Genomic DNA, 57671 nt, shown 5'->3' on the forward strand with positions numbered 1-57671 from the left:
GGATCCTTCCCCGTAAAGGATGCAAGGTAAGCATGACCGCCCCGCTCATACGCCAGCGTGCAATCGTAACGATTAAGAGGCGTTCCTTCACCCACGAATTCAATATGCCCCATGTAGTAGGTTTGATCTCCCCGCTTGGTCACCCACCGACGATCAATATCTTTCCGATCAAGAATCTCCTGCAACGAATTTTCCCGCCCAAAATAGAACTGTAAACGGCCATTATCACGACCCCAAGAACACATAAACTTTCTTAATCCACCATGACGATTCTGCAGATCTTTTTGTGGATCAAATCCTATTTTTCGCAAAGCCGGCACATTCACCTGATTACAGATTTCTAACCAGTCAGGCGTCTGCCTCACACCCCACTTGCCTAAAACAGCGTAATATTCGTCAAAGGCTTCCGGAGAATCAAAATGTTTAATCTTCGGATCCACACCTTTATCGTGATTAGCGTAAATCCGATCCGGATCCCGCTGACCCGCACTAGCCGACGCAGACGTAGCCGATTTCCCCGCAGACTTCCCAGACCCAGACAACACAGAATGGTTGTCACACCCCGATACCCCCACCAACAGACCACACGCCACTACCGCTGTTACCAGTCTTTTTCCCATAGAAACAGAACCCATCACGTACTGACCTTCCAACTGAAATACATCTCTAAAAAAATTTAGTGAGCACAGTAAACCACACCCTCTGCTTCCGTGGGAGAGCTACTTTTGCGGCGAGACCATATCAATGAGTTCATCGCAGGCTTGTTTGTGGCTCTTCGGATCCTTACCAGTAAAAGCAGCCAAATAAGCATGACCACCACGCTCATACGCCAGCGTGCAATCGTAACGATTAAGGGACGTACCTTCAGCAAAAAATTCAATATGACCCATGTAGTAGGTTTGGCTCCCCCGCTTAGTTACCCACCGACGATCAATATCTTTCCGATCAAGAATCTCTTTCAACGAATTTTCCCTACCGAAAAAGAACTGCAACCGATCGTGGTCACGAAGCCAAAAACAGATGGACTTTTTATTTCCACCATGACGATTCTGCAGATCTTTTTGCGGGTCGAATCCTACTTTCCGCAAAGCCGGCACATTCACCTGATTACAGATCTTTAACCAGTCAGGTGTCTGCTTCACACCCCATTTGCCTAAAACAGCGTAATATTCGTCAAAGGCTTCCGGAGAATCAAAATGTTTAATCTTCGGATCCACACCTTTATCGTGATTAGCGTAAATCCGATCCGGATCCCGCTGACCCGCACTAGCCGACGCAGACGTAGCCGATTTCCCCGCAGACTTCCCAGACCCAGACAACACAGAATGGTTGTCACACCCCGATACCCCCACCAACAGACCACACGCCACTACCGCTGTTACCAGTCTTTTTCCTGCAGATACAGGCTTCATCACACCACTAATCTTCTTCTCGATCTTCGTCACCAAAATAATGACCGCGCACAGTAAACCACACCCTCTGCTTCCGTGGGAGAGCTACTTTTGCGGGGACTGTATTGGTGGATTCACCACACTGGTGTTTTCCAGTAGAAATATGGGTGAGTACTGGCATTTCACTAAGGCACAATTGTGCATATACAAGTGGCATATAAATAGGGGAACCCCTAGCTAGAGCAGGGGTTCCCCTATTTATGTATTTAATGTTCAATGCACGTCAATAGCCGTAAGTGGAAGGTTGTACGGCCATGTACAGGCGGCCGTGTTTAGCTGGCGTCTTCGCTGGCGAGTTCAGCACCGGAGGCGGCGTCTGCCCAGACGGTTGTCATTTCCTTGTTGGTGTTCTTGTTGTTGTATTTCAGAGTCCACACAAGGGTGTCATCGCTGTTTTCTAGGGTGGCGGAGGCAATAACGCCGTCTTTGGGAGTGTTGTCGGAGATAATTTCGTCCAGGCCGGGGGTGTCCATGTCGGCGAGGAGTTTTGCTATTCCCTGCTGGTCTTTGGTGGGTTCTTGTGCGGCAACATTCTTGTTGAGGACGGTGCCGTCGTAGTCCACTTGTACGTCAACGACTTGTTTGGCGGCGGTAAGGAGGGTTACTACCCAGCCTTCTTTGCTGTTTGTGGTGGTGGCAAGGTTGAGGGCTTTACTGTTGGGGTATGCCTTGTATGCTGCGGAAATAGCTTTTTTGGCGGAGTTTAGGGTGGCTTTGGTAGAGGTGCTGGCGGATACGCTGGTGCCAGAGTTGTTAGCGGTGTCTTTGTCATTGTCGTCGTTACCGCAGCCGGCTGCGCCGAAGGCGAGGAGGGCGGCGAGGGGGAGAGCAGCGATTTTTGTTGTCTTGTTCAAGAAAACACTCCTTTAGGTTTCCAGGTTCGTGTTTGGAATCTGGCGGTGAGTATTCCCGCAGAATATCACCGAGGGTGACGCCTCTACCTTAGCAAAATTAGGTAATACTCACTTTACTAAGGTGATGGGAGGAAGAACGTATATTTTTACTACTTTTGTGAAAAAAGAAATTTTTATCACAAAGTAGCTGTGAACTGCGGTTTATAGCCTTAATTACCCCATTTGGTCACCCTGCCAACTACCCAGAAAGCAGATTATTTTCTAGGCTAGATATATGAAAACCCATTCTTAGAAAACTGTGATGGTCCACAAGCCTCACGCCTAAAAATGGGTACCACCACCAAATAGCCCCGCTATTTGCTAGGGGCTATCCACAACCTAGCTACAGTACGACTGTTGCGCTGCCCTCCCAGGGGGAAACACTTGCTGCGTACGAGAACGATCGGACCCCATCCGATAGACGCGCCTACAGCATCGCAACCGTACCGTTAATGCCGGTCTCCAGGAGTATGCATGCCTGAAAATCTGCAGATTGATAAGCCACTCATCGCACACGGAATTGGCGTCGTAGGCGAGGAGGGGCCAGTTTTTGGACCCCTCGACCTTGAACTCCCCGATAAGAAACTCGTCTTCCTTTCCGGGCGCGATGGCTCTGGCCGCACTGCCCTCGCTCTTGCTCTATCTGGACGTATGCGCCTCAGCACAGGAACTCTTGAGGTGTGTGGCCACAAGAAGCAGAAACATATCCGCGAATCCGTCGCCATCGCCGGGGTTGACGCCATCGACGAACTAGACCGTAACGTCAAAGTACGAGATATCCTCAACGAGCACCGCGCGTGGGGCCACCACTGGTATAGGTGGGTGGCGCGCGTAGACGAAAATTACCGCGACCGCATTCTTGGCCCCGTCTACGGGGAGCGTTCCTTCCCGGACCTAGACCTTTACGTTAGCCAAATCCCCAGTCTGGATCGTTTACTTATCCGTATTGCCCTCTCCCTGCACCCCGCCCATCGCAAGCAAGTCAAGATGCTGGTGTTGGACGATCTGGAGCAAGTACGGGAAATGACGGATCGTATTGTCCTCATTGATGTTCTCCACCGTCTCTCTCAAAACATGCTGGTTATCGTTAACTCGGTTAACCCACCACCAGAGGAAATCTACGACAATATGATGGTGATTCCGCTCTTCACTGAACGAAACCACTACGAGCCGCGCCGCACTGGGCTGCGCGATACTCGTCTCGGTAAACTCAGCCGGAAATGGGTCATTTCGGAACAGTCACAATTACCCACCTCCACCAATAGCCAAGGTGCTACCTACACTGACGCCAGTAAAGTAGCATCCTCCTCCAGCCTGTCATCCAGCGCTGAGGCTATTACAGCAGCCGATATTGCCGGCGCAGCTGCCGCCGTTCTGCGGACGGAGTCAGCGAAAGAATCGGGGGAAAAGGACCAGTAATGTTTGCAGCAGTGAATTTAGGAACAGAGCTACGGCGGTTCCGACGCTCCCGTTTGGGCAAACTCGCCATTATTGCGATCTGCCTTATCCCCCTCCTCTACTCCACCCTCTACCTGTGGAGTTTCTGGGATCCGTTCGGCAAACTGGGCAGAGTACCCGTCGCCTTTGTCAATAATGACCAGGGCACTGTACTCTCCGGGAAGCCGTTTAACGCGGGCGAACAAATTGAAAACAAGATTCGCCACAATGACCAACTATCCTGGATCCCCACAGACGAGCACGACGCCACCACTGGTGTCCACAAGGGCAAGTACTATTTTGCGGTTATCCTCCCCAAGGATTTCACCGAGGATGTTGTATCCCCCACCGGCGATAAGCCCCGCAAAGCAACTGTCTACACCCACTACAACGACTCTAACGGCTGGCTCGCTAGCCTTATCGGCCAAAACGCCATGCGCGTTTTCCTAGAGACAGTCAGCTCCGAAATTGGCCAGCAGGCAATTGATAAAGTACTTGTAGCCATACAAGATGCCGGTAAAGGCATTACAAAAGCCACAGTGGGCGCTAAACAGCTCGCCGATGGTGCCGTGCAGGTAAACGACGGCACCGTCAAACTGCAGGAGGCCTCCGCTAAACTCGATGACGGCGCTGGGCGCCTATCCGCCGGCTCCGACAAACTAGCAGCTGGCACGCAACAAATGCATGACCAACTCTATGCCTTCATCGGCAAGTTGACGGGTATGACGTCGCAGGTTCACGACTACCACCGGAAAGCCCAGAAGATCTCCGAAGTACAGGGCACCACGTCGCAGGAACTACGGAAAACCGTGGCCATTCTGCGGAGAAGCCACGACCCTGCCGTCTTGGCGGAAGCCGATAGAATCGACAAACTAGCAACCCGTCTAGATACTGAGGGTGCTGGCCCCCACTCAAAGCTTATGAAGCAGCTGAACGAGATTGACGCGGCCGCCACCGACCTTGACCATGGGAAGATGCCCGCCAAGCTCACGAAGCTCACGGACGGCGTTAACCAGCTTAATAATGGTGCCCATGAACTCTCCACGGGTCTCCACACCCTCCACAATGGCACTGGCCAGCTTGTCACTGGTGTTAACCAGCTACATGACGGATCCACCCGCCTGTCCAATGGTGCTAACGAACTGCACACGAAACTAGCGGAAGGCTCCAAAGCTATCCCCACCTGGACGGAAGACCACCGCAAATCCATTGCGAAAACCCTGGCGGAACCAGTACAGCTCTCCGACCAGCGTGACTCCCGCGAGCGCACATTCGGTGGTGGCCTGGCCCCCTTCTTCTTCTGCCTGGCCCTCTACATTGGCGGCATTATCGCATTCCTGCTGCTACGCCCAATACATGCACGGGCAGTAGCCAGCGGAATTAACCCGGTGCGGGCTGCCCTCAACGGCTTTACCCCCGCCGCCATCATCGCCCTCATTCAGGCACTAGTTATTGTGCTGGTGACGAATGCTTCTGTCCCGCTGGAGCCCTACACCATGGTTGGTCTGGTGTTCTTCACCATGCTGGTGGGCTTGGTGTTCATGGCAATGAACCAAATGTTGGTGGCACTCCTTGGGCCTGGGCCTGGACGTGTCGCAACAATGGCATTGTTGATGATTCAGATTCTGGCCTCGGGTGGCCTCTATCCTGTGGAAACAGAACCTTCCATGTGGGAATGGTTGCACCCGATCTTACCCATGAGTTACGCCGTCAACGGGTTCCGGCAAACCCTTTACGGCGACTTCGATGGACGCATGATAGAAGCAGTTGTCATGCTCTTCGTCTTCCTCGCCCTCAACATCTGTTTGACGGCATTGGGAGCACGCCGCGACAGGAACTGGAATATGGAGAAGCTGCACCCCTCCATCAACATCTAACTGCACAGGGTGCCAGCAAGGGTGCCAAGTTTAGGGGTGCCAGGTCTAGGGGCCTGGCACCCCTTCAAACTACTTGGGTGTGCTGCTTAAGCGCGCTGTTCGAGTGTGCTGTTTAAGCATGAGAATAAGACATGAAAAAGCCGGAGGCCATGATGGCCTCCGGCTTAGTTTTTTGTGGGCGAAGGGGGACTTGAACCCCCACGACCTTGCGGTCACTGGCACCTGAAGCCAGCGCGTCTGCCTATTCCGCCACTCGCCCGGAGTAACTTTTTGAGGTTAACACACGGCCTAACGGAATGAAAAATCTTCACGAATGATGGGATATACCCCCAACTCATCCAGATTCTGGCTGTAGTCACGCATCATCTCCGCCGGTCCACACAGCACTGCAGAAACGCCGTCCAGGTTGGCAGGATCCAACCCGGGGGTTTCCTCAATAATTTCGGCGGCGGTTTGGCGATCTACTTGGGTAGTATCCCGAATATGTACCTCTAGCCAGGAGAAACGGCTCTCCCAATAGTAGAGTTCCTCCGCATAGGCGGGCTCACCGTGGTGGAAGAACCACAGGTCAACTTTATGAATACCCAGTTGCTCCATAACTTCCTGTGACGCCACTTTACGGATTTTTGAGGAACGAACCCCAGAGCGGTGAATTTTCTCGTCGATCAGTGCATCAATAGCGCGTAGCCAGGAGATAAAGGGGGTAATGCCAATGCCGGCAGCAATCCACACCTGGCGTGGGGTGGCGCGGCGGAGGTCAAGGTCGCCGTAAGGCCCGCGTACATGCACCTTCATACCAACACCCACGGTTTCGCGGAGGACGCGGGTATCAATGCCGGATACTTTTACCGCTATCTGCAAAATGTCCCGTCCCGGGGCCGATATTTCCATAAAGGGGTGTGGGCCATTCACCACGCCCGGCGCGGAGAGACACACATATTGTCCGGGGAGGCCTTTACGAACGGGCTTGTCGTCGGTGGGTTCGAGGGTAATTTCGACGGTTTTGGAGGCGAGGGAGCGGACGCCGGTAATGACCATGCGGCGGCCTTTGAAAACGAAGCGTTGCAGGAAGGAGGAATATATCCAGGAAACGACGCCGAAGACGGTAAGGAGGCTGAAGATGGGGGCCATGACGGCGTCGTCGCATAGTGGTGTGCAGGCTGTGTAGGCGTAGGCGAAGAGGATGGTTACCCACACGCCAAGGAGGTCTTGGAAAACGCGCCAGACGTCGTAGGGGGGGTCAACGATCCAGGAGAGGGGGAAGGGGAGTTTGCGGAGGGTGGGCCAGGCGGTGGCGAGCTGTATGCAGAGGGTGATGAAGACGGTGATGCCGATGAAGACCAGGCTCACAATGGCCACAATGTTCATTGCTTGTGGGCCGTTGATGTCCTTGCCGGAAAGGCAGGGGCTGATGACGGCGACAATGAATCCGGCGAGGGCCATCCATTTTTGGATGGTGTGACGGTGTCGTACGCCGCCCCAGCGTTTGTCGATGCCGGCGGAGTCAATGTTCAGGTAGAAGCCGAGGGAGAAGAGGTAGAGGGCGGTGATGCCCAGGAATCCGCCTATGGAGGTGGCGGAGGAGTCCCAGCTGGTGCGGGCGAACCAGAGTACTCCCATAATGATCCATATGGCTGCCGCGCATACAGCGCCGATAAGGGTGGATCGTATTGGGGTAGACAGTACCCGAGACTCAGGTGTGGTCATTGTGGGGAACTCCTCATCATCCAGACTTCGTTCTCAATACTAGCGACATTCTTTGTTAGCCGGCCACGAGTATGGCACCTCTGAACTGCGTTCTACCGTGCATAATGGCTACAATGTAACCATTGGCGTAACCATTGGCGTAACTGTGAAGTAGCCGGCAGAGTAACCGGCAGAGTAGCTGTCAAGGTAGCTGTCACTGTAACCGTTACGAAGCAGTTTCTTATGCGCGTGTGTTGGTGTGTAAGAACGTGAAAACAGGAAAGGGCGGGACGAACACTCCATGGGCTTTATGCAGCGCTTCGAGCGTTCACTGGAAAACTCCACCTCGGATGCTTTCGCGCGTGTTTTCGGCGGTGCTCTTACCCCTCTTGAGGTGGAGCATGCTCTCCGTCGCGAGTCTGGCGATAAGTTGCAGGAACTCCCCGACGGGCAGTTACTCTCCCCCAATCATTTCATTGTTACTCTTTCCCCTGGTGACGCCCAGCGTTTCGCGAATGATGAGGCTACCTCCCCGCGTGTGGTCAGCCGTCACCTCGACTCCTACCTTTATGACCAGGACTGGGGTGTGGTTGGTGACGTCGTTGTGGAGTTCACGGAGTCTGATGATCTGCGCGATGGCCAGTACCGGCTGATGAGTGAATGCAACGATAAGGTGGATGCGCGCCAGTTACCACGTTTTATTAGTACGCGTTCTACTGGTCCAGCCAGCAATATCTCCCCTAACGCCACCGCATTTGGCAACAATGGCGGCAATAATCATGGTGATACTGACAACACTAACGGTGCTGGTAGCGATGGTATCCGTGGAGGCGGCAGCGGCGCACAGAATAATGCGGGGATCTCCCATACCGCCATGCTCGTTGATAAAGAATCAGGGAATACGCTGTGTGTTCTTAGCCCTGGTGCAACGCTGGTAGGCCGCGGGGATGACGTTGTTTTTCGTATCCCCGATACTGGTGTGTCGCGCCACCATGCGCGTATTGACTGGGATGGTGTAACCGCTACCATCACGGATCTCAACTCTACTAACGGCACGGCTGTGAATGGGATCCGTATTTCCCAGTGGCAACTGTCTAATAATGATGAGATCATTATGGGCCATACCCATTTCCTTATTAGGATTCAGTAATCCCCTTAACACTCGTTGCTGCTGCAGTGGTGTCGCCGTCTGGAAGTTACTGTTATCGAGGATCGCGCTTGAAGAGGCGTACTTCACGTGAATAGTCGCTCCTGCTAGTGGCCGTCGTTGTGGTGGAAACCGTAGAATGTAGGGAAGTATCGGTTTTGTCCCTGTGTAAATCCAGGAAGGAGTAAACATGCAGCCACTCGTCCTCCAAATTGGGCGCTTTGGATTTCTCCTTCTCCTGTGGTTTTTCATTTGGCTCATTCTGCACACTCTGAAAAATGACACATTAGCCGCCTCATTCGACTTGGCCACGTCCGCCCGGAAATCGAAGAAAAAGAAGAAACACTCGTTCAAGAACGCATTTAAGCATTCCGGAAAAGGCGGGAACTCAAAGGTAGCCAGGTATCTCATTGTGACGCAGGGGCCGCTCGCTGGCGCCCGCATTACTCTGGGGAATCAGCCTATTCTGCTGGGTCGCGCAGATGACTCCACTCTGGTCCTCAACGACGACTACGCCTCCGGCCACCACGCCCGCTTCGTCCCCAACGGAGACGACTGGTACCTGGAGGATTTGGGCTCCACGAACGGAACCTTCCTTGACCATGACCGCGTAACCACGTCCGTAAAAGTCCCACTTGGTACCCCTATCCGGGTGGGCAAGACTGTAATCGAGCTACGCCCGTGACGCTAATTCTCAACTATGCCGCCCGCTCCGACATGGGGCTTGTGCGAGGAAACAATGAAGACTCGGTGTATGCCGGGCCTCGCCTTTTGGCGCTCGCAGACGGTATGGGTGGGCATGCTGCGGGGGAAGTAGCGTCACAGCTTGTTATCTCCGCAATCTCCCCGCTGGATAATGACCAGCCGGGGGACGACATTCTGGAGGATATGCGCCGCCATATTGAAAGCGGCAATGACCTTATCCGGGAAGCTATTTGCGATAATCCCGATCTTGACGGCATGGGTACCACCTTGGTGGCTATGCTCTTCGACGGCGCCAAAATGGGAATGGCGTCCGTGGGGGACTCGCGCGCCTACCTGCTGCGCGATGGTGAACTGCACCAGATTACCCGCGACGATTCTTTTGTCCAGGATCTTGTTGACGAGGGGCGCATCACCCCCGAGGAAGCCTCCGTCCACCCCAAGCGAAGCCTTATTACGAATGCTCTGATGGGTGACGAATGCCGGCCACACCTCACTATCCGGGAAGTGGCAGTAGGAGATCGCTACCTTATTTGTTCTGACGGTCTTTCCGACCCCGTCAGCTTCGACACTATTGCCTCCACCCTGGCACAGGGCACTCCGCAGGAATGCGCAGACCATCTTATTGATTTGGCGCTCCGCTCCGGCGGCCCCGATAACGTCACCCTTATTGTGGCGGACATTACCGACGAAGATTACGGCCCCACCAACCCCGTCCTGGGGGGAGCCGCCGCGCAGGGGATAGAAATCCCCGCTGACGGTATCCGCACTGACTCTGCCGCCGTTCGCGCTGCCGCTGTCCGTGATGCTGCCGCACAGAATGCAGGTGCGTCAGGCGCGTCAGGCGCGCAGGCAGACTCACACAATGCGCAGAGCACAGCTGCATACGGTGCCTCGGGCACTGTTTCTCATGGCGCTGCTACTAGTGGTGCTGCGGGTACTAGTGGTGCTGCCGGTGCTGTTCCTCATACCGATGGGGATACGACACACCGCGCTAAACCCGTCCGCATTGACGGGGACAGTATGAGCACAGACAGCATTGGCAAAAACGGTATTGGCGGAAACAGTGACGCCAACGCGGTAGAAAGCGACAATGCCAAAGGCGCATCCAAGAAGAGCAAGAAGAATAAGCGCAAGGGGAAAAAAAGTAAGAAGGGGAAGAAACTCGCCATCATTATTGTCAGTATGGTCGTTGTCTGCCTTGCCATTGTGGCTGGGGTAGTGGGCTACGCCTACAACAACACCTACTATGTGGGCGTCAATGACAAGAATGAACTCTTCATCTACAAGGGCTTCAAGGATTCCTGGTTCACACCACTCAATGGCCGCCCCGACTCCGTTGTCTGCGAGTCCGCCATCTACGACACAGACGCCGTACCAGCTGACTGCCAGCACCTTACCCTAGACTCCTTCACCCAGGCACTCCGCACCGAGCTTGTCTCCGACAAGATCTTCCACTCGCAGGAGGACGCCCGGAACTACCTTACGCGCGCTATTGCCTCTGGGCTTCTCCCCGTCTGCCCACCCAAATCCCCCATCATTTATGACGCCACCGGACAACCTGTGCCACCACAAGACCATCCGGTGCCCTGCCGAAAGGCGAAATAAATGACACACTCACCTAACCAGCCTCATTCCAAGAGCGCATCCGATAACGAGAAGCAGCGCACACGTACCGCACACGGCTGGAAGCACAAGTGGACAACGGAGAAGCGCGACACGAAGAAGCGCACCAGTAAGCACAACAGCAAGCTCAGCGAGGCCAGCGCGTCCGTCACCGCGGATTCTCCAGCAGTTATCAACGCGCCCGGATCCGGACTGCAGAATGCGACCCCCGTCAGCCCAGAAGAAGCCGTCACCATTCTGAAAAAGACGGGCCGGAAACGCCGCAATATGGAACTTATCCTTATGCTGGTGTCCGCCGCGCTGGTCATTCTGGCCATGTGCATGGTTCAGTACACGGTAGACAATCACCTCTCCTGGGGCATTCTCACCAACGGACTCTCATTCGTCGCTATCTGCGTTATTCTCAACGTGGCCATGCGCTACCTGGCACCCCAGGCAGACCCCTTCCTGCTACCGCTTGTTACCATGCTGAACGGTATTGGGCTTGTCCTTATTAACCGCCTGGATCTATCCACCTCCGCGAAATCCGGTGGCGTATCTGAAGGAACACGCCAGATTATCTGGACATTTGTTGCGGTCATTATTTTCGTTCTCACCCTCTGGGGAATACGCGACCACCGTGTCCTCAGCCGCTACAGTTACACGCTGGGGCTGGTCGGCCTTATCCTGCTCGCCATTCCCGCCGTGTTGCCCTCCAGCATGTCCGAGGTCAACGGCTCAAAGATCTGGATCCGCACCCCCATCATCTCCATCCAGCCGGGCGAATTCTCCAAGATTGTCCTCATTATCTCTATTGCCGCCATTCTGGTATCCAAGCGGGAACTCTTCGCCACCACCGGCCGGCAAATCCTGGGTATTGAACTGCCCCGCGCCCGCGACCTTGCCCCCATTCTGGTGGTGTGGGTGGTCGCCGTCCTTATCCTGGTCGTGGAAAAAGACCTGGGCACCTCGCTGCTGATCTTCGCCACCGTCCTCACCATGATCTACATCGCCACCAACCGCGTCAGTTGGCTCCTTATTGGCGTTGTTGGATTCGCGGCGGCAGCCCTCATTGCCTACTTCTCGTTCAGCCACGTGCAGGTACGTTTCGCCACCTGGCTGGACCCCATTAAATACTTCGACACTAACGGCTACCAGCTCTCCCAGGCACTCTTCGGCCTGGCCACCGGCGGAATTGCCGGCTCCGGCCTGGGCAATGGCCGCCCTGACCTAGTGCCCTACGCCTCCACCGACTTCATCATTTCCATAGTGGGTGAGGAACTCGGCTTCATTGGCCTGGCAGCAGTACTAGTGTGCTACGCGCTTATTGTGCAACGCTGCTTCCGCACCAGCCTGCTTGTGCGGGACTCCTTCGGGAAACTGATGGTCTCCGGCCTTGCTTTCACCATGGCCTTCCAGGTGTTTGTGGTTGCTGGTGGCGTTACCCGCGTTATCCCCCTCACCGGCCTCACCACCCCATTCCTCTCCTATGGTGGCTCCTCGCTGCTGGCAAACTATCTGCTGGTAGCGCTGGTGTTGCGTGTGTCAGACTCGGCTACCCGGCCACTGTCCCTGCCCACCGGCACAAAACTCCCACCCCATGGGATAAAAAGGCCAAGCCGCGCCAACCGCGTAAAAGTGACGCCACAGCAAGCACACGAAAACGACTCACACCACGACTCACAACAAGGGGGAAACCGTGAATAAAACCATTCGGCGCGTTGTCACGTTCACTGGCATTCTCCTTGTCGTCCTCCTCCTCAACCTCACCTGGGTGCAGGCTATCCATGGCCCCGACCTCCGAGACCACCCCCGTAACTTCGCCCGCACACAACTCAACCAATTCGGACACCAGCGTGGACAAATTACCGCCGGTGGAGTTGTCCTAGCCTCCAGCCGCCTAGACCCAAAAACCAACAAGTACCACCGCGTCTACAACAAGAATGCGGAAATGTGGGCGCCCGTCACCGGATACTTCAGCCTCTATTCCCGCTCCGGCATGGAATACTTCCAAGACTCCATTCTCTCCGGTAAAGACGACAAACTTTTCAATAACCGCATTGTGGACCTCTTCACCGGCCGCGATCCCCAGGGCGGTAACGTTGCCCTCACCATTAAACCCGCCATGCAGCAGGCCGCCTGGGACGCCCTCCAAACCGGTGTGGGAGCCGGCCCCGTCATTGGTGGCGTTGTCGCTATCCGCCCCTCCACCGGCGCTATTCTCGCCCTCGCCTCCAGCCCCAGCTACGACCCCACCCCCCTGTCCAGCTTCGACAGCACCGCCGTCAACAACTACGACGAGCAACTCCGCGGCATGCAGCCCTCCCCCCTCACCAACCGCGCCACCGCCGAACCACTTCCCCCCGGCTCCACCTTCAAAGTGGTCACCACGGCGGCACTGCTCCGCAAAGGCGTTAACGCCAGCACACCCGTCAACAACGCACCCCGCACCACCCTGCCGGACACCGTCACCACCCTCGAAAACTATGGTGGTGAATACTGCGGCGGCAGCACGTTCGCCATGGCCTTCGCCTACTCCTGCAATGTTCCCTTCGCGGAACTATCCCGCCGACTGAGCATTAAGGAATTCCAGCAGGCAGCCAAAGCCTTCGGCATTGGTGACGACTACGACCTGGGCGTCTCCGAAATGTCGAGCACCATTGGCGACATTTCCGACTCCGCCGCCCTTGCCCAGTCCGCCATCGGGCAGCGCAACGTGGCCCTCACCCCACTCCAGAACGCCATCATTGCCGCCACCATCGCCAATAAGGGTGTTCGCATGAAGCCCTACCTGGTACAGGCACAAACCTCCCAGGACCTCTCCACCCTCTACGAGGCCAAGCCGAAAGAACTGAACCGCGCACTGTCCATCAACGAAGCTAAACAACTTACTGATCTTATGATTACTGCCGAACAGTACGCAGGTGGCGGCAATAAACTCTCCGTTACCGTCGCCTCCAAGACTGGTACCGCCGAGCACGGCTCCAACTCTAAAAACTCCATCCCCTACACCTGGTACATTGCCTTTATCCCCGGCCGTGACGTTGCCGTAGCCGTCATGGTAGAAGGCGGACCTGGCGTAGGTTTAGGATCTGTGGGCGCCACCGTCGCCGGCCCTATTGGCCGCGCCGTCTTGAAAGCCTCCATTGGGGAATCCACCCCGCAGGTTTCCACCCCCACCTACCAGACATACCCCACCTACCAAACAACACCCACCTACCAATCCCCCACCTATTCCGCACCCGCGGTTACCCCGGAGAACACTCCAGAGAACACGGGTGGTACCAGCACTCAGAGCCCTAACGATGAGAGAGGTGACGGCGAGTGATCATCAGACCTAAAACTATTATCTCCGGCCGCTATAGAATTGAATCCCTCATCGCAACCGGCGGTATGGGCCAAGTATGGATGGCCAACGACACCGTTCTTGACCGGCGCGTCGCCATCAAGATCCTAAAGGCTGAATTCTCCGCGGACAGTAACTTCCTCACCCGTTTCCGGGAGGAGGCCCGCACCACAGCCCGCCTGAACCACCCCAACATTGTCTCCGTCTACGACTATGGGGAATTCCGCGACGTAGACGGTGGATACCCCATTGCCTACCTGGTGATGGAACTAATCCATGCGGAGTCCCTCAGCCATGCTTTGGGGCACCTGGGTACTCTTACCGTTGCCCAAACCCTCGATATGCTGTCGCAGACGGCGCAGGGGCTTGGCGCCGCCCACGAAGAGGGCATTATTCACCGCGATGTGAAGCCCGGCAATATTCTTATCACGCCCCGTGGACGGGTAAAGATTAGCGATTTCGGAATTGCGAAAGCCGTTGACTCCGTTCCCATTACCCGCACCGGCACGGTTATGGGAACCGCCCAATACATTAGCCCCGAGCAGGCTGTCGGCAAGGAAGCCACCAGCGCTTCCGACATTTACAGCCTGGGCATTGTGGGCTACGAGGCACTATGCGGACACCGTCCTTTCGGGGGTGAAGGATCCGTTTCTGCCGCAATGGCGCATGTTACTGCTAAACCGGATCCGCTGCCGTCCACTATTCCTGCGAATGTGCGTAACCTTATTGGTTTTGCCCTGTGTAAGGATCCTTCTACCCGCTACCGGAATGGTACGGAGTTTGCCCGCGCTATTTCCCAAGTACAGGCTGGTAATCCGGCTCCTTTACCGGAGTCGGCTGCGTCCGCTGCGGAAACTGCCGTGATGGGTGGTCCGTTCGGCGGCATGGGTGGCGCTGGCGGCAGGGGTAGTGTTCCTCCGGCAAATGCTACCCAGATTTTGACGTCCGCCGTGGGGACATCAGGAGCAGTACCTGGTGAGAATAACTACCAGGCTGTATCCAATACCCCCATGCCGCCGCAGCAACCGCGGCCCGTCTACACTGAGCCTGTCGCAGAGCCGGCAGAGCCAGCAAAGTCGCATTCTTCTGACGAGTCGGAGGAGTCCTCCCACAAGGACACGGCACCGCGGGGTCTAACTGCGGCCCAGGTAGTACTTATTGTGTTGGGTGTCCTGCTGGTTATTGCCCTTATTACGTATGCGGCGTACACGCTGACGGGGAAGTCAGATCTGCCGACCCAGTCGTCGGAGCGCCCCACCGTCACCCTCACACATACTCTTACGGATTCTTCTGATACGTCCAGTGAAACCTCCGAGTCGAAGAAGTCGGAGGAGAGTCCCACGGTGGACAGTACTGAGGACGATGAGGGGGACTCTGGTAACTCCACGGATGAATCGTCGCGGAATACGACGCGGACGAAGACGCGGGAGCCCGATAATGGAGGTAAATCGGATAGTAATGTAGCCCCGTTAACACGCACGAATGATTCTGGAGATCTGGAAATACGGTCTCCACGTGGACGACAGTTAGAACGCTAGAACGCTAGGACAGACACGTGATGAGTGGACGACTCAATGGACGCTATGAGCTGGGTGAAGTACTCGGCTATGGCGGCATGAGCGAAGTACGTGCTGCTCGTGACACATTGTTGAATCGTGATGTTGCGATCAAGATCTTGCGGAAAGACTTAGCACGTAATCACAACTTCCTGGAGCGCTTCCGCCGTGAAGCCCGCAACAGCGCCCGCCTCAACCACCCCAACATTGTGGCTATCTACGACACCGGCGAATCCGCCACCGATGACGGCATTCTGGCCTACATTGTGATGGAGCGCCTGAATGGGCGTACCCTCCGCAACCTGGTGGGAACCGAGGGGCCCCTGCCTATTAAGAATGCTTTGAAGATTAGTGCGCAGGTGGCTAATGCGTTGGACTACAGCCACCAGATGGGTATTGTGCACCGGGATATTAAACCGGCGAACATTATGATTACCCTTACCGGTGTCCCGAAGGTCATGGACTTCGGTATTTCCCGTGCTGCAGACGATATGAAGTCCCTCACCCAGGCGTCTACGGTTTTTGGTACTGCCCAGTACATCAGCCCCGAGCACGCCATGGGGAAAACTATTGACTACCGTGCCGATATTTATTCTTTGGGCTGCGTCCTCTACGAGTGCCTTACTGGGCAGCCACCTTTCCAGGCGGAGACGGCGGTGGCGGTTGCCTGCAAGCATGTGCAGGATACCCCCAAGCCACCCAGTATCGTGCGGCCGGAGATTAGCCCCGCCCTGGATGCGGTAGTGCTGAAGGCTTTGGAGAAGCAGCCGGAGAATCGTTTTGATAATGCCGGCGATTTCCAGGAGGCTTTAGAGGATATTCTGGGTGAGCATGTTGCGCCCCGTGTGCACTTGCCGGATTACCAAAAAATGGGGGCGACGCTGGCGGCGGATACTAACCCCACGGAGTCTTTTACTGCCTCTACCTCCATTCTTCCTATCCAGCCGCTAAAAAAGCACGGCGCCGCTGATGGTGCTGACGGCACTGCTGACGGCACTGCTGACGGCACTGCTGGCGGTGCTGCTAATGCCGCGGGTGCTACCAGCGCGAGCAGTGCTACGCGTATTCCGGCGAGTGTTGCCGGTGGCTATGCTGCTGGGGGTATTGATAACGCCGAGGACGCCGAGGATACTGAGGAGCGGGGACGTGGTGCTGCCATCAAGGACTGGTGGGAGAGTCTGGGGGAGAAGAAGCGCCGCACAGTATTGATCTCTCTTGCGTCGGTTATTGTTGTTATTCTTGCCGGCACTGGTATCTACTATGGTGTCCACGATAATAATTCCGACACTGTGGTGACGGCCGGTGCGAAGCTGCAGAATTATCATGACCAGGATGCTCACTCCGTTTATGATTCCCTCACTAGTGATGGCTATACCGTCACGGTGGTGGTCAGTGATGTGCCCACGCAAATGCATGGCACTATTGTTCGCACGAAGCCGGAGGCGGGAACGGAGCTGAAGAAGGATGAGCGCATCACCCTTTATGTGGCTACCGGCAATTCCCCCATTGAAGTACCGGATGTTTCCGGAATGAGTGTCAGCAAGGCGCGTACTATGCTGCGTCTTACCGGTATTCGGGTGGATGCGGACACTGTGCAGAAGCCTTCGCCGCACGATAAGAAGGGCAAGGTTATTGGCACGAGTGTGCCGGCTGGTGACACTATTACACCTGGGAGAAATATTCAGCTTTATGTGGGTAGTGGCCGCGTGCCGGTGCAACTGCCTGCGGTTGTGGGCGAGGATGTCACGACAGCTAAGAATAAGCTCACCGCTTTAGGGTTGAAGGTGCAGGTCCAGACGATGAAATCCGCTAAGCCGCGCGGCACGGTAATATCTGTGCAGAATGCGGGGGAGGATCTTTCCGAGGGCGATGCGGTAACCCTTGTGGTGTCTGATGGTTCCCTCATCACGATGCCGAATCTGGTGGGTGACACTAGCGCGTCCGCCGTGGAGAAACTGCGTGCAGCGGGGTGGAGTGGCCAACTTAACCGCTCTCACACAAACACGCTGGATATTAGGCGTATTGGTCGGGTAGCGAAGCAGTACCCGGTTGCGGGGGCTGAAGTGGATAAGGATTCCGCTGTCAGCATTACCGTCTACGAATTGAATCTGCCGTAAGGAGGACACCCAAAAATGGAAGGAATGCTGTCCAACCGCTACGAGCTGGGGGACATTCTTGGATATGGCGGGATGAGTGAAGTGCGCATGGCCGTGGATACGGTTCTGCAGCGCGAGGTCGCTATTAAAATCCTGCGCCCAGACCTAGCCCGGGACCCGTCCTTCCTGGAGCGTTTCCGCATGGAGGCACAAAACAGTGCCAAGCTGAACCACCCCAACATTGTGGCCATCTATGATACGGCTGAGGCAAAAACAGATGAGGGTGTGCGCCCCTACATTGTGATGGAGCTTATCCGCGGCCAAACCTTGCGGGACATGGTGCATGAGGACGGTGCCCTATATCCGCAGCGTGCTATGCATATTGTGGCTGACCTGTGCAATGCGCTGGAGTATAGCCACCAGATGGGTGTTATTCACCGTGATGTGAAACCCGGCAACATTATGATTACCAACACCGGCAAGGTGAAGGTAATGGATTTTGGTATTGCCCGGGTGATGGATGCCCCCAGCACCATGACAACAACCTCCCAGGTTATTGGCACTGCCTCCTATCTTTCCCCGGAGCAGGCACGCGGCCAGAATGTGGACGTGCGCTCCGATATTTACGCCGCTGGCTGTGTCCTCTACGAGGCGATCACGGGGCAGCCTCCCTTCGAGGGTGATTCTGCGCTTTCCGTGGCCTACCAGCATGTGCAGGAAGACCCTATTCCGCCGAGCCACCTGAATGAGCTTGTCTCTATTGGCCTCGATGCGGTGGTGCTGAAGGCACTGGCGAAAGACCCTGCGGATCGCTACCAGTCTGCCGCCGATATGGAGGCGGACCTGGTGACGGTGCTGCATGGGCAGCGCCCCATGGCTATGAAGAGTGACGCTACTCTTGTGCAGCCAGTACTCACCGATGACGATATTGCCCGCATGGATGCGGAGCGTAAAGGCAAGAAAGCTAGCGCAGACGCAACGGATAAGAATTCCGATACTGCCGCCGACAATTCTGGTGCCAGCGACAATACCGATGACGATGCCGCTAACGGTACTGCTGATGCCGCTGGTGCTGCCGCCGCGAGTATTGGTGAGATGATGGCGGCGGCAGCGGCAGCTGGGCAGGCTAATTCCCGGCAGGCCAGTGAGGACGCGAAGAGCCTTACCGCCGACCAGCGCGCCCCCATTAACGAAAAAGGTGTCCGCTTCGGCACCATGCGGGACGCTGAGGACCTCCCCGGTCTGCAGAACACTGCTAGCGATAACACTGGTGACGGTACTGGGTCCACTGCTGGTGCTGGCACTGATACCAGCGTTGGTGACGGTAGCGGAGCGTTGGCAGGTGTGGCTACTGAGGCCCTCACCACTGCTGACGGTGATTCCGCTGCTGACGGTGATTCTGCTACTAATGAGAATGACGGCACTACTACAGACAGTACTGCCACTGACAATACTGCTACAGACAATGCTGCAGCAGATGGCACACCCGCTGATGGCACCTCCACAGATGGTACTGCTGCTGATGGAAAGGGAAAGCCGGCGAAAAAGTGGTGGAAGAAGAAGTCCGACACCACAAAAGGCAAGGCAAAAGACTCCTCAAAAGACACTGCAAAGGCTGACGCTGAGAAGAATCTCTCCCCCAAGGAGGCAAAGCGTAAGCGTGTAGGTTCCCACTTCAAGAAAATCGGCATTGCTCTGCTCATTATTCTTGGCCTCACGATGACCGGCATTGTCATTACGGAGGCCGTCACGGGCGTCAGTCTCTTCTCGAACCAACTGGCGGTCCCCGACGTCACCAACATGAAAGCCAATGCGGCTGCTGACCGCCTACGCCAGCAAGGTCTCCGCGTAGAGCTGAAAACTGAATCCTCGAACACTGTGCCGCGCGGTATGGCGATCCGTACGGATCCCGCCGCCAGTACCATGGTGGCCCGCGGTGGGCGCGTCACCCTTATTATTTCTTCTGGCAAGGGTAAGAACCCCATTGTGGTGCCGGACGTGCGCGGCCTAAGTGAGGACGAAGCCCGCGAAAAGCTCACTATGGCCGGGTTGAAGGTTGCCTCTGACGTCCGCCGCGTCCCCTCCGAATCCTCCATGGAAGATAAAGTTGTGGGCTTGTCGGTGCCGGCAGGCTCCCCCATCTCCCCCTCGCAGGAGATCACTCTACTCATTGGTACTGGTGAAACAACTGCCACCTACATTCCTTCTGTTAATGGAATGTCGGAGGATAAGGCCCGCAGCACGCTGGAGGAGGCCGGCTTTACGGTGGAGGAAAAGTACGTCCACTCTAAGGAGGCGCGTGGCACTGTTATAGGCACGAACCCCTCTGGTAAGGCCAAGGAGGGTGATACGGTCACGCTGCTTATCTCGGATGGCAGCAAGATCACGATGCCGGACGTGCGCGGCCTAAGCCAAGATGAGGCGGTTAACCGCCTGCATGCGGCCGGGTGGGATGGCACCATCACCGTGAAAAAGGTTGGGACTAAGAGTATTTCCAAGGCGGGGCAGGTGAAGGATCAGAATCCCAGCCCGGGATCCGACATGGACTCCGACCAGGATATTACGCTGCAAGTCTACGACTTGAAGATCCTCTAGCAGTCGGCAGTACTAAGAAGTACTAAGGGGAGGCGCACCAGTCATATCGGCTGGTGCGCCTCCCCTTATGTTTATATGCGATTCATTTATTGTTGAGCGCCTCAGTGCCTCAGTGCCTTAGTGCTTCAGTGCCTTAGCACCCTAGCGCCTTAGCACCTTTTCAGTGCTTTAGCTTAGGCCAAGGCTCCCATGGGATCCCAGGCGGGCAGCACGATGGGTTCCTCGTGGGCGTCCACGACGGCGCGCAGGTCGGCGGGCAGACGGTCCTTGTGGATAGCGATTTCGAACACGTACTCGTCGAACCAGGTGGAGTTCATGGTGAAGAAGCCCTTGTCGGCAATGTCTTCGCCCCAGCTGTTTTCCACGCGGAAGCGGCGGGCGTTGCCGTCATCGTCCACCTCAACACCCACGAACACCATGGCGTGGGTCATCAGGCTGTCGCCGTAGATCAGGCGGTTGGCCTTATCCAGGGTGAGGTCCAGGCTGTAGGCGCCCTCATAGTCGTATAGGTGGGCGTCCCAAATGCCGAGGTCGCGGCTGGACTGCTTATTCGTGTCGCAGCCGAACCAGACGGGGTCACCGTCCACAATGGTTTCCTTGACGGCTGTCTTCAACACGTCAATGGGGGCGTTCAGGTAGGTGACGGGGGTGCCGCCCACCACGTTGCCCAGGCGATCCACCGTGTAGGTTTTACCGTATTCGCTGGTGGGGCGTGGGTCGTTGACGACGCACACATAGTCGTCCAGTTCCACAGTGATGTACTTTTCGGCGAACTCGAGGGGGGTCATGCGCCCGGCGCGGGTGAAGTTCTTGTCTTTATCCTGCCATTCCCATTCGAAGTCGGTGGGTGGGGTGCCCAGGTGAATGGCGAGAACGCGGTAAATGTTGCTGAGGATATCCTGCTTGGCGGCGTCAACCTTCTGCGGGTCGGCGGCAGCCTTACCACCCTCGGCAGCAATGAGAGCGCGCAGATCGTGGGCGCCTTGGCGGAGGAGGGTTTGCAGAGCCTCGTTGAGGGAGGCGGTGCAGCTGGAGGATTCCGTTTCCGGCATGGCGCTCTTCGGCACCACACCGTACTTCTTCACCAGGGCAACAAACATGTTCCACTGGCCGCCGTCACCGATGGGGTCGGAGAGCAGGTGGTGGACGGTGCGGTCGTCGGCGTCAGCGTCGGCCAGGTCGATCATGGATTCTAGGAAGTAGTTGGATTTTTCCAGCTTGTCCCAGAACAGCATCCAGTTTTGGGAGAATTCAAAGTCCTGGACGTTCAGTTGTTTGGCGGCGGCGTAGCGCAGGGAGTTGAGGCCGGAGAAGAGCCAGCAGCGGCCGGATTTCTTCTGGTTGGTGACTTTCCAGTCGTCCAGGCGGTGGCTAACGGTCTTGTCGATGCCGACGGCGATACTGCGGTCCATCGCGACCTTGGTGATGGGGGATTCGGTGACGGCATTCTGCATCAGCCGGTTAATGGGGCTGGCGGCGAAAGCGTCCTGGTAGCTGGCCAGGTTGTCGGCGGAGATCATTCCGTATCCTGTCCTTTCTCTGCGCTCACTAAAGTGTGTAGTAACGCCTCTAGCCTACCCGGTTAGCTGCCCTGGGCTAGTAACTGCTCGCTTTTAGGGAGACTGCCCAAAACCTGCTGTTTTCACACGGGTGCGTGGGGTTCTGGCTTGCGGGCTGAGTGAGGTTCTGGCTTTCGGGCTGCGCGGAGTTCTGGCTTGCGGGCTGCGTGGTGATGTCAGCCTGTGTAACACTGGGTTATGCGCATTCTCAGCTTCAACACTATTGATTCTTTCGCCCGTAACCATCTGGAGGCCGCCACCATGGTGGAGTGGGTGGAGGACGCTCTGACCCACAAGCAGGAGGCTATCCTTCCCGCGAAAACTGAGGTTGATCTGGATGAGCGTCTGTTGGGCTGTCCCGGCACGGGGTTTTACGATGTGATGCCGGCTATTGTTCCCCACTTGGGTATTGCGGGAACGAAGCTGGTGGATGGGTTTCCGCAGCGGAGTCCTTCTGTGGCGGCGGAGATTACGGTAACGGATCTGGCGACGGGGGAGTTGCTGGCGTTGGTGGATGGTACGTGGATTACTGCCTGGCGGACGGGTGCGGTGGCGGCCCATAGTGCTCTCACCTTCGCCAATACGCACCCCACCACCAATGCTCACGCTGTCACCAATGCTCGCCCCACGGACGGCAGCTCCTCCAACGGCAGCCCCACGGACGGCAGCTCTGCAGATAGCAACTATGCGGATATGCAGCGTATCGGCATAGTGGGGTTGGGGAACACAGCCGTCACCTTCCTGCATATTATGGCGTCTGCTCACCCGGAGCGCTTCTATGAGGTGACGGTGCTGCAGTATAAGGACCAGCATGAACGCTTCGCAGAGCGTTTCACCGGCTTCCCCAATGTGGTGTTACCGATATGCGCCAGCTAGTGGGGGAGAAGGATATTGTGTTGAGCGCCGCCAGCCATTTTGACGGTGATCAGTGCCAGCCGGAGTGGTTCGCGCCGGGTACTACTGTTATTCCTATTTTTAAGGTGGGCTTCAATAACATTAATTCCGCCTTCGACCTCGTATTCGTTGATGACGTGGAGGGCATTAAGGCGTGGCCGGGTAGCCGCACTATTGCGGACCCGGTGGAGGTTGCGGCGGTGGTGCGCGGTGAGCATGCCGGCCGGACGTCCTCTGCGCAGCGGATTGTGTGCCACAATTTGGGTATTGCCTTGCACGATATTTATTGGGCGGCGCAATTGTTGGAGTTAACTGCTGGGGCAGGCGCGGCTGTTTCTGAGAGTGTGACGGTGGATTTGGGGGTTCCTGCTAGCCGCTTGTGGGTGTAGACGTTTCTGTATCGTTTCACCGAGTTTCCTTGGGCGGGTAGCAATTACCCGTGATAATGGCTATAGGCGCAGCTAAAGCATTGTTTACGGAGTGGTCTGTGGGGTGGTGGCCATACTTGTTACCCAAGGTGAGGACCTATGACATCCGGTGTTAATATCTAGGACTATGAACATTCACACTTCGCTTTTTAGGCGAATCGTCGCTTTTAGCGCTGCTGCGGGTATGGTTTGTGCGTGCGCTCCGCTTACTGTAGCCAGTGCGGAGGCTGCTGAGATCCACAAGCCTATCGCCCAAAATTGCCACTCTAATGGTGTTCCCTTGAACTTTAAAGCGGACATGGTGCGCGATGCTGACCATATTAAAATCGTCACCCCCGATAATGTGAAGGTGGGTGACGAGTTCACCATCACCGTCGATTACCGCCCCGACACTATTCTTGGTAAACAGCAGGGTGCGGATGTTATCGCTATGAAAAACATTGTGGTTCGTTTTGCCCTTAACGATCCCTCTGCTTTCGTTACCGCCAGAATTATTGCCCCTGGTCAGGCTCTTACCACGAAGCCGAATTTGAGCCTCGTGGGGGGTAACCGTCTTATCCTCTCCAATATGGATGTTGCGGTAAACGGTAAGGATACTGTGTGGTCCCCACCCATTTTCTCGGTAACCTTGCGAGCTACGGAGCCGGGTGAGCTACCCACTATCCATCAGGCTATTGAGGGTGCTGCGGGGCAGAAGAATAACCCCGAAAACTGGATCACTATGGAAAACCATGTGCATCACCCCATAGTGGGGAATAAGACATTCCCCATGAATTGTCTTGCTGTGGCGAAGAATGGTGGCCCACTGGATTCCACACTGGCCACTGTGAAAGCCACGGGATCCGCACACGATGCCATGATGGCTGCCAAGGGTAAGAAAGGCGCGAAAGCGTCAGAGAAGAAATCTCACCATAAGAAGGGTAAGCGGGACTCTACGTCTGCTATGAAGACCGATGAGAATGGTCTCCGCCGCGTCGATACTGACATTTATGCGGACGAGGATTCTGTGAAGAATGGTATGCCCGGCTGGGGTATTGCTCTTATTGTGATTATTGTTCTCGCTGCTGCGGGCGGTATCGGCTACGGTATCTACGCTGGTAAGAAGAAAAAGAAGAACAAGACCGACGCTAAGTCGGACGATAAAGCCAAAAAGTAAACCTCATCACGCACTATAAGTGCTAGAGGCACCGTTAACTATTGTGGGTGGGCTGCTCATGAAGCAGCCCACCCACAGTTTTATTTGTCTGTTACTTTCATTGGCCTATTGCTTTTATTTACCTGTTACTCGTCGAGGGCGTAGTCGCGTACGTGGTCAGTATATTTGGCCACGCCCCCTGTCACTCGTCGGGGAGTTCGGGTTCGTCGCCTTTGCCGTCATCGTCGGCGTCATCGACACCGAATTCACCGCCGCGGGGTGCGTCGTGGGCGGCGGGTTTCCCGGCCTGCTCGGTGGGGGCGTTGCGGCCAGTATTAAACAGCAGGTTGAGGATAATGGCGGCTACGGCACCAATGCAGATGCCGGAGGAGAGGAAGGTTTGCAGCGAGGCCGGCATGGTGGAGAACAGGTTGGGGCAGACGGCCGGGAGTAGTGCCAACGCGGTGGGGACGGCCACTACCCAAATGTTTGTGTTGGTAAAGGTCACCTTGGAGAGGGTGCGCACACCGCTGGCGGCCACAGTGCCGAAGAGGGCAATGCCGGCGCCACCCAGGACGGGGGCGGGGATGGCGGCGATCACTTCCGCTGCTTTGGGGAGGAGCCCCAGCACAATGAGGATGCCGCCGGCGGAGGCGGTAACGTAGCGGCTTTTCACGCCGGTGATGGAGAGGACGCCAATGTTTTGGGCGAAGGCGGTGTATTGGAAGGTGTTCATGCAGCCGCCGAGGACGGTGGCGAAGCCGTCGGCGCGGAGGGCGTCGGCGATACGGCGTTTGGTGATGGGCGTTTGGGTTGCTTCACCGATGGCGAGGACGTCGCCGGTGGCCTCCACCATGGTGACCAGGGAGACGATACACATGGCGATAATGGCGGCAGGCTGGAATTGTAGGCCGAAGTTAACAGGGTACCCAGTTGGCGTGGTGGATACCGTCGAAGTTCACCATGCCGAGGGGGATACAGACCAGGAACCCAACAACCATGCCGACGAGGACGGAGATGCGGGCGAGCCAGCCGGGCCCGAAGCGCTCAATGAGGAGAATGAGCAGCAGCACACCCATGGCGATGCCAATGTTGCGGCCGGAGCCGAAAGTGCCGTCTGCTTTAGCGGCGGTGGAGCCACCTACCCAGTCGGCCGCGACCGGCATGAGCGTCAACCCAATAATAAGGAGGACAGTACCCGTCACCAGGGGTGGGAAGAAGCGGAGGAGGCGGGAGAAGAGCGGGGCGAAAAGAATGATGAAAATGCCGGAGCAGATTACTGAACCGTAGACTGCGGCCAGGCCGTATTGGCTGCCGATGGTGACCATGGGGATGGCGGCGGAGAAGGTGCAGCCTTGAATGAGGGGGAGGCGTACACCGAAGCGCCACACGCCAATAGATTGGACGATGGTGGCGATGCCGGCGACCAAGAGGTCTGCGGTGATGAGGTGCGGAATGTAGCTGGGGTCCATTTTTCCGGCTTGGACCAGCGCGTATCCCACGAAGAGGGGGACGGCGACGGCGCCGGCGTAGCAGGCGAGGACGTGTTGGAAGCCCAGCAGGAGGAGTTGCCAGAACCCCGGGTTGGCGTTGACGTCGGGGTGCATGGCGTTATTGTCGGCGGGGTCGGTGCTGACAATACTTGGCTGTTCACTTGGTTGTTCACGTGGTTGTTCAGATTGCGGGGAAGGTGAGGAAGGCGGCTCAGTGGTCATGGTGCTAGTTTACGGGGTTATCTGTATAGTTGTATAAGCGAAATGTGCCGTTTTAGCTGTGCGTTGGTAGATTGATGAGGTGATCATCGTAACGTGCGGTGGTAGTGAGAGGACATTATGCCTAAGTCAAAAGTGACGAAGACGGATCTTTCTGAGGGTGTGACCCGTACTCCTGTTAAGGTAAAGCAGACAAAGACCCCAGTCGTGTGGCTTACCATTATGGGCGTGTGCCTGGTTCTTGGCCTTGCCTGGATCATTATGTACTACCTAGTAGCCGGCCGTGGTGTGATCCCGTTTGTGGATGACTTGGGCGCCTGGAATTACCTCATTGCTTTTGGCCTTATGATTATTGGCCTGCTGATGACATTGCGATGGCGGTAGCTGCGTATAGGTAGCACTGAGTACTAACCTCATTAAGTGCATACTTGAAGGCTTTTAGTAATTAAATTGCATACTGGGAGATCCCCAATGTTTACACTGATTACAGTGTGGGCAATGGGGATTTTCTTTATCCTTTACATGGGAACATCCGTATTATCCACATATCCACAGCCTGTGGATAGTAATTTTGCTATTCTTACGAATCTTATTTTTAGCTAAGTTTGTACTATGCTTGCACGTAAAACACTTGTTAAAAAGTACGTTAATAATAACAAACATGTAATTCATCCACACTGTGGATAATCTTGTGGATAACTTTATGGAGAAAATACCCTATGTCGTTTGATGGTTCTGTCCGTTACGCCTGGTCCCCTAATATCGCCTGGCGTATTATCAACACCATTTTCGGCATTGTTTTCCTAGGTATCACTTTCGGTATCTCTGTTGGCATTACTGCCAAGATTCTTCTCTTCATCGCCGGCGTTATTACACTCTGCTATGGCATTGCCGGCATTATTCGGCGTCCGCGCCTTATTATTACGGATACGCACCTGCATGTTCGCCGCACTTTCCGTGACCACATTTATCCTCTTTATTCTGTGCACGGTTTCCGCATTGATCGTCCTTCCGGCATTATTCAGCATTCACCCATGCTGACTTTTGATATTGCCCGGGCGGGGGATTGGACGGAATTGCGCCACCAGTATGAGGAAGTGAAGTCTCTTCCTCTCCCATTGCCCACTATGGAGGATCGTCAGCGGGATACGCTTGAGATTGTGACGTGGGGGGATATTGGGGTAAGTCCACTGCGTATTGCCTCCAATTTGGAGGAAGCCGGCATTCTTAACCTGAGCAAGCAGCGTTAAAACCGCAGGCAACCGCAAACCAGTAATTTGTTATTACCTAAAACGGTAATGGCTGAGAACCCAAATGAAAGCCCAGAATAGTGTTCCCTATGCGAGGCAACGCACTAGTGCCGAGCATGGCAGCACACTAGACAACACTGGACGGCACTAGGCAGCACTGTATCAGCCACTCTGTAGCGACCTGTAACAGACACTCTCTGTAGCGGCCATGTAACGACACCATGCAGCGGCTACTGTAGTGCGTCAATATAGCAGTAATGCCCCTCCGCGAGGAAGGGGCATTACTTGTATTTACTTACTAGCGGATTGTCCGTTATTCCTGTTTTGCAGGAATAGTGGGACAGAAGTTCACATCAGAGGTTTACATCTGAAAGGAATGGGAGCGTTCCCATAGCTTCATACAAACTTCTCAGCTAGAGGTTTTTATCTTTTAGGGGATGAGGTGCCGCCAGGGTGAAGCGATACCGAAGATGATGCCGGCTGCAAGCAAGCTAAGACCGACAATGGTGCATACACCGCCACCGCCAAGTCCTATGACTGCTCCAGAGCAGGGGTCAACATCAAAGAATAATCCTGCAGCAGCTAAACAAGCAGCAACGATGAGAACGATAACACCTGCGAGGTCTAGGCCTTCAGGCAAGTACTTGAAGAACCACTGAATTGGTAGCACAAGCAGCAACAGTGGGAGATGGGTAAAGAAGTGCACCACATGGTGAAGTCCAAAAACCGGAACAATGCAAACGACAACGGTGAGAGTACCAAGAATCGGTAGAACAGCACCGGTAGTCAGTAGCAGTGCACCGAAGATACCAAGGATTCCCAGACCGTGGCGAAGTGCATGAGCGAGAGCCAGGGCACTCAGGATTTCTACACCGTGGCGAAGAACGCGACCGGCAATAATCGCACCAAGGAGACCATGGCGAAGAAGATGACCGATAAGCAATCCACCAACGATAAAGGAACCGATAACAACAACCGGAACACCAATGAGGACGGGAACGATAACAGGCAGCAAGAACATGTCACGCACAATGGGGAGCACGATGACAGTGTGAGAAACTGCATGAATGATAAGGGGGAGGGTTGATAGTGCGCCCAGGAGGAACGTACCACCAATGGTAGCCGGGATGAGGAGTGCTGCAGAAGCGGGGATCAAACCGGCGAGTGCTAGATGGCCAGCGGTAGGGATAGCACCGGTCAGTGCGCCACTGATGGCACCGGGGATAACACCACTGAGGATAGTGGAGACGACGCCGGTAACGAGGGCACTGGCAACTCCGCCAACTACTGCACCGGGAACGGCGATGGCCGGGCCGACGAGCAATGCGGGAATGGGGGAAGAGATAACCGTGGAGACGATTTCTTCAGGGGTCTTTCCAGCAATCTGAACGTTCTTTAGATTCTTAACATTGGAGATAGCGATGGTGCTGAGGTCAGGAAGGGGAACGTTCTTCAGATTGTCGAGAATCTGCTGAACAGTAATGGTGGAAGGCTGGGTGGAAGACTTAACGTCTTGGGCGCCTCCGTTTCCATTTGCAGCGGAGCCGTTCTTGTTGCTCTCGCGCTTGTTGGAATCGTCCTTCGGCTTGTCGCCGGTGCGGTCGTTATCCTTCTTCTTATTGCTTTCGCTCTTGGAGCCTTGGCCCTGCTTCTTCTGATCTGTCTGCTTGCCGTTTTCTGGCTTTCCAGTTTCGCTCTTCACGTCCTGTGCTTTAGGAGCAGCAGGCTTTGCGATGTTCGGTTTTCCGAGCTTAATAACAATAGTCTCGGGAAGTTCCGGCATCTTGAGGGCAGGAAGTTCCTTCAGCATGGTTTCAGAGCGGGACTGAACAACCTTTACTGCCGGAATAGCAGAAGCTGCGGCAAGAACACCGGCGGCGGGGAGAGCGCCGACGGCAGCGGCAGCGATGCCTGCCAGGATCGGTGCACCAACAGCGGTGGTAACAGCAGCAATGCCACCGTTAATACCACCGGTGATGCCACCGAGGACAGCACCGGGAAGTCCGCCACCAGTGAGGTGACGGGCAACAGTGCCGCTCACAATACCGGCAGCGGTACCGGGGATAACACCAATGAGGCCAGCGAGTCCACCACCGATGGCGCCGACGGCAATGGAGCCGGGGACAGCAAGTGCCGGAACAGCAAAACTGCCAGCAATCAGAATAGGAGGAACGTCCTTATCTGGAGTGCTGGCATCGTCTAGATTGTGGTCGAGGAGAGATTCTTTCTCGGTTTCCATGTCTCCACGTGCATCGACAACACGGATAATGGGGCCGCGGGACATGTACTCCTTTTGGGAGAGAACGTCGCGTCCAACGAGATTAATGGATTCAGCGAGAAATGCGAGAGCACCGTCAACAGGTGCTTCGGGGGTTGGGCTGTCATTGGTGACACGTACGGTGTCGACGATCCGAGGTGCTTGCACGTGCACAGAAGTAACAGAATTATCTGTAGCTTCTTGTGCGTGTGCCACTCCGCCGCCGAGGCAGAGTGACAGTGCAGCCGCGGCAAAAGCAGCCGCACCCGGCAACACAAACTTGTTTTTCACAAGAACTCCAAGAGTTATGTGTTCACTTGCGCGCATGGTTTTAAGGAACTACTTTGCTTTTTCACTTACTTATCAGTGAGATAGGTAGCTTCTTTAACAGAAAGTTACATCCAAGAGCAGCAATATGAACGATCCAGTAAATACGGATGTACCCTAGTAGCAACAAAGGATTACTGACAAGTAACGAAAAGCTTATTACACAGTGTAATTACCCCCATTCCCCCCCCCGCTATATTACAAAAGCCTCTTACCAGTATTTTCTCTTAAGAAAAAATTAAAAATTATCAGACTAAAAATGGAAACTGAACACCTACCAAATTCCATTTCACTATCTCGCTAACACAAAACGAGAACTTTCTTACGTGCCGTAGGCCTTCACTACACAACTCTGCTTACACAGTTACGGTAGGCGACAATACTTCCCCAGCAGTGCTTACCAACTGCTGCATCTTATCCACACCAGCAACAAGCGCAATCACAATAGCAATCGCAATAATTGCGGTTGTTCCCCACCCCCACGCATTTACTTGCTTACTTGTAACGTAGGCGGGCAATTGTTCCCCCGTTTGCGGATCGTACACAACGCCGCCACCAGTATTGTGACGCTGCCGAATAGCAGCCACCCACCGTGGCACAAAAATGAAAGCCCCCGCCACCAGGAATCCCACTACAAAACCACCCAAATGGGCCTGAATAGAAATCCCTGGCTGCGCCACCCCAATAACTACGTTCAACACAATGACAGTAATAATGCCGGATACTTTAGCTTTAAGCGCCAGCACCACAATAAGTTCCGCACCAAGAAGCCCAAAGATAGCGCCGGAAGCACCGGCCGTGGCAGAGTCCGGATCCGCATACCACACCACGGTGGCAGAACCAGCCAGAAGAGAAAGAATATAAAGGACACAGAAACGGGCAGAACCTAACGCCATTTCCACGTCACGCCCCAATACCCACAGCGCATACATGTTGAACGCAATGTGCAGGAGACCAAAGTGCATAAAACCACTGGTCAACAGTCTCCAGTATTCGCCGAAGCCAAGCATGTAGGGTACTAGAACAGTATCGTTAAGAAGCTGAGAGTCCACGGCAGCATGCAGGAATGTGCCACCCTGGACGGAGACCACAATATACAGCGCAACGTTGACAATAATAAGCAGCCACGTGACGGGAGACTTCATTACCGTATTTGTGGTGAAATCTGCCCGCCGCGCGGCTGCCATAAGATTATCCTTGTGCGAAATTGAGGGGTTTAAAGTTCTTTAATATCAATGGACTCGATAACAACATCATCCAGGGGACGATCCCGCATATCGGTGGGGACTTTCGCAAGAGTATCCACAACAGCCTGGGAGTCAGCGTCCACAACTTCACCAAAAATAGTGTGGTGCATGTTCAGCCAGGGAGTGGCGGCCACAGTAATAAAGAACTGGGAACCATTAGTACCCGGGCCAGCATTGGCCATGGCCAGAAGGTAGGGACGGTCGAAGGTGAGTTCGTTGGTGAATTCATCCTCGAAGCAGTAGCCGGGGCCACCAGTGCCGGTGCCGGTGGGGTCGCCACCCTGAATCATGAAGCCATCAATAATACGGTGGAAGATAGCACCATCATAGAAGGGGCCTTCTTTACCGCCCTTAGCGTTAGGGGTGGTGTAGGGGGCGGAGCCGTTAGCTAGGCCAATGAAGTTCTTGACGGTTTTCGGGGCGTGGTTACCGAAAAGATCGATAACAATATCGCCCTTGTTGGTGTGCAGGGTCGCCTGTGCGGTTGCTTTACTCATGGTTCTATCGTGCCAGGTTTGGAGCATTCACACCATCTAGTCGTGAATTTTCACAGGTTTTACGCTGCAAAGTGAGTGCCAGTGTGGCAGTCTAAAACTATGAACCTCAAGCATGCTTTCAGCGTTTTTAAAAAGATTGTCCCCCTGGTCCCAGTTTTCGGTAACTGGAAAAAAGCCACAGCCGTCTACGCGCTACTAGAATACGGTGCCCCGCGCGCAATGACATACCTCCAAGACAAGCGGCAAGAGCTTCAGAAGCGTAACTCTGCGGAATAACCCTATACAGTTTTGTGCTTATCCCGTACTAACGTAAGTTCGCGTAGTCATTCAATCTAGCTCTTGTCGTACAGAAAAATACGCACAAAAAAGCTACCGGATAATAACTTCACTACTCATCTTCTTGCTTACTGAGTTCTTTAATCGATTCATCGAATGATTTAGTAACTGTTTCTTTAAACAACCTTTTGGTCTCAAGCAGGGGTGGGAAGAGGGAATCCTCACAAATCCCCTCTTCCTCTAACTTCTTGAGGATACGGCGCTTAAATTCCCTAGGAATCCGAATCGAATATCCGATTATGTCCTCATAATTTTGGGGAGAGGTTTCAGGCTGAAGTAAATCGTTAACTTTTGTTAATTTTCCATCTTTCCGAAAATTAATCGAAACAGACATTATTTCTCTAATTTCGTTTAATTTCAGTTCGTCATCGTTATAACGAATATTATTTTTATTCTCTTTAGGAAGTTTCCCATTAATGAAGAAAGCTTGCTGAGCAATCATTCTTGAATCAAAATGAGCTAATAACACCAGGTAAGCCTTATCTGATGCGTATGGCACACCTTTAGCATCTAACTGCTCTTTCACAAGAGTTTCGAACGTATACGGACTAGCTAATATGAATAATCGTCCGTCCTTATCTACGTCTTCCTTACAGGCGAAATATAGAGCAACTCTCCAATCGAGTGTTACATCGATTAGTCGAGTAGGAGTTCCGTGATGTTGTAATAACGCCTCTATATGCAAGTTACTTAGATTACGGATAAAACCGTGTTCTTGAGCTTTTTGAATAAGCTCTTCTCTAGCATTTCTTAGTATTTTCTCTTGATTATCGACATCAAGTGATTCAAATTTCGCTTCTTTGTCATTCTTTTCTTCATAATTTCTTTTAAAATGACGATAAAGACTTGAATGAAAAGAATAATTTGAGTTACTTTGACCTCGGAAAAACCAAATTGTCAATTCTTGTGGTGTTTTATCCTTTTCATCTGAATCATCATTTTTACTAAAAAGTTTATTGTGTAAAAAATTTATGACTACTTTTAGTTTCTCCCACGCCGAATCTTGATAGAGGGGAAGCTTTTTAAAAGTCTTCTCTACCTCCCTAAACCACTCGTCAAAACGATCTTTGTCTACTTCACCCGTCCCGCTCTTCTCATCAAGGACATGAAGCTCTCGTTCAGTAAAGAATTTTTCTACAAACTCAGGACCTGATTTAGAGTCAGACGTGGTTTCAAGCATGCTGTATATCTTTCTTCGACAGTGCAGATAGTGTGTAGTGAGCTTTAGGACTACACGTAATCATTGTTTATCTGTTGGGTAGTACACGCCCTGTACTAGCAGAAAATTAGCAGTCCACATATACACAAAGAAGGGAAGTACTGGACGATGTCCGTACTTCCCTTCTCAATTCTGTGGAGCATAGGGGAATCGAACCCCTGACCTCCGCCTTGCAAAGGCGGCGCTCTACCAATTGAGCTAATGCCCCAAGTTTGTGGAGAGTGTGGATATGAATGGTGGGCCTAGCAAGAATCGAACTTGCGACCTCTTCGTTATCAGCGAAGCGCTCTAACCGACTGAGCTATAGGCCCGTAACTCCGTAAACTTTATCCGAATTTACTGTCATTTTGCAAAACGGCTGGTAACAACCACTTGTAACCGCTGGCAGCTGGCGGGAAATGCCGTGATCCCCACCCCGTAAACCTAGCTGGTAGTTGGTTCCAGGCTAGGGAACAGGATGGGGATCACGTCAGTATTCACACGCGCGCGCCTACGCACACGCAGTCATACGCTCAGACAAGCAGGCGTTTGCGCTATCTGCTGCGCTACCTACGCTGCCTGCGCTGTTTAGTTTTCTTCGTCGATGGTGTCCTGGTCGGCGTTGCGGGCGATAGCCAGCAGGGAGTCGCCTTCAGCCAGGTTCATTAGGCGCACGCCCTTTGTTTGACGTCCGGCCTTGCGGACTTCCTTGGCGGCGGTGCGGATAATGCCACCGTTGCTGGTGATGGCGAAAATTTCGTCATCAATAGCAACCACTTCGGCACCCACCAGGTGGCCGCGGCGACGGTCATACTGAATGGTCAGAACGCCCTTACCGCCGCGTCCCTGCACGGGGTAGTCTTCCATGGCTGTCCGCTTCGCATAGCCGCCGGAGGTGGCCACCAGGAGGAACTGATCCTCCTTCACAACGTTCATGCTCAGTAGGCTATCGTCGCCGTTGAACCGCATGCCGTACACGCCGGAGGTGGCACGGCCCATGGGGCGCAGCACATCGTCGGTGGCGTGGAAGCGAATGGACTGGCCGAACTCGGAGACGAGGATCAAATCATCGTCTTCGGAGCAGAGGTCTGCGCCCACCAGTTCGTCGTCGCCCTTCAGGTTGATGGCGACAAGTCCACCGGTGCGGTTGGAGTCGTAGTCTTCCAGGCGGGACTTCTTCACCAGGCCATTGCGGGTGGCCAGCACCAGGTAGGGGGCGTCCTGGTAGCTCTTCAGCTGAATAACCTGCGCAATGCGCTCACCGGGCTGGAATGCCAGCAGGTTGGCCACGTGCTGGCCGCGGGCGGTGCGGTTCGCCTCGGGTAGATCGTAGGCCTTCAACCGGTAGACGCGACCCTTCGTGGTGAAGAAGAGGATGGTGTCGTGGGTGGAGCACACAAAGAAGTGCTTCACAATCTCATCCTGCTTCAAGGTGGCACCCTTTACGCCCTTACCGCCGCGTTTCTGGGAGCGGTACAGGTCCGTCTTAGTACGCTTCGCGTAGCCGGTTTCGGTGATGGTAACAACCACGTCTTCTTCCGGAATGAGGTCCTCGTCGGAGATTTCCCCATCGGCTGGAATGATGCGGGTGCGGCGCTCGTCACCGTACTTGCGGACGATTTCGGACAGTTCTTCCTTGACGATGGCGCGCTGGCGTTCCGGCTTAGCGAGCACATCCTTCAAATCCGCAATGTCGATTTCAATCTGCTCTAACTCGTCCAGAATCTTCTGCAATTCCAGGGCGGCCAAGCGGCGCAGCTGCATTTCCAGAATGGCGTTGGCCTGGGCTTCGTCAATGTCGAGGAGGTCCATCAACCCCACGCGGGCTTCGTCGGCGCTGGGGGAGCGGCGAATCAAGGCGATGGTTTCGTCCAGCATGTCGATGGCTTTCTTCAAGCCACGCAGAATATGGGCGCGCTCCTCCTTCTTACGCAGGCGGAACGTGGTGCGGCGCACAATAACTTCCAACTGGTGCTGCACATAGATGCGAACCAGCTGGTCAATGCGGAGAGTACGGGGCACGCCGTCCACAATGGAGAGCATGTTAGCGCCGAAGCTGGTCTGCAGCGCCGAATGCTTGTAGAGGTTGTTAAGAACCACCTTGGCTACGGCGTCGCGTTTCAACGTGACAACAATGCGCATGCCCACGCGGGAGGAGGTTTGGTCCTCAATGTTGGCGATGCCACTGATGCGCCCGTCGGAAACCTGCTGGGCAATGGAGGACACAAGATTATCGGGGTTCACCTGGTAGGGCAGTTCGGTGATGACGATAACCGTGCGTTTTCCCTCCTCCTCAATGGAGGTCTTGCCACGCATGCGGATAGAGCCGCGGCCGGTGGTGTAGGCGTCCTTAATGCCCTGGTCACCCACGATAAGGCCGGCGGTGGGGAAGTCGGGTCCCTTAATGCGTTCCATGACGGCCGCCAGGGTGGATTCCTCATCCGCATCCGGATTATCCAGGCACCAGTAGATAGCTTCCGCTACCTCGCCCAGGTTGTGGGGCGGAATGTTAGTAGCCATACCAACGGCAATACCGTTGGAGCCGTTCATTAATAGCTGTGGGACGCGGGACGGAAGAACCACAGGCTCGTTGGTTTTGCCGTCGTAGTTGGGTTGGAAGTCGACGACGTCCTCGCGGATATCGCGCAGCATTTCCTCGGCCAAACTGGTGAGCCTGGCTTCGGTGTAACGCATGGCGGCGGCGGGGTCGTTACCGGCGGAGCCGAAGTTACCCTGGCCATCCACCAGCGGGTAGCGCATGGTCCACGGCTGCGCCATACGCACCAAGGTGTCGTAGATGGCGGAGTCGCCGTGCGGGTGGTAGTGACCCATGGTTTCAGCGACCGAGCGGGCGGACTTCACATAACTGCGGTTATGCAGGAAGCCGCTGTCGAACATGGCGTACAGGATACGGCGCTGCACGGGTTTCATACCGTCGCGAACTTCGGGCAGAGCACGGCCAACGATAACGCTCATGGCGTAGTCGATGTAGGAGTTCTGCATCTCCTGGTTAAGGTCAATCGGGATAACGCGGTCGTATTCAACCTCGTCGGGCGGCAAAGTAGTGTTGTCGGACATTATTCCTCTTTACGTGTGCTACTAGATGTCCAGGAAGCGCACGTCTTTGGCGTTCCGGGTAATAAAGTTGCGGCGGGCAGTAACGTCCTCACCCATCAGAATGGAGAAGGTTTCGTCAGCTGCGGCGGCATCGTCAAGAGTGACCTGGCGGAGGGTGCGGGTGGTGGGATCCATGGTGGTTTCCCACAGTTCCTGGTCGTTCATTTCGCCAAGACCCTTGTAGCGCTGGATGCCGTCATCTGTGTTAATCTTGCGGCCTGCGTCGAGGCCTTCCTTGAGGAGGGTGTCGCGTTCGCGGTCGGAGTAGGCGTAGCCGGGTTCACCCTTGCCCCACTTCAGTTTGTACAGTGGCGGCTGGGCAAGATACACGTGGCCTTCCTCCACTAGTGGCCGCATGAAGCGGAAGAGGAGGGTGAGCAGCAGGGTGGCAATGTGCTGGCCGTCAACGTCAGCATCTGCCATGATGACGATCTTGTTGTAGCGCAGCTTGGTGATGTCGAATTCATCGTGAATACCAGTCCCCAGTGCGGTGATAATGGCTTGCACCTCAGCGTTTTTGAGGACGCGGTCAATGCGGGCCTTCTCCACGTTGAGGATCTTGCCGCGCAACGGCAGAATGGCCTGGTTGTAGTTATCGCGGCCGGATTTGGCGGAGCCACCTGCGGAGTCGCCCTCCACAATGTAGATTTCGCACTCGGCCGGATCCTTGGAACGGCAGTCAGCCAGCTTACCAGGCAGACCACCGAGGTCGGTGGCGGACTTGCGGCGCACCAACTCGCGGGCCTTACGGGCAGCAATGCGGGCGTGGGCGGAGGAGGCCGCCTTATTAATAATGGCCTTCGCCTCCGTGGGGTTGGCTTCTAGCCAGTGGCCCAGGTGCTCATTGCATTCCTTCTGCACGAAGGAGCGAATTTCAGTGTTACCCAGTTTGGTTTTTGTCTGACCCTCAAACTGGGGGTCGGAGACACGCACAGAAATGACGGCGGCCAGGCCTTCGCGAATATCGTCACCGGTAAGGTTGGGGTCCTTATCCTTAATGAGTTTCTTGTCGCGCGCGTACTTATTCACCAGAGAGGTAAGAGCGGAGCGGAAGCCCTCCTCGTGCGTACCACCCTCAATGGTGTTGATGGTGTTAGCGAACGTGTGGACAGATTCGCTATAGCCGTTATTCCACTGCATAGCGATTTCTACTTCGTGGCCTTCACCTTTGGCGTCAAAAGCGATAATGCTGGGGTGGAGAGCCTGCTTGGTCTTGTTGATGGACTCAACATAGTCCCGTAAACCATTGGGGTAGTGGTATTTACGGCGACGGGCGGCCTTCTGTGTGGCGGCGGCCTTAGCGTCGTCGGCACTCTTGGCAGCAACAGCAAGTTCAGAATCACCTGACTCTGCCTCGGCGTCAATCTCGGCTTCTTCCCGCGTAACACGCTGGTCTTCCAGGGTGATGGTGAGGCCCTTATTGAGGAAGGCCATTTCCTGGAGACGGCGGGCAATAATGTCGAACTTGTATTCCGTGGTTTCAAAAATATCCGGATCAGCCCAGAAGCGGATAGTGGTGCCACGGCCTTCAGCGGGGCCGTCATCAACAAGGTCTTCCGGAATAGCGTTGTTGAAGTTTTGGATCCAGTGGTGGCCGTCACGCCAAATTTCGGCTTCCACACGAGTAGAAAGCGCATTCACAACGGAGATACCGACACCGTGCAGACCACCGGAAACAGCATAGTTGGAGGAGTCGAATTTACCGCCGGCGTGCAACTGCGTCATAACAACCTGCACGGTAGGGGAACCAGAGGCATGCATTTCAACAGGAATACCGCGACCGTTATCTCGTACTTCAACTCCACCATCTTCCATGATGGTGACGTTAACTTCGTCGCAGTAGCCGGCCATGGCTTCGTCAACAGAGTTATCTACAACTTCCCAGACGAGGTGGTGAAGACCGCGTTCGCCGGTGGAACCAATGTACATACCGGGACGTAGGCGGACAGCTTCAAGGCCTTCGAGGATGGTAATGGAATCGGCACCATACTCGTTTTTCTTCTTATTCTGAGAGGGAGCCACAGAGTGTCGCACTCCTTATTTCACTGACGTGAATACTAGCGTGTGTTCGTTTCGAACATCCTTACTTCTCTATTCTACGCCCTCAGTGGCAAAACGACGCTTTTAGGACCTACTGACGTGTAGGAGCCCAACGATAAAAATTTTTTCCGCAAATCGCGTTTAAAACGTTTTTTAGTAAGGGTATATATACATACGCATGAATTATCCGTACGTATCGCGCGGCCCACGACCCTTCACATGCCGCGGTCCCTTCCGCCAACTAGGCTGAGCAGGACCCAAAATTCGCAGCATACGCACTGTTTTCCCATACTTCTTACCAAGCTCAGCCAAAATATTAGGCTGGAGAAGCCGCAATTGCGTTGCCCACGCAGTGGTATCAGTGCGGATGTAGAGGACTCCATCCTCATCGAGCTTCTCTACATGGGAATGGGAAGCAATTTCTTCCCCCATAATTTCGGGCCAATTATGGATAATTCGCCCCCCTATAACCTCATGCTGCCAGCCATGTTTTTGTATTGTGTCGGCAACAAGTGCAGTGAGAAGCTGCGGATCCCACTTATCGGGTCCACTACTAGTCCAACTGTAGCGGCGACGTCGGCCAGTACTGGCCTTCCCTGCTCCACGGTGGTGTTGTTCACCACGCGGCCCGTTACCCCCATAGGACTGGGAGGAACTAGCAGAATTAGCAGAACTATAGGAATTGGGGGAATTGCGGGAAGTGTAAGGATTGCGGCTGGCGCGTCCCCGCCCCACATTTTTACCAGTTGCGCGGGCGGCATCTAAAGCAGCAGCGAGAGTACGGTGGACAACATCTGACGTGAAACCCTCATCTGAGCTCTGCGAGTTTTGTGGTCCCTGCGCTTCCTGCTTTCCCTGTGGGCTCATTTGCTGTCCTCCTTCCGTGTTTCACCATTTACTTCATCACGATCATCATGCATATTGCCGGTACTGTCAGTATCGGAAGTGTCAATGCCGCACATATCGGGAACACCCGTGTTAGAGAAGCCAACTGTATCAGGGGCACCGGGGTTATAGCGGCCAGCGATTCCCCCGGGGGCGGGTTCGTTAACACTGGGATCATCAGTAAGAACACCATCAAGCAGTGAAATACGCTGGTTCGCCTCCCCCGCGGTGCTCACAGTATGCGTGGCGGTAACATGCAATTCGTCGGGCAGATCTTCCCCCACTGCCGCCGTGATAAGAGTTTGCTCGGCTTTACTGGCAACGGTAGCAAGAGCTGCGCGGCGGAAATGATCCAACTCTGCAAACACATCATCAAGTAGCAGAATAGGTTCTGTCCCTTCGGATGTCAGAAGATCATAGGCGGCTAAGCGTAAAGCTAAGGCAAGGCTCCACGATTCACCGTGGCTTGCAAACCCTTTCGCCGGCTGCGTTCCCAACAGAAGAGTAAGGTCATCGCGGTGTGGCCCGGCCAGAGTGACACCGCGGTCAATTTCTCGCTCGCGTTTATCCGCCAATCCTACCAAGAGTGCCGCCTCTAAATAGTCTGTATCCAGTGGAGGAGTAGTGGCGCAATCATTCACCATAAGTTGAGGAATGGAACTGTAGCACAGTTGTACGGGACGCGAGTGTGGGGCAAGCGCCACATAATTATTCGCAACGAGCGGGGCAATCTTGTGGAGAAGATCGAGGCGGGCGGCCAAAAGTTGCGCCCCAACATGGGCAAGTTGGGCATCCCATGCATCAAGCGTGCCCAACGCACTAGCACCGGCGGCAGTATGGTAGCCGTGCCGCAGGGACAATGAGGCACTTTTTAGTAGTGCGTTACGTTGCCGCACAATTTTGTCGTAGTCACTAATAACGCCACGCAGCCGGGGACGTCGCTGCACTAGAAGAGTATCCATATAGGCGCGTCTGCCAGCGGGTTCGCCACGAACAAGGCCAAGGTCTTCTGGGGCGAAGAGAACTGTGCTTAAAATTCCCACAATTTCGCGTGACCGGCACGGGGCGGTGTTAATAGTGGCCTGGTTACTTTTGCCACTATTAATTTCTATGGCGACGGTTAGTTCCCGATGGTTATGAACTGCGGTGGCAGCTAGTTGGGCGGAGTCTTTACCGTCTTGAATAAGGGGACTATCTCCAGAAACTCGGTGGGATCCCAAAGTGGCCAGGTAGTTGATGCCCTCTAAAAAGTTTGTTTTTCCTTGGCCGTTTGCTCCCACAAAAACAGTGATACCGGGCTGAAGATCCAGTGTGAGGTTATCCCAGGAACGGAAATTGTGTAGTTCGCAGTGGCGTAGAAACACAAGTGCGCTTTCTACTGTCTATCCGGGGAGGCGGACGGGCATCAGGAGGTAGGTGTAGTCCGTGTCGGGGGAGATGTATTCGCCGTCATTATTAGTGTCGGGTTCTTCAGTAATGCCGGGAATGATGATGGCGGGCCGGTTCGGGTTGGTAAATCCGAATGTGACGGTGGTGTCTTCAATGACGGAGAGTCCATCCAGCACGTAGGAGGGGTTGAAGGCGATGGTCATTGGCTCGCCCCAGTAGCGGACGGGGAGGGTTTCTTCGGCTTCGCCGGAATCATCACCGCCGGCGGTAAGAACAACTTCGCCATTTGCAAAGGCAAGGCGAACTTGGGCGCCGCGGTCCGACATAAGTGAAACGCGCTTAATAGATGCTGCTAAAGGCGCAATGTCCATGGTGGCGATAGCGGTATGTGACTGTGGTAACAGTGTGCGGAATGGTGGGAATTGCGCATCGAGAAGGCGAGTGGTGGTGCGACGATTTTCGCCCACGATGCCGAGGAGTCCTTCTCCGCCAAGTTCTTCATCAGTGCCGCCAAGTGCTAGTTCCACTGGTGCAGTGGAGGTGGCTGCGAATGTTTTCGCTGTTTCGGACAGCATCTTAGAGGGGATGAGGACGGCGGAATCACTGAATTGTGCAAAGGGATCCCACTCAAATGTGCGGACTGCGAGGCGGAAGCGGTCGGTGGCGGCAAGGGTGACGGTGACGTCGTTAATTTCCATGCGTATGCCGGTGAGCATGGGGATGGAATCGTCTTTACCTGCGGCAATAGCAACTTGTTTGACGGCGTCAACGAAAACATCAACGGGGATGCTGCCGGTTTTTGTGGGGAGGTTGGGGAGGTTGGGGTAGTCCTCCACGGGCATAGTGGGGAGAGTAAATCTGGCGTTTCCGCAGGAAATGTGGAGTTTTGCGCCGTCAACATTAACAGTTGCAGTGTCTTTGGGCAGGGAGCGGGTGATGTCGGCGAGAAGTTTGCCGGATACAACGACGCTGCCGTTATCAACGACTTCTGCGGGGATGGTGACTTCGGTGGAGATTTCGTAGTCGAATCCGTTGATGGTGAGTCCCTCGTCGTTAGCGGTAAGAAGAACACCAGCAAGGATCGGTTCTAGTGGGTGGCTGGGAATATTGTGGGCTACCCATGCTACGGCGTCAGCGAAATCGCTGTGGTCTACCCGGAAATTCATATCGGTGAGTTCCATGAGGGTATGGGTCTCCTTCTAGTCACAACTTTCTGTTGTTTAGGTTAGCTGGTTTAGCAAAGTTTCTCACCCGGGAAATAGCGAGAAATGGCGAGATTTGTACCAAGCATTGTGGGAATTACAGATTTTTCATGACGGTTATGCACGGGCTCTATTTCTATATTTCTTTTCTTTAAATTTGTAGTTTTAGTAATAGGGGTTGTGGAAGATGTGGATGATTGGGATTTTGTGCAGTTGAACCATGATTTCACGCTGTGAATTGTTCTGGGGAAATTGTTAATGAAATGTGGATAACTTTGTCCTCCTGTGGATAATTCGGAGAAGTATTCACATGTATCGGCAACTTATCCACGTTTCACCCCCAGATTTGTGGATAGTTATCCACAGGTGTCACCTGCTTATTGGGGACAAATATTTGTGCAGTTCACCCCATATTTTTGTCGAAAAAAATTTATAGAAACTTTACTTAGTGAGAATAAAAATCGTGGTAACAGAGAAATTTGTTGCCTTTTTTGCCGAAAATCCACCGAAATAGCCAGGCCTGTGAATAACTATCAGGCTAAGTAACAAGCTAACTGGTACGTCATAGCAGCTCATAATAGACAGAGCAGTCCATAAAATGAAGTAGGTAACGAGAATACCGTTATTAGTGTTCTAGCTCAGCTCGCTTTTTAATCTCCGAGGTAAGCTGCTGCACCTGGGTAAAAAGATCCCTATCGTCTTTAATCTGCTTAGAGATTTTACGTTCCGCATACATCACTGTTGTATGGTCACGCCCACCAAACGTGGCACCTATCTTAGGGAGGGACATTTCTGTTAACTCGCGACACAAGTACATGGCAATCTGCCGAGCAGTTGCTAGTGGGCGAGTCTTAGATGGCCCACACAATTCCTCCACACTGGTGGAGTAGGCTTCCGCGAGAACAGTCATAATAGTTGCGGCGGTAACCTCAACCTGTTTATCTGCGGGAACAAGGTCACGAAGAACTATTTGAGCCAGTTCGGGCGTTAAATCCTGCTTATTAAGTGAGGCGAATGCCGTCACACGAATAAGAGCGCCTTCTAGCTCACGAATGTTCCTATCGATACGCGAGGCGATAAGTTCAAGAACCTCACTAGGCACTTGAAGATTCTCGACCTGGGCTTTCTTCCGCAAAATAGCGGTACGAGTCTCCAGGTCGGGGGCTTGAATATCGGTAATAAGACCCCACTCGAAGCGTGTCCGCAGGCGGTCTTCCAGTGTAGAAAGTGATGCGGGGGGACGGTCGGAGCTAATAACAATCTGTTTATTGGAATTGTGTAGCGCCTCAAATGTGTAGAAGAACTCCTCCTGGATACCTTCCTTACCTTCAAGGAATTGAATATCGTCAACGAGGAGCAAATCGCAATCGCGGTAACGCTTTTTAAACTTCTCCTTGCGGTCATCACGCAGCGAGTTAATGAAATCGTTCGTGAATTCCTCGGTGGAGACGTAATGCACCTTCAACTGTGGGAATAGTTGGCGCGTGTAATGGCCAATAGCGTGAAGAAGATGTGTTTTCCCTAAACCTGAACCGCCCCAAATGAAAAGCGGGTTATAGGCGTGGGCGGGTTGCTCTGAAATTGCCCACGCGGCCGCGGTGGCGAAACGGTTGGAATCCCCCACAACATAATTGTCAAAAGTGTAGCGCGGGTTCAATGTTGGGGCCGGAACAGCCTGGGGGCTAACACTTGCGGTGGGTGACGGAGGCTTTTGCGTCTCCTCATACTGCCCGCCACTACTCTGCCTATCATCACTCTGTGCGTCACCATTGGACTGTGTGCCAGTAGTGGAAGCAGCCGTGGAGTGTGTATCGGAAGTAGTAGACACAGGTGCAGCAGCAGAACCATCAGTGGTAGCTGCATTTTCTGAATAGTCTAAATCTGGGTGATAGGTGGGAAGATCCTCGGGGAAATCTTCAGGAAGATCGCGATCTCGCGAGATCACAGGTGGGCGTGGCCACGGGCCAGATAGGGGATCTGCGTCAAGAGCTTTTCGAAGGAACGAATGCGAGTCCTCATGCTCATACGAATCTTCTGGGTTTTTGTCGATAACTTTGATAGCCAGTGTTACTTCTTCACCCAGTAATTCTTCCAAAGCAGCCGTGATGGGATTGTGAAGAGTGCGTTCAATGGCTTCTTTCGCAAAAGTATTAGGTGCTGATAGCAGGGCGAAACCATTGGTGTACTGGATGGGTTCAATAAGTCTCAGCCACGCGCGTTGCTGTGGGGAGAGACTGGGGGTGGGGGAGTAAGGGTTAGCGGACGCAGTTTCTAGTTCTTCAAGAACTTTTCCCCAAATATGGTGGAGGTCTGGGGTTTGCGTCACCATATCCTCCACATTCACACTATCGATCGCGGTTAAGTTACTAGATTGGGCTATCCAGTTAAGTTACTCAGTTGGGTTACCCAGCTGAATTACCAGGCAACGTTAATTTATATCGCTTTGGCGAACCTGCGATTACCAGAAGGCTATCAGGGTACGACAAAGTTATCCACATGCGTTATCCACAGTGTAGATAGTCCTCTGGCAAGGATCGTATGCGCGAAACGACCATTTACAGACGGCCTCGCGGTAGCGTTCCTTTCGCAGGGACACGAATTGAAACCTTAGCTATCTCCTCTAGGCAAAAGCAATATATTTGGTCCACTAATTACACATTTCAGAAAACCTGCAGGTCTCCCCTCGGCAAAGTTTTCTGTTTTTCCAGAATTTTGCGGAAAAAACGAATTACACGCTTGTAAGCTGGGCATTTAGAAAACGTAAGTCTCAACCATGGCTTGAGAGATCGTTGAGGGATCGACACAGAAGCGGCACAGAATCGACGGACAATCATTTTTTGTCGCTTTCCCCTCTCGATCTTTACCCATTATTCCGCTAGGCTTAATCCTTTTTGATTTGTCCCACGTGAACCTAGTAGTCTTGTAAAGTCATTCCGCATACGCGCGTAGTGTCTCCACGCATGTTGTGTAATCACACTGTGAGTTACATGGTGAGATAGATATGAGATAGATAGTGGGACAGTACGCGGCCACCTTTTGTACTCCACGTTTTACGGTTACGTCCGTAACAGTGTGGATGAAGTACCAGCCGGAAACGTTAGGCGGAATCTTTAGCTGAAACCCGCACTGAATAGTGCATGACTATTAGAGGAGTGGTGACCGTGGCCAAGGGCAAGCGGACCTTCCAACCGAACAACCGTCGTCGCGCTCGTGTACATGGCTTCCGTGCCCGCATGCGTACTCGCGCTGGACGTAACGTTATTTCCAGCCGTCGCGCTAAGGGTCGCGCTTCCCTGTCCGCTTAAGTTTAAGCGACGCGGCATACATGCTTTCACAGGAGAATCGTCTCCATCGGAGCTCAGACTTTCGTCGAGTAGTTCGCACAGGAGTGAAAGTGACCTGCGGTCACGTAGTGGTGTACGCCGCACGACAGGACAACGATAAGGAACTAGCGGCATCCGTCACCGGTTCCCATCCTCATAGTGCTACGTCGGAAAACCCTCCACGTGTTGGATTAATCGTCAGTAAAGCCGTCGGGAATGCAGTTGCACGACATCAACTGTCCCGACGGCTCCGGCATACCTGCCGAGAATTACTCCCGACTATACCCAACAACGTAGACATCGTTATTCGGGCTCTTCCCGGATCCCAATTTGTGCCCTCCGCCTGCCTAGAAAAATGGTTAACGGAAGCCTTCCGACGTCTCGCTACAAAACCAGCCCTGCGTGCACCCCAACCACCTGAGCCACCAGCAAAAGGCTAAAACGTATGTGTGACGACCACTCACCGAATTCTGCGAGCCGACCTGGGGCAATCCACAGCGACTACGAGTTTCGTCACCGCTCCTGGAAAAACCCTCGTGATTGGGCAAGCCTTCTCCTTATTGAAGCAGTGTATTTTTACCGCACCGCTATTAGCCCACTGAAGCCCGTCCCCACCTGCCGATTCCAGCCCACATGCTCCGCATACGCACTGGAAGCACTCCAAGTTCACGGATTTTTCCGCGGACTTTGGCTATCAACAATCCGAATTCTTAAATGTGCGCCCTGGCACCCCGGCGGATACGATCCCGTCCCACCACCCCGCCACCACAACACACCCCGCCACGGTGCATCACACACCACAACACACACCCCAACTGAGGAGAATTAGCCGTAGTGTTGAACTTTATCTACTATCCAATCTCCTGGATTTTGTGGGTTTGGCATAAAGCCTTCGCATGGCTACTGGGAGTATGCAACCTTCCCGTCGACACTAACCCCAACGCGTCCGGCGCAGCCTGGGCACTGGCCATCATCTTCCTAACGGTAACAGTTCGCCTTATCCTCCTTTACCCCATGGTGAAGCAGGTACGAACAAGCCAGAAGATGTCCGAACTGCAGCCACAAATTAAGGCCATCCAAAAAAAGTACGCCAACGACCGGCAGCGAATGTCCCTGGAAATGTCCAAGCTGCAAAAAGAAAACGGCGTCAATATGGCCATGGGCTGCCTCCCCATGCTCATTCAGATCCCCGTCTTCATTGGCCTGTTCCACGTGCTCCGCGTGTTCAACAAGATGGGGAAGTCCTCCGGAGGCCTCGGCTACACCGTCGCCCAAACGCGTAACTCCGGTAACTACTACTTCAAACCCGATGAAGTACGATCCTTCCTGGACGCCCGCCTTTTCGGCGCCCCCCTCTCCGGCTACATTTCCCAGCCGAAGGAACAATACGCAGCGTTCTATCCGGTAGGAACCTACCACCCGCAGGATGAGCACAGTCTCTTCGTCGCCATTTTGTGCGTCACTATTCCCATGCTGCTTATTTCTGCTGTGGCCACGCACATGAACGCCCGTATGTCGATCAACCGGCAGACCTCCGCTGCCGCCGCCAACCCACAGGCTAACGTCATGAACAAGATGATGCTGTGGTTCTTCCCCATCATGATTCTGGGCACCGGCGTTATGTGGCACGTAGGCCTCCTTACCTACATGCTGACCAACAATATATGGACAGGCTGCCAGCAATACTTCCTCTTTAAGAAGATGGATGAGGAAAAGCGTGAGGCGAAAGAAAAGCTCGATGCTGCCCGCGCCGCAAACGCTCCACGCCCCGGTGTAAAACCCAAGCGGGATAAGCACGGTAAAGCTGTTGTTGTAACGCAGTCCGATGACGAGGACACCAACAGTACTGCCAAGGCTACTAACAGTGCTGCAGACGGTGCGGCTAGTGGTGCCGCGGATGCTAACAATGCCGCGAATAGTGCCGCTGACGGTAGCGGTAAAGCGCTAAGTGCGGCGGAGCGACGCAGGAATGCACAACGCGCCCGGCAGCAAGCCAAAAACCGCAAAGGCAAGAAAAAGAAGAAGCGGTAACCAAAAACCGTAACCCTAAAGACCCCCAACCCATACACATACACTCAGCACACACTAAATACACTCAGTGGAACGCTGGATGACTCAAAAGGACAACACATGAGTAAGCAACAGAAGCTCATTGATGAAGGTGAGATTGCTGCCGACTACTTGGAGCAGTTCCTCGACATTATCGACTTTGATGGCGATATTGACCTTGATGTAGAAGGCGACCGCGCCTCCGTTAGCATTGACGGCGGCGACAGCCTCGATATGCTTGTCGGCCGCGATGGGCAAGTACTTGAAGCAATTCAGACGCTTACTCGCCTAGCCGTACAGGAAGTATCCGGCGAACGTTCCCGCCTTATGCTCGACATTGCGCGCTGGCGTGCCAACCGTCGCGATACCCTCCGCGGGCTAGCTCAAGAAGGAGCACGGCGTGTTGAAGAAACTGGGGCACCGGTTGAGCTAGAGCCAATGAGCCCCTTCGAACGCAAAGTTGTCCATGACGCCATTGCTGAGATTGATGGGGTTGTTACCGAGTCCACTGGTGAAGGCAAGAACCGCCACGTCGTTCTTCTTCCTGACGATGACTACACGGACAACGACGCAGAAGAGAACGACAACTAAATATTTCGCATGAAAGCATTTCGTGTGAAGTGCTTGTGAAGTGCTTGTATAAAAACACTTCACGTAATACTGCTAGGTAGCTACTACATAGCATTTAGGGTGAGCCGGGTATATTGCTCGGCTCACCTTTTATTTATGCGGTTTATTTATGCAGTTTATTATACGGTGCAGTTTTTATGTTCTGTGCCGTTTGTCTTTTGTGTTGTGTCTTCTGTGGTGTGAGCCCATGTGTCCTCTGTTTTATCCTTTTGCCTTTTGTGTTTTCTTCGGAGATAAGGGTAGGGAACAGGGTAGGGAACAAGGAGGCAATGGGGTAGGGGAGTTTATTGACGGGGTGGGTGGGGTGTTCATTAATGGTGCCATACAGATGGGGTACGGAGCTCGCTGACTATGGAATAAGAGAAAAGTTATCCACAGTGTGAATAACATCTGTGTAATTCTATTTCCGCAGGTTAAAGTATTTTGTTCCACGTGAAACGTATATATTTGCCGGTTTTCTAGCTCAATAGAGACAAATATGAGGAAATGAAACATTTATTATTTTTTCTGTGGATAACTTTCCCCGATACTGACATTTTCATTGTTTCAGCACACTATGGCAGGTACGGTGAAATAGGTTGAGAAGTGTCCGCAAAAGTGATTCTTCTTTTCGCACTTCTCTCACACGTCGTTGTGCTAATTCTTCTTTTCAGGAGTTTGAGTGACATCATCATCACCCGTTGTTTCAGATATGTTTGGCAGCAGATCCCCTCTAGCTGAGGAATATGCGAAGCTACTATGTACGGACGGTATTGAGCGCGGCCTTATCGGTCCACGTGAAGCTGATCGTATTTGGAATAGGCATATTCTTAACTCAGCATTGTTGTGCGATATTCTGCTGGAAAATTCAACGGTTGCAGATATTGGCTCCGGGGCAGGATTACCCGGCATCCCTGTTGCTATTGCTCGGCCGGACCTAGAGGTGTTCCTTATTGAACCTCTTCTGCGTCGTGTTACCTTCCTTAATGAGGCAGTAGAAAAATTGGGCCTTGAGAATGTCACTGTTATTCGCGGACGTGCTGAAGAAAAGACTGTCCAACAAAAAGTGGGCAAGGTTGATTTCATAACGTCTCGTGCAGTTGCACCGTTGGCTAAACTGGCGAAGTGGTCAGCCCCGTTTGCCGATAAAGGTTCTTATCTTGTGGCGTTGAAAGGTTCTAGTGCTGCAGAAGAGATTGAACGCGATGCCAATGCTGTTGGCATAGCGGGATGGCGAAATGAAGAAGTTGTGCAGCTTCACCGCGATGGGGGAGTTGACGATACATACGTCATTAGAGCTATCCATATTTAATACTGTGTATAAGGCGAGCACCTATGCTCGGTAAATTACGGACAAGCATTCTGCGGTACTCTATAGTTCTGTTGAGACTGGTCTATCGAGAATGATCTACTGCGAGTAGCTATTATTAATAGAAACTGTCTCTAGCTCTATCGTCCTCTTCCGTCTTTACTGTTGTTTTAAAGACTACTTTTAGAAGTTGGCGTTGGTGCTTTTTGAGCTAACACTAGGCAGTAGGAGTGAATCACTTTGACGCTTCGTGTTATGTGAGCAATTGTTTCCCGTGAAACATAACAAGATTAAATGCACACCAGCAGATGCGCTATGGTGCCATCACACTATAGAGTGACTTATGTATCGCTGACACTTTTAATGGTTTTATCGACATCTAGTTTTCTAGAGTATGTCGCTACAGATAAGTTTCACGTGAAACAGCGATAACAAGAAAAGCGGTAGTACGAGGATATATGAGATGCCGCCGATGTTTCTAAGTTGCGCTAAGCATGAGAGAATATAAGCAAACAGTTTCACGTGAAACAAGCTGAGGATTATTGCAAAAATGAGTAGTTATTTCGATACTCCAATTGCGGAAGCAGCTGAACGAGCATCGCGAATTATTCACCGTACGGGTCTTGAAGAACTACCAAAGCCGCCCTCGCGACGAATGTTTTCCGTGGCTAACCAAAAAGGTGGCGTTGGTAAAACCACTACAGCTGTTAATCTTGCCGCGGCTCTGGCTCTATACGGGATGCATGTCCTTGTTGTTGATCTCGATCCGCAGGGGAACGCTTCAACCGCCCTTGGCGCTGAACACCGCTCTGGTACCCCATCTAGCTACGAACTCCTTTTAGGTGAATGCACTCTTGAAGAATGCATACAAAAATCAACCGCTGGGGAAGGGGTCTTTGTTGTACCCGCAACAATTGATCTTGCGGGATCAGAGATTGAATTAGTGAGCATGGTAGCACGTGAAAAGCGGCTAAAAGATGCACTCGATGATTCCTACCTTGACGAGCTCGGTATAGATTTTGTCTTCATTGACTGTCCGCCATCGCTGGGACTTCTCACCATTAACGCCATGGTTGCCGCAGATGAAATTTTGCTACCTATCCAGTGCGAATACTATGCGCTGGAAGGTGTGGGGCAGCTTCTTAACAACATCAACCTCATTCAGATGCACCTCAATAAGAATCTGCATCTATCGACAATTCTGCTCACGATGTTTGACGGACGAACGAAACTAGCTGACCAGGTTGCAAACGAGGTACGTAATCACTTCGGAGATATTGTTCTTGAAACAATCATTCCTAGGTCTGTAAAAGTCTCCGAAGCTCCTGGCTTCGGACAAACTGTTATTCAATTCGATCCGGGTTCTACAGGTGCGAAAACATACTTAGAAGCAGCACGAGAAATAATTCTTCGTAGCACTAAGAAAGACCAAGGCAGCCAAGCTAGTGAAGCTAATTAGGATAATCAGAATAACCGCGATAGTTAGCAAAGCTAGAGCATAAAGCTAGAGCGCAAAAGTAGTACAGAAGAGAGCAGTACAGAAGAAAGTAGTGTGGACTGATAATGGGTAATAAACGCAATGGGGGACTAGGGCGAGGATTAGCAGCACTTATTCCTACCGATGATCGCCCCAGTACTCCTCATTTGGGAGACGCAGCCGCGGATATTATTTTGGGTTCGGGATCCCAGAAGAAGAACGGTAAAAAGTCCTCCAATAAGAGCCGTACCGCTGCCGCCACCGCAGCTAAGAAAGCAAAAAATCGTCCGGTGGGAGCCGTATATCGCGATATACCTATTGACTCTATACGGCCCAATGAAAAGCAGCCGCGTACCGTCTTTGACGAGGACGCACTTAATGAGCTCGTTCACTCCATTAAAGAATTTGGTCTACTGCAGCCCATTGTTGTCAGGGAAATAGCGCCAAAAACCTACGAAATTATTATGGGTGAACGCCGCTGGCGTGCCTCACAACGAGCTGGATTAGAGACGATCCCTGCTATTGTGCGTCAAACTGATGACGCGGATATGCTACGTGATGCTCTCCTGGAAAATATTCACCGCGTCCAGCTCAATCCCCTTGAAGAAGCAGCTGCCTACCAGCAGTTACTTGACGAGTTTAACGTGACACATGAGCAGCTAGCAGACAAGCTAGGCAGGTCACGACCCGTCATTACCAATATGATCCGTCTTCTTAAACTCCCCGTACCAGTACAGCGGAGAGTAGCAGCTGGTGTCCTCTCTGCCGGGCACGCACGTGCCCTCCTTGGGGTAAAAACTGGAAGTGCTGACCAGGAAGAACTAGCCGCGCGGATCATAGCGGAAGGGCTCTCCGTACGACAGACGGAAGAAGCCGTCACCTTACTTAACAACGGTGGGAAAAAAACACAGAAGAAACCCGCTCCTAAGGCAGAAATTCCCGCCACTGTGCAGGCCGGTGCAACGCGGCTTTCCGACGCACTCGATACAACAGTGAAAGTTTCAATGGGGCGTAAGAAGGGACGTATCGTCATTGATTTTGGTGACGCTGATGATGCCCAACGCATTATTGATCTACTCACAAGCCGCGACAGTCACTAATCGCGCCGGTATAAATCACACGGTATAAATCGCACGTTATCATCGCCTGGTATAAGAATGCGGATATAAAACCGAAAACGTGATTGTAGATGCGACCGTGGATGGGACTGTGGCTGCGACTGTGTCTGTGACTGTGGATGGGATCGGGATTCATATTCCGCAGGGCAGGGATGAGTTCTAAAATAGTTGCGGATAGTGAAAATATGGCGATATTTGGTTGCATGTAGTCATGTGTAATCAGTCCATGTAGTTTCGTCACTGTGACGAATGGTAAAAGTTAGGACAAAATAGGCCAACGGGCCAAAAGGAGAGAAAAGTGGATGATTTACATATCGTGCCGCTAGAACTCTCCATGGTAGAAGAACTCCCGCACCATTCCCGCGTCTGCGCCTTCTGGGAAACAGATCGCGAACCCGGCCACTGTGAACGCGGCTATGATGACTCCTTCGAAAAAGAAGCATGGCTATCCGCTGTGCTCCTTGAATGGGGAGTCTGTGGGCAAGTCCTTGTTGCCGATGAACGTGCCGTCGGAACCGTCCTCTACGCGCCCCCAACTACATTCCCCGCCACAAATTGCTCCCCAGCGGACCCGTCAACCCCGATGCTATGCTCCTAAGCCATGTCTACATTGTTGACAACTACCGCTCCGTTATGAATTACGTGAAACTTATCAATGCGGCAGTGGCGGATCTCCAAGACAGGGGAGTGCGAGCCGTGGAAGCCTTCGGCAGACTGGGCAATGCGGGATCCTATGCGCAGGATGCAGACCCCACATCCGCATTAGACCATATCTGTATCCCCACTCAAGATGTTTTGTCCGCCTGCGGTTTTAAAGAAATTGTGCCGCATCCACGGGTATCGCGTTGGCGCATGGATATCAACAAGCGCAATCTATGGAAGAAGTCTGTAAAAGCGGCACTTGACCAGCGCTATGTTGACCGAATGATCGAGCTTATTACCTACGGGGCGCCGTCATCCCCACTAGCAGGCAGTTTTAGTGAATAATCGGCTGGGCAGGCGCAAGTAAGGTTAGCAAGGCAGGCGCAGTAAGAAGGCTTAGCTCGCAGGTTTAACGAGCAGCCGCAGCGAGCAGCTTTAATGGGCAGAGTTGCGCTCGACTTCAAGTAGTTCGGCGAATGTAAAAGCGCCGGTGGAGAGGGTGTCCTCGTTCATCAGGTAGAGGCGTTTTACCGCCACAACAATGCCCTCAGCAATAGCATCGCGGCCGTCAGCAGACATAAGAAGTTGACGGTTATGCGGGTTGGTGATGTAGCCAAGTGAGGCGCAGATAGAAGGCATGCGGGTTAGCCGTAGGACGTCCCATGTGCGGCCATGGGAGCGGCAATCTGTTAAACCGGTGCGGGCCACCACTTCGCGCTGCACGAATTGGGCTAGTAGCTTACCTATTGCGCTCACCTTGCCGCGGCTATTGCGGAAGAAGAAGGTGGCCATGCCGTTAGCCAGATCGTTTGGGTAGACGTCGCACTCCATGGTGATCATCAAGTCCCCATCAACCTGGTTCGCCATCTGGGCGGCATTGTCGGAGGAAATATCGCCCCCACGCGGGTGGGTAAGGAATGTTTCCACACCCAATGCCATCATGCGGCCTTCAATGCGGTTCGCAATGTCCCACACTAGTTCATCGTGTAGTTCGGCGATAGTGTCGGGGAGGACATGCCCATAGTGGGTGGACCCATTGTAAACATGCGGGTTGAGGACAATGCGCTTGCCATACAGGTTAGGGCCAGAAGAGCGCACAATTTCCTGCTCAATGATGTTAGAGGGGGAGCCTCCCGTAATACGCCGGCCGAGCCTACTGAGTGACTGCAATGTGGCCGGGCCGCAGATGCCATCTGCGCTAAGGCCAAATTCGCGCTGATAGTTAATGAGGGCAACGTGCGTATTGGGGCCGAAAACGCCGTCAATGCGGCATGTGTAGAAGCCTAGCTCTTGGAGGGAATCTTGTAGGGTGGCAACGTCGTCACCAAACATGAGGTTGCCGGGGAGGAAGTTCAGTACGCGGCAGCCCAGTTTGTGGCTGGCTTCGGAGAGTGCGCGGCGGGTGATGGCGCCTATTTGTCCATCGACAACTAGCCCACGCTGCTGCTGGAAGGCGCAGATGGCGGTGGTGAGGTCATCGTCTGGGTTCACAACAAAACCGAGCTCTGTGAGCTGTTGACGCACTTCCTCAACGATGGAGGAGTGTGTACGGGGGTCTGTCATGAAGGTCTCCTTGGACACCTGAACTAGCGTAAAGAATAATCGCGGGGGAAGCTCGACAAGAGAGCTCAGTACGATTTTAAAAGATTCTGGTAGATAGCACACAACATAGCGGCACGAGTTATAGGGTCGTGCCGCTATGTCTAAAGTTTATCGCTTTCTTTACCGGGAAGAAACAAAGAATCTGCAGGTTAGAGTACGTCCTTGAGGGCTGCCATGATAGCGGCCTTGGGGCGGGCGCCGGTGAGTGTCTTCACAACCTTGCCATTTTTGAAAACAAGCATGGTGGGGATGGACATAATGCTAAACATTTGGGCAAGAGTCTGCTGCTCGTCCACATTCACCTTGGCGACAACAAGCGTGTCTTTATTCTCGTCGGCAATCTGGTCGATGACGGGGCCTACCGCCTGGCAGGGGCCGCACCAAGAAGCCCAAAAGTCTACGAGCACAGGTAATTCGGATTCTGCTACAACAGAGCGGAAATTGGCGGTGGTAACAGTAATGGTGTTAGCGGACATGAGTTTCTCCTTATGATGACCGTTAGCGAAAAACTTTACGTAATCTGTATTCAAAACCTTGCAGGACAAGCTTTCTAAGCGGTGATGCCTTCTACGTTGGGCGAGTCCTTTAGTGTTTCCGTGTCTTTATTTTCCTAGTGTTCTCTCTTGACCAGTATCTACATATTTACATAGATGCATGGTTAATAAGCCAGGATTGGGCGTCAAGTGCCGCCACACACCCACTTCCCGCAGCGGTGATGGCCTGCTGATAGTGGCTATCAACAAGATCACCACAGGCGAACACACCATCAATACTAGTGTGAGACGTGCGACCCTCAACCTTCACATAGCCTTTTGCATCCACCGCGATCTGGTCGCGCACAAGCTGGGATTGTGGCTCGTGCCCAATAGCCACAAAAAGACCATCAACAGGAAGATCGCTGAGCTCACCAGTAGCAGTGTTCTTAATACGAAGATTATTAAGGGTGGTATCGCCCTGCACCTCCGCAATGACGGAATTCATAAGGAGGTGAATCTTCGGGTTAGCCTCAGCGCGTTCAACCATGATGGGGCTAGCGCGGAATTCATCGCGGCGGTGAATAAGGGTGACGGATTGGGCGAAGCGGGTAAGGTACGTAGCCTCCTCCATGGCGGAGTCACCGCCGCCAACCACAGCAATGTCCTTGTCTTTGAAGAAGAACCCGTCGCAGGTGGCGCAGGCGCTGACACCGCGGGCTTTGAAGTCCTCCTCGCCGGGAACGTTCAAGTAGCGGGGAGTGGAGCCCATCGCCAGAATAATCGTCTTGGCGCTATAGGTAACGCCAAGGGATTCAACAGTTTTCACATCCCCAATGAGGTTGATCTTGTCAACCTCCTCCATGCGGAGGTCAGCGCCGAAATGCTCCGCTTGGGCGCGCATTTCCTCCATAAGTTTGGGGCCTTCAATGCCCTCATGGAAGCCAGGGAAGTTTTCAATGACGGTGGTGTTCATCAGTAGACCGCCTGCTGCAAAACCTTCAAAGACAAGAGGTTTTAGCTCTGCGCGAGCTGCATAAATAGCGGCAGTATAGCCAGCTGGACCAGAGCCTACGATAATGACGTCTGCGGTGGTGTCGGGAGTGTTCTCAGCCACGATTATCCTTCTGTGAGCGGCGGGCATTCATTACTGCATTATGGCAGCCTACCCGTACTATTTTAGTAGAACGACTATACCGCCGCATATATTCCCACAAGCACTAGGCGCTAAGCACTAGGCACTTTTCGCCAACGTGACAGTGGCAGTGTCTATCCCATCTGCTCTTCCCTCGATTTCGTCCGATACGTCCTCGGCTACCTCCTGCGCAGCCGTGATAATAAGGTGTGCTTTTGCCCGGTTACGGCGGCTTTTTATAGTACCCAATGGGGCGTTGACCAGCTCGGCGGTTTCCTGCAGGGAGAATCCGGCAACGTCAACAAGGAAGATAGCTTCCCGCTGCTCTGGGGGAGCTGCTTCAGCATTTGCTCCATGCTGTAGTTATAGCCGCCGCAGAGGGGCCAATCGTTACTGCCTGAGGCGGGTTTATCGAAGTCTTCACTCAACTCAGAAGTGGTGTGACGGTATTGTTTCCGCTGGTGGTCAATGGCGGCATTGGTAACAACACGGGCAACCCACTGTACAAGGTTAGAGCCGCGCCGGGGGAGTTTACGGGAGAGCAGATTAACACAGGCGTCTTGGAGGGCGTCTTCGGCGTCATGGGGGTTACCGCAGATACGCCGGGCGATGCTTCGATACAGACCAGTGTGTGCGTCGAAGGTATCGAAAAGATCGCGGTGGGTAACAAATATGTCGTTTGGCAGGTAGCGCTCATCGACAGAGCTGGGCATGGTGTTGTCCTGTAGAGGTACGCAGTGCGGTGGAGAGTCCGTACTGAGCAGTGGGCACCCTGTTGCGAACCACTGTAAAAAACTCCCCATGCCCATGGGAGAGCTACATGAGTGGAAGAAGGCTTTTTCGCGCCCTTTTTACCCGTGTTTCTGCAGGTAAACTAGTTTCTTAACTGTTTAGAAAAATAGTCGTGAATATTTTTTAGATCGTCACCAATCTTGGTGCGTATGCCGGAATCTGGCTGGTCAGAATTGTGTGAACCGGACCCATGCCCGGATCCATGACCAGACCCGTGTCCAGACCCACGCGGACCACCGTGTGAACCAGACCCGTGCCCAGCACGACCAGACCCATGCGAATGCGTGCTGGAATCATTCTGCTGAGAACGACGCCCAGAGTGGCGAGAAGTGGAATCAGGTGCCGCCGGATTATCATGCGGGGCCCCGGAGGTAGTGGGGGACTCTTCCGTACTGGGCTTTGTGGACGGCTTTGTGGACGTATCCGTCACAGATGAATGCTTGCGCGGGGAAGGAGTTTTCGTGGTGCTAGAGGAAACATCATTGCGGTGGTGTAGATCCTCAACATGGTCCAGAGGAGTACGGAGAGCTGCGAAAAGGCCCGCCCCAATAGCCGTTGCCAGAATAATACTGACAATAGAGCAGAGGAAGAAACGCCAGCCGGAGGGATGACGGAGATGCTGCGGACGATGCTGCGGCTGGTGTTGTGTGGCGTCAGTATACGTGGCGTCGTCAACGCTAGTTTCACGGGCGGTAGCAGCGTCCACACTCTCACGCTGCACTGTATGCTGCGCTGTGCGCTGTGCATTGCTCTGCGCTGTGTTTTGTACGTTGGTGTTCTGCGCTGTGCGCTGTGCGGCGCGGCCGGCGAAGTAGCGTCCGCAGGCGCCGGGCAGACGAGATAATGCCCCCTCCACTGTGGCCATTTCGGGCAGTGAACTACGGGAGAGGATGGCAATGGTGATGGTGACAAGGAGCAGCCCGGCGATGAGGACGCGGATAATCATGCCGGCGGAGCCCAGCTGGGTGGAGAGGTTGCGGATGAAGGGGATGTGGTCCACTCCGAAGGCAATACTCACTGCCACTATGGAGGCACCCAATACCCAGAGGCAGGTGCGGAGTACATCACGGGTTTGCAGTGTGCCAATGCTACTGCGCAGGAGGTAGGCACCAATAGTGGCGCCGGCAATGAAGGAGCAGCCGTTGGCGACACCAAGCAGTACCACCACAGATTCGGAGCTGGGTGCCATGTGGATAGCCAGGAACGAAAGAATAATCTTCGTGGCGGTGATGGCGATAATGATGAAGGTGGGTGTCCAGGCTTCTTCCCGCGCATAGA

At 53.7% G+C, this 57671-nt stretch carries 47 protein-coding genes, 3 tRNA genes and 2 pseudogenes (1 of these 52 running past the window's edge); 27 read left to right on the forward strand and 25 right to left on the reverse strand.

Annotation, left to right across the window (positions count from 1 at the left end; genetic code table 11):
- The 3 genes from QZV76_RS06130 to QZV76_RS06140 all read right to left on the reverse strand — a co-directional run.
- The coding region (locus tag QZV76_RS06130) for a hypothetical protein (protein ID WP_290599063.1) at positions 1 to 635 on the reverse strand (635 nt) is incomplete at its 3' end.
- 84 nt (positions 636 to 719) lie between these two features.
- On the reverse strand, positions 720 to 1445 hold the full coding sequence (locus QZV76_RS06135; protein ID WP_290599065.1) for a hypothetical protein: 726 nt from the start codon (positions 1443 to 1445) through the stop codon (positions 720 to 722).
- 278 nt (positions 1446 to 1723) lie between these two features.
- Positions 1724 to 2305 (reverse strand): hypothetical protein, encoded by a 582-nt coding sequence (locus QZV76_RS06140; protein ID WP_290599067.1) that lies wholly within the window; start codon positions 2303 to 2305, stop codon positions 1724 to 1726.
- A gap of 513 nt (positions 2306 to 2818) precedes the next feature.
- Here QZV76_RS06140 and QZV76_RS06145 point away from each other — a divergent pair.
- Together QZV76_RS06145 and QZV76_RS06150 are read left to right on the forward strand one after the other, a co-directional pair.
- Positions 2819 to 3763, forward strand: coding sequence for an ABC transporter ATP-binding protein (locus QZV76_RS06145; RefSeq protein ID WP_290599069.1), 945 nt, complete (start codon positions 2819 to 2821; stop codon positions 3761 to 3763).
- A complete protein-coding gene (locus QZV76_RS06150; protein WP_290599071.1) occupies positions 3763 to 5658 on the forward strand; it encodes a YhgE/Pip domain-containing protein in 1896 nt (631 codons plus the stop codon). The genes QZV76_RS06145 and QZV76_RS06150 overlap by 1 nt, the downstream gene beginning before the upstream one ends.
- 175 nt (positions 5659 to 5833) lie before the next feature.
- On the opposite strand, the gene QZV76_RS06155 is transcribed toward QZV76_RS06150, so the two are convergent.
- Together QZV76_RS06155 and QZV76_RS06160 are read right to left on the reverse strand one after the other, a co-directional pair.
- Positions 5834 to 5917, reverse strand: a tRNA-Leu gene (locus QZV76_RS06155).
- A gap of 29 nt (positions 5918 to 5946) precedes the next feature.
- Positions 5947 to 7365, reverse strand: coding sequence for a hypothetical protein (locus QZV76_RS06160; protein ID WP_290599072.1), 1419 nt, complete (start codon positions 7363 to 7365; stop codon positions 5947 to 5949).
- A gap of 289 nt (positions 7366 to 7654) precedes the next feature.
- On the opposite strand from QZV76_RS06160, the gene QZV76_RS06165 reads away from it, so the two are divergent.
- The 9 genes and pseudogenes from QZV76_RS06165 (at position 7655) to QZV76_RS06205 (ending at position 20391) form a co-directional block, all read left to right on the forward strand.
- Complete coding sequence (locus QZV76_RS06165; RefSeq protein ID WP_290599073.1) at positions 7655 to 8494, forward strand: FhaA domain-containing protein; 840 nt, start codon at positions 7655 to 7657, stop codon at positions 8492 to 8494.
- 187 nt (positions 8495 to 8681) lie between these two features.
- Positions 8682 to 9176 (forward strand): FHA domain-containing protein, encoded by a 495-nt coding sequence (locus tag QZV76_RS06170; protein ID WP_290599074.1) that lies wholly within the window; start codon positions 8682 to 8684, stop codon positions 9174 to 9176.
- Positions 9173 to 10801 carry a PP2C family serine/threonine-protein phosphatase gene (locus QZV76_RS06175; RefSeq protein WP_290599075.1) on the forward strand — a complete coding sequence of 543 codons (1629 nt, stop codon included), beginning with the start codon at positions 9173 to 9175 and terminating at the stop codon, positions 10799 to 10801. Before QZV76_RS06170 ends, QZV76_RS06175 begins: the two co-directional genes overlap by 4 nt.
- Positions 10802 to 12505 (forward strand): FtsW/RodA/SpoVE family cell cycle protein, encoded by a 1704-nt coding sequence (locus QZV76_RS06180; protein WP_290599077.1) that lies wholly within the window; start codon positions 10802 to 10804, stop codon positions 12503 to 12505. It abuts the gene before it with no gap.
- Entirely contained in the window at positions 12498 to 14126 is a 1629-nt protein-coding gene (locus QZV76_RS06185; protein ID WP_290599079.1) for a penicillin-binding transpeptidase domain-containing protein, read from the forward strand. Before QZV76_RS06180 ends, QZV76_RS06185 begins: the two co-directional genes overlap by 8 nt.
- Positions 14123 to 15682, forward strand: coding sequence for a serine/threonine-protein kinase (locus QZV76_RS06190; protein WP_290599080.1), 1560 nt, complete (start codon positions 14123 to 14125; stop codon positions 15680 to 15682). Before QZV76_RS06185 ends, QZV76_RS06190 begins: the two co-directional genes overlap by 4 nt.
- Positions 15683 to 15702: 20 nt before the next feature.
- The gene (pknB, locus tag QZV76_RS06195) at positions 15703 to 17817 is read left to right on the forward strand and encodes a Stk1 family PASTA domain-containing Ser/Thr kinase (RefSeq protein WP_290599081.1); all 2115 of its coding nucleotides are present in this window, start codon (positions 15703 to 15705) and stop codon (positions 17815 to 17817) included.
- 15 nt (positions 17818 to 17832) lie between these two features.
- Positions 17833 to 18888, forward strand: a pseudogene (gene pknB / locus QZV76_RS06200) (Stk1 family PASTA domain-containing Ser/Thr kinase); the annotation flags it as partial.
- Between the two features lie 627 nt (positions 18889 to 19515).
- Positions 19516 to 20391: a Stk1 family PASTA domain-containing Ser/Thr kinase gene (locus tag QZV76_RS06205; RefSeq protein ID WP_290599146.1), complete on the forward strand. Its 876-nt coding sequence runs from the start codon at positions 19516 to 19518 to the stop codon at positions 20389 to 20391.
- A gap of 173 nt (positions 20392 to 20564) precedes the next feature.
- Here the strand turns inward: QZV76_RS06205 and QZV76_RS06210 are convergent, their stop codons facing one another.
- Positions 20565 to 21911 carry a C1 family peptidase gene (locus tag QZV76_RS06210; RefSeq protein WP_290599082.1) on the reverse strand — a complete coding sequence of 449 codons (1347 nt, stop codon included), beginning with the start codon at positions 21909 to 21911 and terminating at the stop codon, positions 20565 to 20567.
- A gap of 237 nt (positions 21912 to 22148) precedes the next feature.
- Between QZV76_RS06210 and QZV76_RS06215 the strand changes: the two genes are divergently transcribed.
- The 3 genes from QZV76_RS06215 to QZV76_RS06225 all read left to right on the forward strand — a co-directional run bounded on the left by QZV76_RS06215 (position 22149) and on the right by QZV76_RS06225 (position 24428).
- Positions 22149 to 22826, forward strand: coding sequence for a hypothetical protein (locus QZV76_RS06215; RefSeq protein WP_290599084.1), 678 nt, complete (start codon positions 22149 to 22151; stop codon positions 22824 to 22826).
- Positions 22814 to 23233, forward strand: coding sequence for a hypothetical protein (locus tag QZV76_RS06220; RefSeq protein ID WP_290599085.1), 420 nt, complete (start codon positions 22814 to 22816; stop codon positions 23231 to 23233). The genes QZV76_RS06215 and QZV76_RS06220 overlap by 13 nt, the downstream gene beginning before the upstream one ends.
- A 166-nt stretch (positions 23234 to 23399) precedes the next feature.
- Positions 23400 to 24428 carry a hypothetical protein gene (locus tag QZV76_RS06225; RefSeq protein WP_290599087.1) on the forward strand — a complete coding sequence of 343 codons (1029 nt, stop codon included), beginning with the start codon at positions 23400 to 23402 and terminating at the stop codon, positions 24426 to 24428.
- Positions 24429 to 24609: 181 nt separating this feature from the next.
- On the opposite strand, the pseudogene QZV76_RS06230 reads toward QZV76_RS06225, so the two are convergent.
- Positions 24610 to 26122 (reverse strand): annotated as a pseudogene (locus tag QZV76_RS06230) (nucleobase:cation symporter-2 family protein).
- Between the two features lie 117 nt (positions 26123 to 26239).
- Here QZV76_RS06230 and crgA point away from each other — a divergent pair.
- A complete protein-coding gene (crgA, locus tag QZV76_RS06235) occupies positions 26240 to 26503 on the forward strand; it encodes a cell division protein CrgA (protein ID WP_290599089.1) in 264 nt (87 codons plus the stop codon).
- A 335-nt stretch (positions 26504 to 26838) separates the two neighbouring features.
- Positions 26839 to 27369, forward strand: coding sequence for a hypothetical protein (locus tag QZV76_RS06240; RefSeq protein WP_290599091.1), 531 nt, complete (start codon positions 26839 to 26841; stop codon positions 27367 to 27369).
- 430 nt (positions 27370 to 27799) lie between these two features.
- Here the strand turns inward: QZV76_RS06240 and QZV76_RS06245 are convergent, their stop codons facing one another.
- The 3 genes from QZV76_RS06245 to QZV76_RS06255 form a co-directional block, all read right to left on the reverse strand.
- Positions 27800 to 29917, reverse strand: a complete 2118-nt coding sequence (locus QZV76_RS06245; protein WP_290599092.1) for a hypothetical protein — start codon at positions 29915 to 29917, stop codon at positions 27800 to 27802.
- 392 nt (positions 29918 to 30309) lie between these two features.
- Positions 30310 to 31140, reverse strand: coding sequence for a rhomboid family intramembrane serine protease (locus QZV76_RS06250; RefSeq protein WP_290599093.1), 831 nt, complete (start codon positions 31138 to 31140; stop codon positions 30310 to 30312).
- A 29-nt stretch (positions 31141 to 31169) separates the two neighbouring features.
- The gene (locus QZV76_RS06255) at positions 31170 to 31697 is read right to left on the reverse strand and encodes a peptidylprolyl isomerase (protein ID WP_290599095.1); all 528 of its coding nucleotides are present in this window, start codon (positions 31695 to 31697) and stop codon (positions 31170 to 31172) included.
- A 99-nt stretch (positions 31698 to 31796) separates the two neighbouring features.
- On the opposite strand from QZV76_RS06255, the gene QZV76_RS06260 reads away from it, so the two are divergent.
- Positions 31797 to 31973: a hypothetical protein gene (locus tag QZV76_RS06260; RefSeq protein WP_290599096.1), complete on the forward strand. Its 177-nt coding sequence runs from the start codon at positions 31797 to 31799 to the stop codon at positions 31971 to 31973.
- Positions 31974 to 32085: 112 nt separating this feature from the next.
- Here QZV76_RS06260 and QZV76_RS06265 read toward each other — a convergent pair whose 3' ends face one another.
- The 9 genes from QZV76_RS06265 to dnaA form a co-directional block, all read right to left on the reverse strand.
- Positions 32086 to 33213, reverse strand: a complete 1128-nt coding sequence (locus QZV76_RS06265) for an FRG domain-containing protein (protein ID WP_290599097.1) — start codon at positions 33211 to 33213, stop codon at positions 32086 to 32088.
- Positions 33214 to 33387: 174 nt separating this feature from the next.
- A tRNA-Ala gene (locus tag QZV76_RS06270) sits at positions 33388 to 33460 on the reverse strand.
- Positions 33461 to 33486: 26 nt separating this feature from the next.
- Positions 33487 to 33563: transfer RNA gene (locus QZV76_RS06275), tRNA-Ile, on the reverse strand.
- A 256-nt stretch (positions 33564 to 33819) separates the two neighbouring features.
- A complete protein-coding gene (gyrA, locus tag QZV76_RS06280) occupies positions 33820 to 36309 on the reverse strand; it encodes a DNA gyrase subunit A (RefSeq protein WP_290599098.1) in 2490 nt (829 codons plus the stop codon).
- Positions 36310 to 36330: 21 nt separating this feature from the next.
- Positions 36331 to 38370 carry a DNA topoisomerase (ATP-hydrolyzing) subunit B gene (gene gyrB / locus QZV76_RS06285; RefSeq protein ID WP_290599099.1) on the reverse strand — a complete coding sequence of 680 codons (2040 nt, stop codon included), beginning with the start codon at positions 38368 to 38370 and terminating at the stop codon, positions 36331 to 36333.
- 201 nt (positions 38371 to 38571) lie between these two features.
- Entirely contained in the window at positions 38572 to 39255 is a 684-nt protein-coding gene (locus QZV76_RS06290) for a DciA family protein (protein WP_290599100.1), read from the reverse strand.
- The gene (recF, locus tag QZV76_RS06295) at positions 39252 to 40637 is read right to left on the reverse strand and encodes a DNA replication/repair protein RecF (protein WP_290599102.1); all 1386 of its coding nucleotides are present in this window, start codon (positions 40635 to 40637) and stop codon (positions 39252 to 39254) included. The genes QZV76_RS06290 and recF overlap by 4 nt, the downstream gene beginning before the upstream one ends.
- An 18-nt stretch (positions 40638 to 40655) precedes the next feature.
- A complete protein-coding gene (gene dnaN / locus QZV76_RS06300; RefSeq protein WP_290599103.1) occupies positions 40656 to 41843 on the reverse strand; it encodes a DNA polymerase III subunit beta in 1188 nt (395 codons plus the stop codon).
- Between the two features lie 646 nt (positions 41844 to 42489).
- Positions 42490 to 44190: a chromosomal replication initiator protein DnaA gene (dnaA, locus tag QZV76_RS06305; RefSeq protein ID WP_306559154.1), complete on the reverse strand. Its 1701-nt coding sequence runs from the start codon at positions 44188 to 44190 to the stop codon at positions 42490 to 42492.
- A gap of 835 nt (positions 44191 to 45025) precedes the next feature.
- Here dnaA and rpmH point away from each other — a divergent pair.
- The 10 genes from rpmH to QZV76_RS06355 all read left to right on the forward strand — a co-directional run bounded on the left by rpmH (position 45026) and on the right by QZV76_RS06355 (position 52736).
- Positions 45026 to 45169, forward strand: a complete 144-nt coding sequence (gene rpmH, locus QZV76_RS06310) for a 50S ribosomal protein L34 (protein ID WP_290599147.1) — start codon at positions 45026 to 45028, stop codon at positions 45167 to 45169.
- A 20-nt stretch (positions 45170 to 45189) separates the two neighbouring features.
- On the forward strand, positions 45190 to 45627 hold the full coding sequence (gene rnpA / locus QZV76_RS06315; RefSeq protein WP_290599104.1) for a ribonuclease P protein component: 438 nt from the start codon (positions 45190 to 45192) through the stop codon (positions 45625 to 45627).
- Positions 45628 to 45632: 5 nt separating this feature from the next.
- Positions 45633 to 46016 carry a membrane protein insertion efficiency factor YidD gene (yidD, locus tag QZV76_RS06320; protein ID WP_290599105.1) on the forward strand — a complete coding sequence of 128 codons (384 nt, stop codon included), beginning with the start codon at positions 45633 to 45635 and terminating at the stop codon, positions 46014 to 46016.
- 5 nt (positions 46017 to 46021) lie between these two features.
- Positions 46022 to 47218: a membrane protein insertase YidC gene (gene yidC / locus QZV76_RS06325; RefSeq protein ID WP_290599106.1), complete on the forward strand. Its 1197-nt coding sequence runs from the start codon at positions 46022 to 46024 to the stop codon at positions 47216 to 47218.
- Positions 47219 to 47317: 99 nt separating this feature from the next.
- On the forward strand, positions 47318 to 47827 hold the full coding sequence (locus QZV76_RS06330; protein ID WP_290599107.1) for a R3H domain-containing nucleic acid-binding protein: 510 nt from the start codon (positions 47318 to 47320) through the stop codon (positions 47825 to 47827).
- A 730-nt stretch (positions 47828 to 48557) separates the two neighbouring features.
- The gene (gene rsmG, locus QZV76_RS06335; RefSeq protein ID WP_290599148.1) at positions 48558 to 49157 is read left to right on the forward strand and encodes a 16S rRNA (guanine(527)-N(7))-methyltransferase RsmG; all 600 of its coding nucleotides are present in this window, start codon (positions 48558 to 48560) and stop codon (positions 49155 to 49157) included.
- A 547-nt stretch (positions 49158 to 49704) separates the two neighbouring features.
- Positions 49705 to 50613 (forward strand): AAA family ATPase, encoded by a 909-nt coding sequence (locus QZV76_RS06340; RefSeq protein ID WP_290599108.1) that lies wholly within the window; start codon positions 49705 to 49707, stop codon positions 50611 to 50613.
- Between the two features lie 104 nt (positions 50614 to 50717).
- Positions 50718 to 51731, forward strand: a complete 1014-nt coding sequence (locus tag QZV76_RS06345; RefSeq protein WP_290599109.1) for a ParB/RepB/Spo0J family partition protein — start codon at positions 50718 to 50720, stop codon at positions 51729 to 51731.
- A gap of 316 nt (positions 51732 to 52047) precedes the next feature.
- Positions 52048 to 52347, forward strand: a complete 300-nt coding sequence (locus QZV76_RS06350; RefSeq protein ID WP_290599110.1) for a hypothetical protein — start codon at positions 52048 to 52050, stop codon at positions 52345 to 52347.
- The gene (locus QZV76_RS06355) at positions 52338 to 52736 is read left to right on the forward strand and encodes a hypothetical protein (RefSeq protein ID WP_290599112.1); all 399 of its coding nucleotides are present in this window, start codon (positions 52338 to 52340) and stop codon (positions 52734 to 52736) included. Before QZV76_RS06350 ends, QZV76_RS06355 begins: the two co-directional genes overlap by 10 nt.
- Before the next feature lie 90 nt (positions 52737 to 52826).
- On the opposite strand, the gene QZV76_RS06360 is transcribed toward QZV76_RS06355, so the two are convergent.
- From QZV76_RS06360 to murJ, 6 genes are all read right to left on the reverse strand, one after another.
- The gene (locus QZV76_RS06360; protein WP_290599114.1) at positions 52827 to 53954 is read right to left on the reverse strand and encodes an N-acetylmuramoyl-L-alanine amidase; all 1128 of its coding nucleotides are present in this window, start codon (positions 53952 to 53954) and stop codon (positions 52827 to 52829) included.
- A 188-nt stretch (positions 53955 to 54142) separates the two neighbouring features.
- The gene (gene trxA, locus QZV76_RS06365) at positions 54143 to 54469 is read right to left on the reverse strand and encodes a thioredoxin (protein WP_290599116.1); all 327 of its coding nucleotides are present in this window, start codon (positions 54467 to 54469) and stop codon (positions 54143 to 54145) included.
- 166 nt (positions 54470 to 54635) lie between these two features.
- Positions 54636 to 55610, reverse strand: a complete 975-nt coding sequence (gene trxB / locus QZV76_RS06370) for a thioredoxin-disulfide reductase (RefSeq protein WP_290599117.1) — start codon at positions 55608 to 55610, stop codon at positions 54636 to 54638.
- 90 nt (positions 55611 to 55700) lie between these two features.
- The gene (locus tag QZV76_RS07505) at positions 55701 to 55913 is read right to left on the reverse strand and encodes a sigma factor-like helix-turn-helix DNA-binding protein (RefSeq protein WP_366664351.1); all 213 of its coding nucleotides are present in this window, start codon (positions 55911 to 55913) and stop codon (positions 55701 to 55703) included.
- On the reverse strand, positions 55838 to 56314 hold the full coding sequence (locus QZV76_RS06375; RefSeq protein ID WP_290599118.1) for an RNA polymerase sigma factor: 477 nt from the start codon (positions 56312 to 56314) through the stop codon (positions 55838 to 55840). The genes QZV76_RS07505 and QZV76_RS06375 overlap by 76 nt, the downstream gene beginning before the upstream one ends.
- 161 nt (positions 56315 to 56475) lie before the next feature.
- On the reverse strand, positions 56476 to 57671 hold the final stretch of the coding sequence (murJ, locus tag QZV76_RS06380; protein ID WP_290599119.1) for a murein biosynthesis integral membrane protein MurJ. The gene runs 1219 nt beyond the window's last position; 1196 of the gene's 2415 nt are visible here — the last part of the coding sequence; its start codon lies off the right edge, out of view; it ends in the stop codon at positions 56476 to 56478.

The sequence above is a fragment of the Lawsonella sp. genome (assembly GCF_011525565.1).
GTDB classification, from domain to species: Bacteria; Actinomycetota; Actinomycetes; order Mycobacteriales; family Mycobacteriaceae; genus Lawsonella; species Lawsonella clevelandensis_A.

What these genes read in the sequence shown, in the direction of transcription:
- QZV76_RS06345 (WP_290599109.1), top strand. Translation starts at nt 50,718, where the DNA reads ATGGGTAATAAACGCAATGGGGGACTAGGGCGAGGATTAGCAGCACTT.
- QZV76_RS06180 (WP_290599077.1), top strand. Translation starts at nt 10,802, where the DNA reads ATGACACACTCACCTAACCAGCCTCATTCCAAGAGCGCATCCGATAAC.
- QZV76_RS06240 (WP_290599091.1), top strand. Translation starts at nt 26,839, where the DNA reads ATGTCGTTTGATGGTTCTGTCCGTTACGCCTGGTCCCCTAATATCGCC.
- QZV76_RS06225 (WP_290599087.1), top strand. Translation starts at nt 23,400, where the DNA reads ATGAACATTCACACTTCGCTTTTTAGGCGAATCGTCGCTTTTAGCGCT.
- QZV76_RS06215 (WP_290599084.1), top strand. Translation starts at nt 22,149, where the DNA reads ATGCGCATTCTCAGCTTCAACACTATTGATTCTTTCGCCCGTAACCAT.
- trxB (WP_290599117.1), bottom strand. Translation starts at nt 55,610, where the DNA reads ATGCCCGCCGCTCACAGAAGGATAATCGTGGCTGAGAACACTCCCGAC.
- QZV76_RS06170 (WP_290599074.1), top strand. Translation starts at nt 8,682, where the DNA reads ATGCAGCCACTCGTCCTCCAAATTGGGCGCTTTGGATTTCTCCTTCTC.
- trxA (WP_290599116.1), bottom strand. Translation starts at nt 54,469, where the DNA reads ATGTCCGCTAACACCATTACTGTTACCACCGCCAATTTCCGCTCTGTT.
- QZV76_RS06250 (WP_290599093.1), bottom strand. Translation starts at nt 31,140, where the DNA reads ATGGCAGCCGCGCGGCGGGCAGATTTCACCACAAATACGGTAATGAAG.
- QZV76_RS06210 (WP_290599082.1), bottom strand. Translation starts at nt 21,911, where the DNA reads ATGATCTCCGCCGACAACCTGGCCAGCTACCAGGACGCTTTCGCCGCC.
- pknB (WP_290599081.1), top strand. Translation starts at nt 15,703, where the DNA reads ATGAGTGGACGACTCAATGGACGCTATGAGCTGGGTGAAGTACTCGGC.
- QZV76_RS06375 (WP_290599118.1), bottom strand. Translation starts at nt 56,314, where the DNA reads ATGCCCAGCTCTGTCGATGAGCGCTACCTGCCAAACGACATATTTGTT.
- QZV76_RS06165 (WP_290599073.1), top strand. Translation starts at nt 7,655, where the DNA reads ATGCAGCGCTTCGAGCGTTCACTGGAAAACTCCACCTCGGATGCTTTC.
- QZV76_RS06265 (WP_290599097.1), bottom strand. Translation starts at nt 33,213, where the DNA reads ATGCTTGAAACCACGTCTGACTCTAAATCAGGTCCTGAGTTTGTAGAA.
- QZV76_RS06220 (WP_290599085.1), top strand. Translation starts at nt 22,814, where the DNA reads ATGCGCCAGCTAGTGGGGGAGAAGGATATTGTGTTGAGCGCCGCCAGC.
- QZV76_RS06145 (WP_290599069.1), top strand. Translation starts at nt 2,819, where the DNA reads ATGCCTGAAAATCTGCAGATTGATAAGCCACTCATCGCACACGGAATT.
- crgA (WP_290599089.1), top strand. Translation starts at nt 26,240, where the DNA reads ATGCCTAAGTCAAAAGTGACGAAGACGGATCTTTCTGAGGGTGTGACC.
- QZV76_RS06260 (WP_290599096.1), top strand. Translation starts at nt 31,797, where the DNA reads ATGAACCTCAAGCATGCTTTCAGCGTTTTTAAAAAGATTGTCCCCCTG.
- yidD (WP_290599105.1), top strand. Translation starts at nt 45,633, where the DNA reads ATGTGTGACGACCACTCACCGAATTCTGCGAGCCGACCTGGGGCAATC.
- QZV76_RS06255 (WP_290599095.1), bottom strand. Translation starts at nt 31,697, where the DNA reads ATGAGTAAAGCAACCGCACAGGCGACCCTGCACACCAACAAGGGCGAT.
- QZV76_RS06290 (WP_290599100.1), bottom strand. Translation starts at nt 39,255, where the DNA reads ATGAGCCCACAGGGAAAGCAGGAAGCGCAGGGACCACAAAACTCGCAG.
- QZV76_RS06330 (WP_290599107.1), top strand. Translation starts at nt 47,318, where the DNA reads ATGAGTAAGCAACAGAAGCTCATTGATGAAGGTGAGATTGCTGCCGAC.
- QZV76_RS06205 (WP_290599146.1), top strand. Translation starts at nt 19,516, where the DNA reads ATGACCGGCATTGTCATTACGGAGGCCGTCACGGGCGTCAGTCTCTTC.
- QZV76_RS06355 (WP_290599112.1), top strand. Translation starts at nt 52,338, where the DNA reads ATGCTCCTAAGCCATGTCTACATTGTTGACAACTACCGCTCCGTTATG.
- QZV76_RS06360 (WP_290599114.1), bottom strand. Translation starts at nt 53,954, where the DNA reads ATGACAGACCCCCGTACACACTCCTCCATCGTTGAGGAAGTGCGTCAA.
- gyrA (WP_290599098.1), bottom strand. Translation starts at nt 36,309, where the DNA reads ATGTCCGACAACACTACTTTGCCGCCCGACGAGGTTGAATACGACCGC.
- QZV76_RS06150 (WP_290599071.1), top strand. Translation starts at nt 3,763, where the DNA reads ATGTTTGCAGCAGTGAATTTAGGAACAGAGCTACGGCGGTTCCGACGC.
- QZV76_RS06160 (WP_290599072.1), bottom strand. Translation starts at nt 7,365, where the DNA reads ATGACCACACCTGAGTCTCGGGTACTGTCTACCCCAATACGATCCACC.
- rsmG (WP_290599148.1), top strand. Translation starts at nt 48,558, where the DNA reads ATGTTTGGCAGCAGATCCCCTCTAGCTGAGGAATATGCGAAGCTACTA.
- rnpA (WP_290599104.1), top strand. Translation starts at nt 45,190, where the DNA reads ATGCTTTCACAGGAGAATCGTCTCCATCGGAGCTCAGACTTTCGTCGA.
- QZV76_RS06340 (WP_290599108.1), top strand. Translation starts at nt 49,705, where the DNA reads ATGAGTAGTTATTTCGATACTCCAATTGCGGAAGCAGCTGAACGAGCA.
- dnaN (WP_290599103.1), bottom strand. Translation starts at nt 41,843, where the DNA reads ATGGAACTCACCGATATGAATTTCCGGGTAGACCACAGCGATTTCGCT.